Origin of the sequence: Butyricicoccus sp. AM32-19, assembly GCF_003480365.1 — a bacterium.
Taxonomy (GTDB): domain Bacteria; phylum Bacillota; class Clostridia; order Oscillospirales; family Butyricicoccaceae; genus Agathobaculum; species Agathobaculum butyriciproducens.
Genome location: NZ_QUIX01000019.1, coordinates 1 through 55,905 on the forward strand (window position 1 = coordinate 1; position 55,905 = coordinate 55,905).

Sequence of the window (55,905 nt, forward strand, 5' to 3'; positions counted from 1 at the left end):
AACCAGAAGCGTTTGTCAAGAACTTTTTTCAAATTCTTTTTTTGAAAGAATCAAGCCATTCTAAACCAAGCTTTTCGGTTTTGCGCTCGTCTCTGAGAGACAGCTTTAATAGAATACCAAATCCAACAGCGAATGTCAAGAGTTTTTCCGTCTCTGTTCGACATTTATTTCTCATTTCTCCGCACAAGACTGATTACAAAAGCCGCAATCGACAGTCCTGCGCTGACCGCTGACAATGCGCACGCAATAATATCCAGTGTCAGTTTGGCTTTTTTCTGTTTTTTATTCATTTTTGAGCATTTCTCCTTGTATAACTACAGCATGTACCGCTTCGAATGCTTTTACATAAAAGACCCGCCTGAAAGTACGGCGGGTCTTCCTCTATGCAGCTTTGCATCATTTCTTCATCAGTTCTGCCAGCAGCATAACCTTATCCACGTTGCCTTCCACCTTGATCTTACCCTCAGCGATAGCAACCTGCGGAACCAGCTTGCCGGTAAGCATCTTCTCCAGATTCGTCATCGAACCGGAAACGATTGCATCGTGATCAATATACTCATACGGCATAACGGACACATTGCCGTTCAGAATTTCGATGTAGAATACACCCGTAATCTTGCCCGTAAGATTAAACTGCACCGCAACCTTGCCTTCCGTGCCGGCAATATCTGCCTTCTTTAATCTGTTGTAAAACTTTCCAATCAGCTGATCAATATCCATCGGACTCACCCCTGCTCTATTTTCTATCTTTATTATACAACACATGCAAGAAAAAGCAAGGATAATTTTGGTGATTTAGCCGTGAAACCGTAACAAAGCGGCTGTGCAATTTTTAATGCACAGCCGCTTTGTAAATTGAACAGTAATCAACAGTTAATTTCAGGTCTTTCGGTCGAATTTGGTGTGACAATGCGGGCAGGTAATCATAATCTTTCCCTTTCCCTTGGGCACGCGCAGGCGCTGACCGCACTCCGGGCACTTGAAATAGCAGTGTGTCTTACGGTCGGCAAAACGGCCCTGTGCACCGCGAATCCTGTTCGATACCGGACGCCACCATCTCATGAACTTTTCATTCTCCGCATACCGCGCCTGAATATTGCGCGAGAACATGCGGAAATAGCACAGGCACAGCAGCGCAAGAATGAATACGTTCATCCACGCCCAGCCGAGAATGCGCGCAACGATAATGAGCGCAATGCCGAGAATGAGCAGTGCGTTATTGAGCGGGTCGCTGCCGTAGCGGCCTGCCATAAAACGGCGGAAAAAATCCATTTATGCCTCTTCCTTTCCGCAAACGTGCTCGAAAATCAGGTCAAGCACCTCATCACGACCGAATCCCTTCTCTGCCGAGAACGGAATGACCGGCACTTCCTCCGGCAACAGCAATGTCTGACGAATCTCCGCAATATTGCCCTCAAGCTGGCTCTTCTTAATTTTATCCAGCTTGTTGGCGATAATCACCCACGGTTTTCCGGATGCGCGGAACCACTCTGCCATCGTCATATCGTCGCGCGTCGGCTTGTGACGAATGTCCACAATCTGGATGCCCAGCGTCAGCAGATCCATTGCAAAGTAGGTCTCCATCAGAGCACCCCACCGCTGCTGCTCAGCCTTGGAAACGCGCGCGTAGCCGTAACCAGGAAGATCGACCAGATACATTGCCTTGTCGATTGTGAAATAGTTGATGTGAATGGTCTTGCCCGGCTGTGCGCTGACACGCGCAAAGTTCTTGCGGTTCAGCAGCTTGTTGATGACCGAGCTTTTGCCCACGTTGGATTTGCCCGCAAACACGATCTGCGGCAGCGGGTCGTGCGGAAAATCACTTTCCTTCACCGCCGAGCGCAGAAATTCCGCGTTATGCAAATTCGGTTTCTTCATTTCCATATTATTGTACCACCGTTGTCGATGCCGAGTCCGCTGCACGCTTTACCGGTGCGGACTTGCGTTTTTTCTGCTTGGGACGGCGCGAAAAGTCAATCGCGGTCTCCACCACCGTGTCCATGTGCTCCGCAATGACAAAGTTGATGTTTTCCCGAACGACCGGCACGATGTCCTTCAAATCGCTCTCGTTGTCCTTCGGAATGCACACGGTCTTGATACCCGCGCGATACGCCGCCATGGTTTTCTCGCGCAGACCACCGATCGGCAGCACGCGGCCGCGCAGCGTTACCTCGCCGGTCATGGCAACCTCGTGACGAACCGGCGCGCCGGTCAATGCCGAAATCAGCGCCGTGGTGATCGTCACGCCTGCGGACGGGCCGTCCTTCGGAATCGCTGCCTCCGGGAAGTGAATGTGCAGATCGTTGTCCTTATAGAACATCGGGTCGATGTGCAGTGCCTCTGCCTTGGAGCGCACGAACGTCACAGCCGCCTTTGCGCTCTCCTGCATGACCGTGCCGAGATTGCCGGTGATTTCGATCTTACCGGTGCCCGGCACGACCGCCACCTCAACTTCAAGCATTTCACCACCGACACTCGTCCACGCGAGACCGTTTACAATGCCGACCTCGTCCTTCTTGCTGACCAGATCGTCCTTGAAGGTCGCCGTGCCGAGCAGCTCCTCGAGATTCTCCTTGGTAGCCGTCAGGCTTTCGTCGCCATCCGCGATATGCTTTGCCGCCTTGCGACACAGCTTCGCCAGCACCTGCTCAAGACGGCGTACGCCTGCTTCGCGGGTATAGCCGCTGATGATCGCATCAAGCGTTTCATCGTCCACGATCAGCTGATTTTCGCTCAGGCCGTGCTTCTTCATCTGCTTGGACAGCAGGTGACGGCGTGCGATCAGGCGCTTTTCCTCCGCCGTGTAGGACGGCAGCTCGATAACCTCCATACGGTCGAGCAGCGGACGCGGAACGGTCGAAAGATCGTTCGCAGTCGTCAGGAACACCACGTCGGACAGATCAAACGGCAGTTCGATGTAGTGGTCGCGGAAGGCAACATTCTGCTCGGTGTCCAGCACTTCGAGCATTGCCGATGCCGGATCGCCGCGGAAGTCATTGCCCATCTTGTCGATCTCGTCGAGCAGGATGAGCGGGTTGGACGTACCGGCACGGCGCAGCGCATCCATAATACGGCCCGGCATCGCGCCGATGTAGGTCTTGCGGTGACCGCGGATATCCGCCTCGTCACGCACACCGCCGAGGCTCATGCGCGTGTAATTGCGGCCCATGGCCTCTGCAACAGACTTGGCAATCGAGGTCTTGCCGACACCCGGAGGGCCGACCAGACACAGCACCTGCCCCTTGAGGTCGGGCGCAAGGCTCTTAACGGCAAGAAACTCCATAATGCGTTCCTTGACCTTCTCCATGCCATAGTGGTCGCGGTCGAGGATCGCCTGTGCTTCCGCCAGATCATGACGTTCCTCGCTCTTCTTATTCCACGGCAGGTCGAGCACGGTATCCAGATAAGTACGCACGACACCCTGCTCGGCCGTCGAGCCGCTCAGCTTGGCAAAGCGGTCCACCTCACGGATGAGCTTGTCCTCGCACTCCTTCGGCAGCTTGAGGTCGAGCACGCGTGTGCGGTAGCTTTCCGCTTCTGCGGCTACGTCCTGTTCGCCGAGCTCGGTCTGAATGACCTTGATCTGCTCGCGCAGGTAGTATTCCTTCTGGTTTTTGTCGATCTGGGTCTTGAGTTCGTCCTGAATCTCGTTTTCGATCTTGAGGACCTCGGTCTCCTCACCGAGCATGCGAATCACCATCACCAGACGGCGGGTAATGCCAAGCTCTTCGAGGATTTCCTGCTTGGCTGCCACATCGACCGGAATATTCTGGGCGATATAGTCCGCCAGATAGCCCGGATCGCCGCCCTCGGCTACGGTCAGCTCCACATCGGGCGACAGGCGGGACGCATACTGCGCGTACTCACCGAAGCGCTCCTGTGCGGTGCGCACGAGTGCCTGCGCGCGGCGTTCGGTCACGCCGTAAACGTAGTCCTCGAGTTCCTCAACCTCGGCATACATGCAGTCCTCGTCCTTCTCGGCGGCGATAAAGTTGTGCGCGAGTGCGCGGGTCTTGCCCTCGACCAGCACGCGGATATTGTCGCCCGGCAGACGCAGGATCTGGCGAATCTGGCAGATCGTGCCGATCTGGTACAGGTCGCTCGGCGTCGGCGTATCGGTTTTCAGTTCGCGCTGCGCGGTCAGGAAGATGGTCTGGCCGTTCTTCATCGCCGCTTCCAGTGCGCGAATCGACATCATTCTGCCCACATCAAAGTGGACGATCATATTAGGGAACGCCGTCAGTCCGCGCAGCGGCAGCACCGGCAGGCGGCTGAGGACGATTCCGTTAAGCTCTGTCATATGTTCGTTTCTCCTTGCACGGAAAATTGTCTATTAGTTTCAGTATAGTATATCTTCCGGGGTTTGTAAAGGCGTTGAACGTTAAAAATACGGGCGGGAATCTCGTTCCCCGCCCGTATTGGTTTTGATTGGTTATGCGCTCTTGGTCGGCTTTCTGCGCGAAGCCTTTTTCGGCGGCTGCTTTTCCGCCGGAACAGCCGTGCGTTCGCCGTGCTCGACAACCGGCTCGCCGGTACCGTCCACAACGCCTGGCGTGATCTCCACGCGGCAGACGGTCTCATCGGACGGAATACGGAACATGATGTCGGTCATCACGTTCTCCAGCACACCGCGCAGACCGCGGGCACCCGTTTTGCGCTCGAGTGCAACCTCAGCCACACGCTCCAGTGCCTCCGGCTGGAACTTCAGCTCTACACCATCCATTGCGAACAGCGTTTCGTACTGCTTGACCAGTGCGTTCTTCGGCTCCTGCAGGATGCGGACGAGTGCGTCCTTATCCAGCGTATCGAGCGAAACGATGGCCGGCAGACGGCCGATCAGCTCGGGAATCAGGCCGAACTTCATCAGGTCATGCGGCTCGATCTTGGCCAGCAGACGGTCGGTCTGCTCGTCTTCCTTTCCCTTTACCTCAGAACCGAAGCCCATCCCCTGCTTACCGGTGCGCTTCTGGATGATACCCTCGATACCGTCGAATGCACCGCCGCAGATAAACAGAATATTGGTCGTGTCGATCTGAATGAATTCCTGATGCGGATGCTTGCGGCCGCCCTGCGGCGGTACGTTGGCAACCGTGCCCTCGAGCATTTTCAGCAGTGCCTGCTGTACGCCCTCACCCGAAACATCGCGGGTGATGGACGGGTTTTCGCTCTTGCGAGCAATCTTGTCGATCTCATCGACGTAGATAATGCCGTGCTCTGCCAGCTCCACATCAAAGTCCGCCGCCTGAATCAGTCGCAGCAGGATGTTCTCGACATCCTCACCGACGTAGCCGGCCTCGGTCAGCGTGGTCGCGTCCGCGATTGCGAACGGAACCTGCAGTGTCTTGGCCAGCGTCTGCGCCAGCAGCGTCTTGCCCGAGCCGGACGGACCCAGCATCAGGATGTTGGACTTCTGCAGCTCTACCTCGGTCTCCGGATGGTAGATGCGCTTGTAGTGGTTGTAAACCGCAACCGAAAGGGCAATCTTCGCACGATCCTGACCGATAACGTACTCATCGAGCACCTTTTTCAGCTCCTGCGGCGTCGGCAGGTGCTCGGGCTTTACGAGTGCATGGCTCTGCGGCTCGTACTCCGGCATGAGGTCCAGCTCGTCATCCAGAATGCTGGTGCATACGCCGATACACTCATCGCAGATATACACGTTCGGTCCTGCGATCAGCTTGCGCACGCGGCTCTGCGGCTTGCCGCAGAACGAGCATTTCAGTTCTTTTCCATCATCATAATTTGGCATATGCCACCTCTATACTACGAAAAAATTACAATTACGACAATGCAGAATTGCCTTAGTGCTTATCGAATACCTTGTCGATCAGACCGTATGCAACAGCCTCGTCCGCGGTCATGAAGTTATCGCGCTCGCAGTCAGCCGTCACGGTCTCAACCGGCTTGCCGGTATTTTCGGACAGGATCTTGTTCATGCGCTTCTTGATGATCTCAAGGCGCTTCAGGTGGATCGCCATATCAGTGATCTGACCCTGCGTGCCGGCGGACGGCTGATGGATCATGATCTCAGCATTCGGCAGCGCGTAGCGCTTGCCCTTGGCGCCCGAGGACAGCAGAAATGCACCCATGGAAGCCGCCATGCCAATGCAGATGGTCGAAACATCGCACTTGATATAGTTCATGGTGTCATAAATCGCCATACCTGCGGTTACGGAGCCGCCGGGGCTGTTGATATACAGCGAAATATCCTTATCCGGGTCCTGTGCTTCCAGATAAAGCAGCTGAGCCACGACCAGAGAAGCGGTCGTGTCGTTTACTTCATCGCACAGCATGATAATGCGGTCATTCAGCAGGCGGGAGTAAATATCAAACGAACGCTCGCCGCGGCCGGTCTGCTCTACGACCATAGGGACTAAACTCACTTGGGAAAACTCCTTTCAGCAAGGCGGATAAGCTGCGAAAAAGCGCAGATTTTGTCCTCCTTGAATATAGGTGAAAAAGCGCGAGCGTCGCTCGCGCTTTTCTTATGAACCAACGCTAAGCGTTTGGTTTGCTGTTGTTTGCGCGCTTTGGGGAATCAGCAGAAATTACTCTGCGGTCTCCTCGGTGGTCTCCTCAGCAGCCTTCTTCTTTGCTGCCTTCTTAACCTTGGCGTTCTTCTTGATGAACTCGAGCGCGTTCGAGATCTTCAGATCGCCCTCCAGAGCTTCCTTGGAAACGATGGCCTTAACCTTCTCAACTTCCATCTTGTACTGCTCTGCCATCTTAGCATACTCTTCCTCAAGCTCCTTATCGGAAACAGTAATGCCTTCCAGTTCAACAACCTTCTGCAGTGCCAGACGGGTCTTAACCTGACGCTCAGCCTGATCCTTGAACATTGCGCGGAATGCGCCCATCTCAGTGCCGGTCATCTTGAGGTACTGCTCGAGGCCCATACCCTGCATCTGCAGACGGTAGCCGAAGTCCTGTACAATGGTGTCAACCTGGGAGTCGATCATAGCAGCCGGAATGTCAGCCTTCATGCCGTCGATTACAGCGTCCAGAACCTTCTCCTCGAAAGCGTTGTCAGCAGCTTCCTGACGCTCTGCCTTCAGGCGCTCGGTGATCTCCTTCTTCAGATCATCAAGGGTCTCGCAGGTGTCGGAAACGTCCTTAGCGAACTCGTCGTCGATCTCCGGCAGGATAGTCTCCTCAACCTTGTGTACCTTGCACTTGAAGGTAGCTTCCTTGCCTGCCAGCTCCTTAGCGTGGTACTCCTCCGGGAAGGTAACAACTACGTCCTTCTCGTCGCCGGCCTTGCAGCCGATCAGCTGATCCTCAAAGCCCGGGATGAATGCGCCGGAGCCCAGAGTCAGCTCGTGATGCTCAGCCTTGCCGCCCTCGAACGGAACGCCGTCTACAAAACCCTCGAAGTCGATGTCAACGGTATCGTTCTTCTTAGCCTTGCGCTCTACGGTCTCGGTGCGGGCATTGCGCTGAGCCATGCGGTTCAGCTCTGCCTTAACGTCAGCCTGCAGAACCTTAACGGTCTCCTTCTCAACCTCGATGCCCTTGTACTCGCCGAGCTCAACTTCCGGCTCAACCGGTACCTTGGCGATGATGGTCAGGCCGCCCTCTTCTGCCGGGTCGCCCAGATCAACGTCTGCACGGCCGACCGGCTTGATGCCGGACTTCTCAACAGCCATTTCCATAGCGTCCGGATAAATGATATTGAAAGCCTCTTCAAAGAACACGCCTTCGCCGTACAGCTTCTCGATCATCTTGCGCGGTGCCTTGCCCTTGCGGAAGCCCGGAACGGTGATGTTCTTGCCGGTCTTCTTGAATGCCTTGTCCTTAGCTGCTTCAAACTCAGCCTTGGTGATCTCGATAGTCAGAGCAACGACGCTGTGCTCCTGCTTTTCAGTGTTTTTCAGTTCCATGTTGCCAATCTCCTTACTTACTTTCGATTGTATCTAAATCATTCTACCAGATTATTTTGAGAATTTCCATAGTTTTTTCTATTTTTTCAGAAAAATCGGGATAAAATCCACAAAATCTCCGGAGACGAGCTTCCATTCAATTCCTTCCTGCTCACCTGTTACGGCATGACTCAGGCTTTTTCCATGCAAATGTCCGTAAATACAGCGCTTTACACCGTACTTATGCAGCAGTTCGATGATCTCACCGCAGCGGTAGGATGCGTAAAGCGGCGGATAATGCAGGAAACAGAGTATCTCCTCCGGATCTGCGGCAGCGCCGAGCTTCAGCGATGCCTCGAGCCGCAGCAGCTCGCGCTTGAAGATTTTCTCGTTGTGCGGGTCGGCGAAGTCCTCCTCAAAGGGCCAGCCGCGTGTGCCGCACAGCGCGGTCTTTTCATAGAAAAAACAGTTGTTATGTAGAAAATCAATGGTAGTAAATCCGTTTTCATCTAAGAAACGGTGCATTTTGGAGGCGGTTTCCCACCACAGATCGTGGTTGCCCTTCAAAATGATCTTTTTGCCCGGCAGCGAGTCGATCAGCGCAAAATCGCCTTTCGCTTCCGCAAGGTTGATGCCCCACGAAATATCCCCGCCCAAAACAATGGTGTCCTCCGGCGCAACAAGCGCACGCCAGTTTTTGATGATCTTTTCCGTGTGCCCCTGCCACCGGCCGCCGAAAATATCCATCGGCTTGGCTACATCGGCGGCAAGGTGCAGATCGGCAAGCGTATAAAGCGCCATTACAGATCCTTGAGCAGACCGACGGTGGACAGAATGTCGGCCTTGTCTACCACGCGGTCAAAGCGCGGCGTCTTGCCTGCCAGAGCGGCAAGCGGAGCGGGTGCCGGTACACCCGTCAGCTGAGAGAGCACCTCCAGCTGGGTAACGTCGTCGTTCTCGAGCGTACCGCCGAGCGCCTCGATAACCGAGCGGCAGAACTTGAACGGAGACGCGGTGGACGCGATCACGGTTGGCGTTTCGTCGCCGGTGCGAGCGCGATAGTCCTCGTATACGCGAACGGCAACTGCGGTGTGCGTATCGCACAGGTAGTTCTCGTCCTTCCACAGCTTGTTGATGGTATCAGCCGCATGGCTGTCGTCGCAGCAGCCTGCGTCGAACTCAGCCTCGATCTTGGCAAATACATCCTCAGCTACCTTGTAGCTGCCCTCGGTGTTCAGCTTGTTCATCAGCTCAGCAACCAGCTTGTCGTTGAAGTCGGAAGCGAAGAACAGCAGACGCTCGAGGTTGGACGAAATCAGGATGTCCATCGACGGCGACGTGGTGGTGAAGAAATCGCGGTTGCGGTTGTACTCGCCGCCCTTCTTGAAGAAGTCAGTCAGCACGTTGTTGCGGTTGGACGCGCAGATGAACTTGTTGACCGGCAGACCCATCTTCTTGGCGATGTACGCCGCAAGGATGTTGCCGAAGTTGCCCGTCGGTACGCAGACGTTGATCTTGTCGCCCTGTGCAATGGTGCCTGCGGCAACCATATCGCAGTACGCAGAAACGTAGTACGCGATCTGCGGCGCCAGACGGCCCCAGTTGATGGAGTTTGCCGAGGACAGCATCATGCCGTCCTTGTTGAGCGCTGCGCGGGTATTCTCATCGGTGAAGATGCGCTTTACCGCACTCTGTGCATCGTCAAAGTTACCGCGGATAGCTACAACCTCGACGTTCCTGCCTTCCTGTGTTACCATCTGCAGCTTCTGCATGGGCGATACGCCGTCCACCGGATAGTACACCATGATCTTGGTGCCCGGTACATCGTGGAAGCCGTCGAGCGCTGCCTTGCCGGTGTCACCCGACGTAGCGACCAGAATGCAGGCGGTACGGGTTTCGCCGGTCTTGCGCAGGGACGCGGTGAGCAGGTGCGGCAGCATCTGCAGCGCCATATCCTTGAACGCGCAGGTCGGACCGTGCCACAGCTCGAGCAGGTTCTTGCCCTCGCCCAGCTTTACCACCGGTGCAGTATCTGCGCCGCCGAACTTCTCATCGGCGTAGGCCTTGGACGCAAAGTCCGCCAGCTCCTCCGCCGTGAAGTCGGTCAGGAACTTGCCGAGAATGAGCGCCGAGCGGCCCTTGTAATCGCTCTCTGCAAGCGTTTTCCAATCCGCGTCGGTAAGCGCGGGAAACGCGGTCGGGCAGTACAGGCCGCCGTCCGGTGCGATACCGTTGGCGATGGCGTATGCCGCGGAAACCTTGCGCTCCTTATTTCTTGTGCTTACATAATCCATATTTTTACAACCTCCGCAGTGGTTTTGATTGCTCCTTCTATTGTATAGCAAATATGTATGTTTGGGCAATAGGCAATTCCGTGGAAATTCCGCCGTCCTGTCACAACATTTTCTGCATAAAGTTGAATGCGTTGTCGTAAAACAGCCCATCGACCGTTTCCTGCTTGTAGCCAAGCGTCAACATGCGGTCTGCCAGACGATACATATCCGCCAGACCGTCAATGCCGATCGGCAGGGTATCGCAGCCATCAAAGTCACAGCCGAGCGCGACCACCTTCTCGCCGTACATACCGAGGAAACGCTCGATGTGGTCGATGGCGTCATCGATCACAGAATCGCTCTGCCGCACGAGGAACGGCGTGTACAGGTTGACGCCGACCAATCCCCTGCGGTTTGCAATCTCGGCGAACTGCTCGTCGGTCAGGTTGCGCGAGTTGCGGCACAGCACGCGAGAGTCACTGTGGGTCGCAACAAACGGACGGTCGGTTGCCTCGCACACATCCCAAAAGCCGCGGTCGGACAGGTGCGATACATCAACGAGTATCCCCTTCTCGCCGCAGTCACGGACCAGCTGCTTGCCCAGCTCGGTCAGACCCTCGTTCTGACCCACGGCGGATGAGCAGCCGTAGCGGCTGCGGTAATTCCACGTCAGCGTGATAAGACGCACACCGGCGTCGTAAACATAATCGAGCGCATCCGGCCGGTCGGGCAGCAGCTCCGCGCCCTCGATGGACAGCAGCGCCGCCGCCTTTCCGGCTTCCACCGCCGCGCGGATGTCCGCCGCCGAGCGGCAGAACGTCAGCCAGTCGGCGTTGGCGGCAAACTCGCGTCTGGCAGTCGTCAGCATGCGGTCGAACCGCTCATCAGCGGGCGTATCGAGCAGACAGTCGCGTGTTTCCGGCGAATACGGCTGTCTCGCGCCGCAGAACAGCGCAAAAAACTGCACATACGGCTGATACCTGCGCGCTGCTGCATAATTGATATGTAAATCGTTCTCCCGCAGGTGTTTTCCTGTCTCGCAGCACTCGTAAATGGTGTCACAGTGCAGATCAAACAGCTTCATACTCACCCTCCAAAGGCGTTTTCCAGATGGTTGATGCGCGGCGGAACCGGTGCGCTTTCCTCGCCGTAAACCTCGATCACGTCAAACCGCGGCTGCTTTTCGGTCGGATGCTCCTGCAGCCACGCCTGTGCAGCGGCGATGATCTTCGCCTGCTTGGCAGGTGTGACGGCTTCGCACGCCGGACCGTAGCGGGCATTCCTGCGCGTCTTGACCTCCACAAAGATAACATACTGCGCGTTCTCCGCGATAATGTCAATCTCACCGAACCGGGTGCGGAAATTCGTCGCTGCCGTGTGCCAGCCGCGCTTTTCGAGGTACAGCCGAGCCGCTTTTTCTCCCCACGCGCCCTTCATCGCGGTGCATCCGGATGCTTTTCGTAAAATTTCTTGAGGAAGGTCATCCGGTGGATCGGGCACGGGCCGTGTTCAAGCAGTGCCTCATCGTGCGCCTTGGTCTCGTAGCCCTTGTGCTTTTCAAAGCCGTACTGCGGGTACTGCTCGGCGAACTGGCGCATCAGGCGGTCTCGCGTTACCTTGGCGATGATGGACGCTGCCGCGACAGACGGGATTTTTGCATCGCCGGAGACCACGCACTCGTGCGGCTGCTCGAGTCCCTGCGAGCGGTTGCCGTCCACATAGACGAAATCCGCCGGGCGTGTCAGACCGTCCACCGCCTGCTTCATCGCGCGGTAAGTCGCCTGCAGGATGTTGATCTCGTCAATCACCCGCTCGTCCACGAGCGAAACCGACCACGCAAGCGCGTTTTCCGTGATTTCATCGAACAGCTTCTCTCGCTTCTTTTCGCTGAGCTTTTTCGAGTCGTTTAGCCCCTCGATGACGATTCCGGCGGGCAGGATGACCGCAGCTGCGCACACCGGTCCGGCGACCGGACCTCGTCCGGCCTCATCCACGCCGCACACCGAGCCGTAGCCGTTCGCCCATGCTTTTTCTTCGTATTCCCAAGTCATGTTTGTCTCTCCTAAAACCAAGGGCGAACACTGCGGTTCGCCCTCGAAATTGTTGGTTTATTCCGGCTTCTCGAGCGTAATGCGGCCGAGAACACCGCCGCGGAACTCATCGAGCAGGATGCGCGCCATGCGCTCGGTGTCGATCTCACCGCCGCGCAGCAGAAAACCGCGGCGTCTGCCCGCCTGCTGCAGCAGCTCATAACCGAGGAAATCGCACTCCTCCTCCGGAATGGCGATGCTGTAGCGGTCGATGATGGTCTGCGGCGCCTGTTCGGCGAGTAGCTCCATCAGCTTGCAGCCGAGCGTCTCAACATCCAGAATATCATCCTTGATCGCGCCCGTGCACGCCAGCAGAATGCCGACGCGCTCATCGTCGAACTTGGGCCACAGGATGCCCGGGGTGTCGAGCAGGTCAATACCGCTCTCCACGCGGAACCACTGGCTGCCGCGTGTTACGCCCGGACGATCTGCCGCCTTGGCGGATTTTCTGCCGAGAATGCGGTTGATGAACGTGGATTTGCCCACATTCGGGATGCCGACGACCATCACGCGGACGGACTTGCCGACCAGACCCTTCTCGTTCCACTGGGCGATCTTGTCCGCCAGCAGCGTGCGAACCGCACCGGAGAACGCCTGCGTGCCATTGCCGCTGCGGCTGTCGGTCTGGATGACCGCCATGCCCTGCTCACGGAAATGCTTCGCCCAGACAGCCGTCATGTTCGGATCGGCCAGGTCGATGCGGTTGAGGATCATCATACGCGGCTTGCCTGCTGCAATCTCATCCATATCCGGGTTGCGGGACACCTGCGGAATGCGTGCGTCCACGACCTCACAGACCGCGTCCACCTGCTTGATATACTCCGCCATCTGCCGGCGGGTCTTTGTCATATGTCCGGGATACCATTGAATATTCATATTACTTCACCGTTCCAAAATCGCTGATTGGGAAAACCACGCTCTGCACATGACCGAGGATGTAGCGCTCATCCACCATGCCGAGACGGCTGTCGCGGCTGTCGGTAGAGGCATTGCGGTTGTCGCCCATGACGAACACGCAGCCCTCCGGCACGGTCTGCGGATAGGTCAGATCGCCCATATGCTCGAGTACATCGATCTTTTCGTTGATATACGGCTCATCGAGAACCTCGCCGTTGACGCTCACGTCGCCGGTTACGGGATCAATGTCCACCGTATCACCGCCGGTCGCAATGATGCGCTTGACGATCGGCTGATTGTTGTAAAAACCCTCCTTGCGCAGCACGACAACGTCTCCGCGCTCGGGCGTATAGTTCAGGTTGCTTACCAGCATGATGCTGTGATCCTCGAGGGTCGGGTACATGCTCATGCCGTCCACGCCGATCAGGCGCACGAAAAACGTGAATACGACCACGAAGAACACCAGAACCGCCATCAAGGATTCGCCCCAGCCGAACAGCTCGCTCGAGAAGCGTCCCTCACTCTTTTTATTTTCGGTTTGCTGCATTATGATTTCCTCCATCAAAAAGATAGCATACAATATTATTATAGCGATAATACAGCGTATGCGCAAGTGAAAACAAAAAACGGAGAGCAAAAGCTCCCCGTTTTTGTTCGGTTGTAATGTTAGAATTAAACCTTCTCTGCGATCTTGGCAGCCTTGCCTACGCGACCGCGCAGGTAGTACAGCTTAGCACGGCGAACCTTACCGCTGCGAACAACCTCGAACTTAGCAACGTTCGGAGAATGTACCGGGAAGGTCTTCTCTACGCCTACGCCGTAAGAAATGCGGCGAACGGTTACGGTCTGGTTTACGCCAGCGTGCTTCTTAGCAATGATGATGCCTTCGAATACCTGAATACGCTCGCGGTTGCCCTCCTTGATCTTTGCGTGTACCTTAACGGTATCGCCGATCTTCAGAGTGGGCAGATCGCTCTTGAGCTGCTGCTCGGACAGGACTTTAACGAGATCCATTTTTTAGTCTTCCTTTCGTCTTAGACATTCTTGCCGCATCGTAAACCCATAAATGAGCAGAGGAATGCCCGTGTTCATTGTTACTCGACTATAATATCATATCATGTAGCGGATTGCAAGTGTTTTTTCAATCCTGCACAGATTTTTGTCTCATTCGCTCGACAGACTCGGCGCGAACGGTCTCGGTCTGCGCCTGCGCCTTCTCGTTGTCATAAAGGCCGATGACAACGTAATCTCCCACCTGCAGGTCCTCAAAGCCGATTTCCTGCGTTTTGCCGGTATCGGAATTGTAAGCAGAAAGCGCTGCTTTCGAGCAGTCTGCCGTGCCATGCTCACCGAATACGGTCGTCTCTCCCGCATCCCGCACAGTGATTGTTTGATTTCGGCTGTCTGTGGACACAATTTCTGCGTCGGCAAGCAATCTAATCGGCTTTTGCTGACCGCAAGCGCATAAAAGCAGACAAATCCCCAATCCCGCAACATAAGAATTTTTTCGCATTTTATCGCCATCTTGCATAATTTTTATCGAAAATTGCTTGCAATTCTTATTCACTTTTATTATACTGAAAATGCTACCCGATGTAAAGGAGTGTTTTTTCATGTGGGCATACGAAAGCGTATTTTATCAGATCTATCCCATCGGCTTCTGCGGTGCGCCGCGCGTAAACGACGGCGTGACTGTTCCGCGCATCCGCAAGGTCAGCGACTGGGCGGAGCATATTGCATCTCTCGGCTGCAATGCCGTGTACTTCTCCCCGATTTTTGAGTCCGACAGCCACGGCTACGACACCCGCGATTTTCGCCGCGTGGACTGCCGTCTCGGCACCAACGAGGATTTCGCCGCCGTCTGCAAAACGCTGCACGAGCACGGCATCAAAGTTGTGCTGGATGGCGTATTCAATCACGTCGGACGAGGTTTCTGGGCGTTCAAGGATGTGCAGGCGAAAAAGTGGGATTCCCCCTACAAGGACTGGTTCCACATCTCCTTTGACGGCAATTCAAACTACAATGACGGCTTCTGGTACGAGGGCTGGGAAGGTCATTTTGAGCTGGTAAAGCTCAATCTGCGCCATCCGGATGTGCAGCACCACATTTTCGAGTGTATCCGGCAGTGGAAGGACGAATTCGGCATTGACGGTCTGCGGCTGGATGTGGCGTACTGTCTCGACAAAGATTTCATCCGTGCGCTGCGCGGCTTCTGCGACTCGCTCTCGCCCGACTTTTTCCTCGTCGGCGAGCTGCTCCACGGCGATTACAACCAGTTTGTCGGAGACGGCATGCTGCACTCCTGCACGAATTACGAGTGCTACAAGGGTCTGTATTCCTCGATGAACAGCTACAACCTGTTCGAGATCACGCATTCGCTGCTGCGCCAGTTCGGTCCGGAAAACTGGACGCTGTATAAAGGCAAGCACCTGCTTTCGTTTGTGGATAACCACGACGTCACGCGCGTTGCGTCCATCCTGCAGAATCCGGCGCATCTGCCGCTGATCTACGCGCTGCTGTTCGGCATGCCCGGCATTCCGTGCATCTACTACGGCAGCGAATGGGGCGCCGAGGGCAAAAAGCAGGACGGCGATGACGCTCTGCGCCCCTCGTTCGAGCAGCCGATCGCGAACGACCTGACCGCCCGTATCACCGCAATGGCGAAGGCGCACCGTGAAAGCCGTGCGCTCTGCTACGGCGGCTTCAAGCAGCTTGTGCTCACCAACAAGCAGTGCATCTGGGAGCGCGAGACAGACGACGAACGAGTGCTCGTTGCCGTAAATATCGACGAGCAGCCGTACCACGCACACTTTGACGCGCGCTGCGGCCGTGCTGTGGACCTCATTACCGGAGAAATGCACGACTTCGGCGGCGGAAGTGAATTGCCGCCGTACTCGGCTTACTTCTGGAAGTGTGAGTGCTGAGCGTGCCCGTAAGCTAGAGAAAACCCTCCGTATGGTTTCATACGGAGGGTTTTAATGTCTTTATGCCGGATCATATCCCGGCAGTTCGCTCTGATCGGCAGGTTCTGCCACAAGCTCTTGATTCAAGTCATTCCAGCAGGCGCCGATATCCGCACGTGTGAAATAGCGAAATCCGCCTGTCCGCGAAGCCAGATAGCCGTTTTTCACGCCGCTGCAGACATAGAGCAGTTCATAGTCGGTCCCGTCCGAAAGCTGAAACCGAAAACTGGTCACATCTCCTCCGTCACCGCTATCATCTATCGTCTTATCTTTGAGCGACAGACCTTCCAGCCGCTCGTACAGCGCTTTGATATCATCTTTTTCTGTAACGATTTTCTTCTCTGCCGCTATAGGAACGCCCTCGAAATGATACATTACAGCACTTTCCACATCATCGGCTGTAAACGGCAAGTCCAGCTTGACCGTTTTTCCACTGCAGCCGATCAATCCCGTCATGAAAATCAGTAAAACGATAAAGCCTGCTGCCTTTTTCATTTCATCACGCTCCTTTACAAGAAGTTACTTTCGCTTTACATAGTCGATAACGAGGGCATAAGTCGTGCCGTCCGCCAGATCGGCGCTGAATACGACAGCCGTACCATCCTTGCGGTAACGCTCGAGCGCGGACTTTTTCAGCGTCAGTGTCTGACCGCTGATCGTGTAATCGCTGCCTGCGTTGAGTGCTTCGATCACGCCGTTGTTCTGCACGGTCACCGTACGCACGCTTGTGCGCGTCAGCGGCAGCGTGAACTTCGGTTCGCTCGGTGAAAACGTGTTGTACTCCTCGACCGCCCAGCTTTCGCCGGTCGGTGCGGAATCGCTCACGGTCAGGGTGAACACCTCGGTCTTGCCGTTTTTCAGTTCAACGCTGATGGTGTAGCTGCCCGCTCGAAGCTGCGCCAGTACACCGCGCGGCAGGATGAGCGAACGCGTCGAAGAATCGAACGTGTAGTCGATGCTCGACAGACCGAGCACCACATCCCGGATATCCTCCGAGGTATTGGCGCCGCTCAGACGCGTGCGTACATCTGCGTAGTTCTCCGACTTGTAATAGCGGTCAAAAGACGCATTCTGCACATTTTCGCTCACCGAAGAATCGGTAACAGCAATGGCGATTGCCGCCGTTTTGCCGTCCGAGAGCGTCAGCGTCAGCTTGTAGTTACCGCGCGGCAGCCTGCCCAGCCAATCCGCGCTGATGGCGGCGCCGGTCGAGGTCTGCGTATAGTCCGTGCCTGCGGTGAGGACTGCACCGTTACTCTCGATTTTCTCAATTTTCAGACCGTTCGGCACGGTGACCGCAACATTTTTGCCCAGTGCAGAGAGGTTATTCAGGTCGACCGTTATGCTTTCCGGCGAAACAGCCGCCGTCACGCTGCCCGTGAGCGTCTGTCCGCCTGCGATGGCGGTCACGCCGTTTGCGATCGTGTAGCCGGAGACCCGCACGCTGCTGGCAAAGCTCACGCCGCTGCTCTTGATCTCCGCCTGATAAATCGTGCCGTAGCCGGTGACAGACGCAGGCTTGCTGGCGGTCATGCGGTAGACCGACGCATTCGCAGTGATGGAAACCGTGGATTCGGTATTCAGCTCCAGATGATTGATATCCGCATCCAGCGTCAGCGAAACCTTCTTATCTCCGTTTATTTTTACATCCGCAAAGCCCTCATAGCCTGGGGTGGTCAGCTTTTTCTCGTAGAGCACTGCTGTGCTGCGGACCTCCGTGTTCGGAAAACGAGCGGCGCCTGCCGCAGTAACCTGCAGCAGGCGACCCATAGGCGAGGACACAACGATGTGGTCGCTCATTGTATTCGTCATTGTTACCGTGCCGCCGGCTACGATGATCGTACCCTTGACGTACACGTCATTCAGCTGTACCGCATCCGAGGCCAGACCTTCGGTCAGGTACAGATCGCCGTCGATCGTCGCATCGGACAGCGTGCAGCTTTCCGAGATGGTGACGTTCGCGGTATCGCTCTTGAGGTCGGAGCCGGTATACGCTTTTCCTGCCGTCGAGAGCGAGGTTCCAAGATAATAGTACAGGATCTTCGCCAGCTCTGCGCGGGTGATGACCTTGGTCGGCTTGAAGGTGTTATCCTTGTAGCCGGTGATGATGCCCTTGTCCACAGCCGCCTTGACGTAGCCTGCCGACCACGTTGCAACCTTCGCCTTATCCTTAAACGACAGGTTTGCCGGTTTTACATTACCCGGATCGGCCTTGTACAGCCGTCCGAGGATAACCGCCGCCTGCTCACGGGTGACATAACCCTCCGGATTCATCCTGCCGTTGCCGGTGCCGTTGATGTAGCCGTACTTCTCGGCAATGCGCACCGTGTCGTAGTACCACGAGTTGGACTGCACATCGCTGTACGAAATGCTTGCCTTCTCTGTGAAGTGAAACGCGCGGTTGACATAGCGCATGAACTCCGCACGAGTGACCTTGCGCTCCGGCTCGTACTTGCCGGTGGTCGCACTCGGATTGATGATGCCCTCCTCATCCAGATATTCGATAAAGTTTTTGCTCCAGTGTCCGTCCAGATCGGAGGCAAATGCTGCCGGTATCATCGTTGCCAGCATCGCCGCACACAGGAATGCAGATAATAAACGTTTTTTCATAAGATACACCTCGTATGTGGGTTACAGGCAATACCAAATGATTGAACAAGAGCGATTTACGAGCAAATTTTGCGTACTGATTAGGCGTGGTTTTGCAGCAATACGAGGTATTGCAAAAAATCACAACGACATCAGGACACAAAATTTCCGTAAAGCGCCGCAGCTTTAATCGTTTGGTATTGCCTAAAGTATAACATAGACAAACCCGCTTGACAACAGGCTTTGCCGGACACATTCTGCCAATGTTTACGCATTGCGGACATATTCGAGAAAAATTCGTCCTTTACGGCTTGTACCGCCGAACGCCTCCACGCGCGCACGGCCGACGCCGCGCACAGTCAGACGGTCGCCTTCTGTAATCTGGTGCTCCGGCTTCATGCAGGGCGCGTTGTTGACGAACACCAGGCCCTTCTCGATCCGCGCCTGTGCGTCCTTGCGCGGCAGGCCAAAAATCAGAGCGGCTACACTGTCCAGACGCGGCGACGCCACCGAACCGGTCCCCCGTTTTTCCTCGACTGCCGCGTGCTTCAGGTCACTGAGATCCTCGCGCGTCAGCGAAAGCTGCTTGCGGCCCGCTTTGGCGAAGTGCATGAGGATGAACTCCGCCATGTCCTCGAGCACGATGATGTCTGCGCCTTCCTCGTGCACGAGAATGTCACCGACCACCGAACGGTCGATCTGCAGTCCCATCAGCGAACCGAGGTAGTCGCGGTGCGTGAGCGTGTCCTCCCTGCGCTTGCGGGCGCGCAGCAGCGCCAGCGGCGCGGACATCTTCGCGCTCTCGGCATCCATGTAATCCGGATAAAACAGATAGATCCCGCGTTCCGCGTCCTCATAGCCGCCCCAGAACAGTGCATGACCGGTCCCTCCGGCAAGGCGCACCGCATCCGTGCACAGCGCCCGCTGCTTGAGGTCGAGGAACTTGGTATGGGTCAGATAACCGCGCTGCTCACACGTCTGCTCCTTGTCAAGCAGTCCTGCCAGCAGCAGCTTATCGTCGCCGCTGTGTGCAAGCGCGGTCAGTATCTCTTGCTTGGTCTTCAAGGTATTTTCCTCCATTGCGGCATGGATTTTCCGTTATGCCGCCCATTGTTTTGCATGATAGTATTGTACTATCTTCTTTTTTCGTTTACAATAGAGATTAGCATTTTAATGATGGAGATGATCAAATTGACCGTGAAGGACGCCGTTTTGCAGGCACTCGAACAGGCACGAGGCACCCGCCTTTCCGGCGGACGGCTCGCCGAGCAGCTTGGCGTATCTCGTGCGGCGGTGCACAAGGCGATCGCCGCACTGCGCGAGAGCGGCCTTGCCATTGACGCCGTGACCGGAGAAGGCTATCGCTTGGCCTCGGATGACGACAGCCTGACCGCCGCAGGCATTGACGCACTGCTCGATACCGCGGTCATCGGACGCGAAATCCTGGTCGAGCCGTCGCTCACCTCGTCCAACACAACGATGAAGGAGCAGTATCTCAGCAGAAAGCACGGCTTCACGCTGTTTGCCGAGGAGCAGACCGGCGGGCGTGGACGGCTCGGACGCACGTTCGTCTCCCCTGCCGACACCGGCGTGTACATGACCATTCTGCTGCATCCGACACTGCCGCTGTCGCACCTGTCGTTCGTTACCATTTCGGCGGCGATCGCGGTCGTGCGCGCCATTGAGCAGACAGCTGGCTTCACGCCGCAAATCAAATGGGTGAACGATGTACTGATGAACGGACGCAAGCTGTGCGGCATCCTCACGGAAGCGACGATCGAGGGTGAAACCGGCACGGTAAGCTCGCTTGTGGTCGGCATCGGCATCAATCTGCAGCCCAATCCGGCGTGGCCCGAGGAAGTACAGGCGGTCGCGGGTGCCATCAGTGACTTCGGCAAGCCGCCCCGCAGAGCCGAACTGGCCGCCGCTGTCCTCAACCACTTCGAGGATGTGTACATGCTGCTCGAGCAGGGCAAGGAACCCGAGCTGCTCGAGCAGTACCGCGAACGGCTGTGCTGCATTAACCGTCCGGTAACGGTCAGCAGTCCGGCAGGCCGCTACGAAGCCGAGTGCGTCGGACTGGACGAGGATGCACATCTGCTGGTCAAAACCGCGGACGGACAGGTGAATGCCCTGTCCTCGGGCGAGATCAGCATTCGACTGTAAACCGCATTTTTATACATTATATATAAGGAGATATTTCTATGTTTCAAACCGCTGCAGGCGTGACCGTTCCGTTCCCCGAAAAGCTGTCCGAGCAGTACGAGCTGGACGGCAACACCATCACCGCAAACCTCAGCTTTGAGAAGCTGAGCGACTTTGTTCATTCGTTCTACGCCGAGCTGGACGAGCCGCTGTTCCTCGCCATCCATCCGGATGCAGAAAGCGATGAGGTCTGGTATCTGGACGGCATGACAAAAAAGCAGCTGACCATGATTTTAGACGGCTACGGCGAGCTGCTGTATCAGGACGGGCTTTCGGCATTCGCCATTGGTTCTCTGACCACCGAGGAGGAGCTTTTCGTACAGAAGTACAAGGTTCTGTCCATTTACAGCGAGACCGCAAAGCGTTTCGTTCCCCTGCTGAAAAAGTACGGCATGGAGCCGACCGGACATCTTGTCACAGCATGGGATACGTTCTCCGAAGAAAAGCCCGGCGCCGCAGAGCGCCTCGAGATCGCCGGTCAGACCGTGCCGGATATGATCAAAGAGCTGTGCAAGATCGGCATGTATAAAGGTTAATTACAGGGCTTATATGAAAAAAGACACCGAAAAAAATCGGTGTCTTTTCTTATCTGGCTTACATTTAGATTTCCATGATGATCGGCAGGACCATCGGACTGCGCTTGGTCTTCTTGAACAGGTAATCACTGACATCGCCCTTGATGGCGGATTTCAGGCTGTTCCAGTCACGCAGATTCTCTACCGAGCAGCGGTCGAGCGCCATCTGCGAAATGGTACGCAGCTCCTCCATGAGAGCCTCGGCTTCCTTGACGTAAACGAAACCGCGCGATACGATATCCGGACCCGCAATGACAACGCCGGTCGTTGCGTCCACGGTTACTACGATAACCAGCAGACCGTCCTCGGACAGATGCTTGCGGTCACGCAGAACGGCAGTGCCGACATCACCGATGCCCAGACCGTCTACCAGCAGACGGCCGGCCGGCACGGAATTGCCCAGACGAGCCGAATTTTCGCTGATCTCGATCGGACGGCCGATCTCACTGACGAGAATGTTCTTCGGGTTGACACCCATCTCGCGTGCCAGACCGGCATGCTGCACGAGCATGCGGTACTCGCCGTGTACGGGAATGAAGTACTTCGGCTTGCACAGACCGAGCATCAGCTTAAGATCCTCCTGGCAGGCATGGCCGGAAACATGGATGGCTGCCGAACGGTCGTAAATAACCTCAGCGCCCTGCTTGTACAGCTCGTTGACCATGTTGTTGATCGACTTCTCGTTGCCCGGGATAGCAGACGCTGCGATCAGGATACGGTCGCCGGAATTGACCTCCACCTGCTTGTGGCTGCCGTACGCCATACGGTACAGCGCGGACATGGTCTCACCCTGAGAGCCGGTGGATACGATGATCAGCTGGCTGCGCGCGTAGCGCTTGATCTCGGAAATGTCGATCATGACCTTGCCGGAATCCTTCAGATAACCCAGCTCCATCGAAACCTTGGAGATCTTCTCCATGCTTCGGCCGCAGACAGCTACCTTGCGTCCTGCCTTGGCGGCAATGTCGAGAATCTGCTGCAGACGCGATACATTGGACGCGAACGTTGCAATGATGATGCGCTGGTCGCTCTCCATGATAAATTTCTCAAGCGATTTGCCGACGATCTTCTCACTCGGCGTGTAGCCCGGACGCTCGACGTTGGTCGAGTCGCTCATCAGCGCAAGCAGTCCCTTCTTGCCCAGCTCACCGATGCGGACAAGGTCGATCATCTCACCGGAAACCGGCGTCAGGTCGATCTTGAAGTCGCCCGTGTGCAGAATGGTGCCCAGCGGCGTGGTGATCGCCAGCGCAACCGAATCCGCAATGGAGTGGTTGGTGTGGATAAACTCGATCTTGAAACAGCCGAGTTTAATCGTATCACCGGCGCGCACGCGGTTCATCTTGACCTTCTGGGGCATCTTGTGCTCGGACAGCTTGGTCTCGATGATGCCGCAGGTCAGTCGGGTCGCGTAGATCGGTGCGTTGCACTCGCGCAGAACATACGGAATAGCGCCGATATGGTCCTCATGTCCGTGGGTGATCACATAGCCGCGCAGCTTGTTCAGGTTGCGCTTGAGGTACGTTGTATCCGGAATGACCAGGTCAACACCCAGCATGTCGTCATCCGGAAAGGCAACGCCGCAGTCGATAACTACGATGTCATTGCCGTACTCGATCACCGTCATGTTCTTACCGATCTCGTTCAGACCGCCGAGCGGTATGATCTTCAGTTTTTCCTTCATAATAGTATTATCACTTTCCTTTATCTGATTGTTGTTTATTATATGTACGCGGATGTCGTTTCCGCTTTTCTGAAAAGGCAGACCATGCGATCCCGTCTGTCTTTATCCACATGTGAAGGATGCGGCCCGTTTTCGCTGCAAATGGCACAGCGCATTCCCGCACGGACTGCAAACACTTATTTTTAATATACCACAGCTCAGCAGAATTGTAAAGAGCCAGTCACCAAAGCGCTCTGTACGGCTTCGTCGAAACAGCCAATTTACCTATATACTATTTATGCACAGTGTCCCGCTGTTTTACCCATTCTGCGTGTCCTGCATAATGGCCGGTCAAACCGGGCAGACTTCCCTTTCGGTCCCTGCGGTTTGTAACAAAGCCGCCGATGTGCGTTTTACACGGCTAACCGTAAAAAACCGTTTTTTCGCCCAATTATGCCATACAGATTAACGAAATCCAACGACGAACTCTGTTAAATGTGCACAAAATTCTATGAAACCGTTTGACAAATCGGAGAGGATGCAGTATGATTGGTTACAGTTCGGAAACAGAACGTAAACAAAACAGTAACAACCCAGAAAACAACATCGGTTTTTCCGGTGGCGCGGGAAGTGTTCCCGCTGCGTTTTCACCTGACTTTTAGGAGCGTAACACAAATGTCTATTTCTCTGCGTAAGCATGCTGCCATGTTCCTCGCGGCAACCTTCACGGTAGGCTCGATGGCAACCTTCGGCGCTGCTGCACTGGAGCAGCCGACTGCGGTACTCTCTTCCACTCTGAACCATTCTGTCGGCACGGTGCTCACCTCTGCCGAAATCTCCAATGCACAGCAGGCTATGGTGAAGGCAAAGGCTTCCGCACTCAAGGCACAGCAGGATGCTGCCAAGAAGGCGCAGGAGGAAGCTGCTAAGAAGGCTAAGGCTGAGGCTGCCAAAAAGGCCGCTGAAGAAGCAGCTAAGAAGGAAGCCGAGATCAAGGCCGCTGCAACCCAGGCCGCTTACAACCAGCTGGTCGCAAGTGCAGCCACCGCCCGTCCGGTAGCTTACTCCACAACGTATCTGGCAAGCGATGCCATCAAGGCAAATGCCACTGCGCTTGGCAATTATAAACTGACCTTCTACGATCCGTGCGTTGAATGCAACGGCAACAATCTGGCACTGACCGCTACCGGCACCACCCTGACCGAAGGCCGCACGATCGCAGTTGACCCGTCCGTCATTCCGCTCGGCAGCCGCGTATTCATCGAGGGCTACGGCGTGTTCATCGCTGAGGACACCGGCGGAGCGATCAAGGGCAACAAAATCGACATTGCAGTAAGCACCCACGAGCGTGCAAACGAGCTTGGCGTGCAGTACGCAAATGTATATCTGCTGAAGTAAATTTTTGAAGAGCTGTGCGAAAGCACGGCTCTTTTTTTTTGCCAGTTTGAACAGTTTGGAGACCGAGGACAGGTACGTCCTCGGTTTTCGTTTTGTATTTCGCGTCAGAATCGCGTGTACGATGGTTTGGGCGAGTCTGTTCAAAACTATACGCCGAATTTGCAGGAGCGATTGTGCGGCGTTTGAGCGGGTTTTCATTATCATTCCAGAAATTAGGGTTTTCGCTTGCGAAGCGAGAGAATCCTGCCTCCCCGGCAGGGGCACAAGAAGAAGAGAACCAAGGTTCCCTCCTTCCTATTCAGCACAGCGAAAATCAGAGAACGGTGAATTGCCCGAAGGACAAGAGAGAGTCCTCCAGAGGATACCTGTGCCGCGCAACTCGTTGGTCTGGTGGCACAAGGGAGACCACCGGCCTCCCCTGCGATTACACATCTGCAAATGGTAAAAAAACAGCCACAGACACCCTGCGGCTGTTTTGATTCAATTACGCGCTCTCGCGCTCCTCCTGCACCTTGGCGATGCCATGCTGGATCGGCTTCCACTCGACCTTGCCGACCAGAGCGGCGATCGAAATCGGAACATAGGTGAGCATGAAGAACGGGAAGGTAAAGGTATACAGCACCTTTTTCCACGCCGGACCTGCGATGCGCTTCCACTCGGCGATCATCGTCACCGCGCCGAAGGCAAACAGGCTGAACGTAATGCCGCGCACGGTCAGCAACAGAATACGGCCGAGCATGCGCATAACGCGGTATGTAATGTATGCCGGCTGTGCGAAGCTGGTCACGCACAGGAGTACGGCCAGCAGCAGCGAGCCGATGGTAACAAGGTTGCACGGTGCAACCGTCATCAGCATATCATAGCAGGACATGCCCGCCTTGCCGCCGCGCGTACAGCCGCGCAGCAGTGCGCCGGTATACTTTGCGTCCACCTGATAGAAGCCCTTGCTCCAGCGCAGACGCTGATCCCACGACTGACGGAAATGCTCCGGCTGCTCATCGTAGATGATGGCATTGCCGCAGTAGCCGATCTTACGGCCGCGGACCGCACTGGCGATGGAGAACTCGATATCCTCGGTCAGCAGATGATAATTCCAGCCGCCTTCCTCGCGGAGCACATCAGCCGAAATCAGAAAACCGGTGCCGGAAACCGCACAGTTGACGCCCAGACGGGTTCTCGGGCGGTTCAGGAAGCGCGACTCACGCAGGAACCACAGTGCATAGCCTGCGGAGATCCAGTTCGCGCAGAAGTTCTGCGAATTGCGGTAGCTGGTCAATGCAGAATACTCGCCGGTATCGTACATCTTGTTCATCTCACGGACGAACTGCGGATCTACGATGTTGTCCGCATCGAATACGAAAAACGCATCGTACGCATCCTCACCCTGCTCCTCAAAAATATGCTTGAACAGATAATCCAGCGCGTAGCCCTTGCCGACCTGCACCTTATTAAATCGCTCGTACACGATCGCACCGGCACTGCGCGCTACCTCAGCGGTATTGTCCGTGCAGTTATCTGCAACAACAATAACATCGAGCAGCTCCGACGGATAATCCTGCTCCTTCAAGGTGCGGATCAGTCTGCCGATAACGGCGGACTCATTGCGTGCCGAAATGATCGCCGCGTAACGGTGCAGCTCTGCATTTTCTACACCGCCGCGCTGCTTGCCCCACAAGCCAACCAGAAGGTAAAAGATCTGGTACGCATACGCCGCAGTAAAGAAAATGAACAGCACCCACTGCATGCTCTCCAAAAACCGAAGCATAAAAATTCCTCGTTTCTTCTCCTGATTTATTTCTCTATACTTTAGATATTGTGGCGGTTGTTTCAACCCTTGTACTATAATAGCACTATTAACGCATTATGCAACACATTTTTAACCGGATTTCACAAAATTTTTAATTTTTCACTGTTCGCACAAAATTTTTGTGCTTTCATGCGTTTTTTTCATGCCACTTTGCCCTGTCTTTCCGTAAAAAAACAGTGAACTGAGAGACGCATTCGTTCCGCACCGCTGACGCTCTTTCACTTTTCCCTGCTGTTTGCCTGGATAAATCCGGGTTTTCTCTATAACATCATCAATTTCGTATACATTTCATAAAGGAAAGGAGGGCATTTTCTCTCGCCGCTCTCCCCTGCATATACAGCAAAACGGCTGCCGCATTGCGACAGCCGCCGGTATTTGATTATTAAGGCAACACCGCACAATTAAAGCTGCGGCGCTTTGCGGAAATTTTGTGTCCTGACTTTGTTGCGATTTCACAGTAATACATTAAGTATTACTGCAAAACCGCGCCTCGTTAGTACACAAAATTTGCTCGCAAATCGCTCTTGTTCAATTATGCGGTATTGCCTTAACCGTTTACCTGCTTTGCCAGCTCGTCAGCCAGCGCTTCGAGTGCGCCGAGCTGGTTCTCTGCCAGGGCAGACTTGATGGAGATCGGGTTCTCGAGGATGGTCATGTTCTTCATGCCCTCGAGCATGCCGATCATCTGCTTGCCCGCAGTAGCGGCCCAGGTGCCGTTGTCAATGACGGCAACCGTGCGGTTCTGCAGGTTAAGCGCCTTGATGTCGGACAGATATGCCTCCATCTTCGGCTGAATGCCGCTGTTGTAGGTCGGCGCGGCGAGCACCAGATGGCTGCACCGGAAGCTCTCGGCTACCAGCTCGGAAACGTCGGTTTCGGAAACATCGTACATCGCGATATTCTTCACACCCTTGTCAGCCAGCATACCTGCGAGCACGTTTGCGGCGTTCTCAGTGTTGCCGTACATGGTCGCGTAGGCGATCATGACCGTCTTGTCCTCCGGCTCGTAGGTGCTCCACTTCTGGTACTTCTCCAGCAGCAGGCCGAGATCCTTGCGCCAGATCGGACCATGCAGCGGGCAGATCATCTCAATATCGAGCGATGCCGCCTTCTTGAGCAGCGCCTGCACCTGTACGCCGTACTTGCCGACAATGTTAGTGTAGTAGCGGCGGGCATCGTTCATCCAGACCGTGTCGAACGTAATCTCGTCATTAAAAATGTTGCCTGCCAGTGCACCGAACGTGCCGAACGCATCAGCAGAGAACAGGATCTTGTTCTTCTCGTCGTAGGTGACCATGACCTCCGGCCAGTGCACCATCGGCGCCATGACAAAATGCAGGGTATGCTCGCCCGTGGACAGCTTGTCGCCTTCCTTGACGACCAGCGCACGCGCGGCAACGTCCGTTCCGTAGAACTGGGCATACATGCCGACCGCCTTGGCACTGCATACCATCTTCGCCTCCGGATAGCGGCGCAGCATGTCGTCGATCATCGCACAGTGATCCGGCTCCATATGCTGAACGACCATGTAGTCCAGCGGACGGCCGTTCAGCGCGTGAACGACGTTTTCGATATACTGACGGCTGATGGACTCGTCCGCCGTGTCAAACAGCACGGTTTTCTCATCCAGCAGCACATAGCTGTTATAGGATACCCCCTTGGGGATCGGGAACAAATTTTCAAAGCGGCTCAGGCGGCGGTCGCTGCCGCCAACATAAATGAGATCATCCTTGACCTTTCTGGTACTGTGCATCGCACGACACCTCCGTATAAATATCTATATTGAATTGTAGCATATTTTTGTGCATTCGTCCAGTGGTAGGGTTAGTCTCGGCATACAAAAAAACGACCGATGAAACAGCCGGTTTTTGACGGGATACAGGTTTCGATCGATTGCAGCAGCGGGCAGGTACCGAGCACCATGAACAACAGGCTGATCAGCCGGCCGACAATCTCGCCGGGAGTTTGCCGTTCATCGGTCCGTGCAGTATATCGATCGAGCGTTTTGTCTTTGCCATGTGCATTCTCCGTTTCGTTTTTTTGTCTACTTCTATTGCAGCACGGTTTTATTGATGAGAAAAGCACATGTTTCTCATGTTTTGCATTGCAATTCTGCATATATATTGTTTTGTCTAAAAAAAGAAAAAGTGCAGAAAACTTGCGTTTTCTGCACTTCGAAAGCACAAATATTGATTAGCGCTTGGAGAACTGCGGTGCGCGACGAGCTGCCTTCAGGCCGTACTCACCTGATCCTGATCCGAAAAGTCCAGTATTCATGCGGGTTTTCGGGCTTCCCTCTCTCAGTAAACCCATAGGTAAACCCACGAAATCGGGGAATTTTTGGTGCAATTTAACGCAGCCCGAATGCTGCATTCACAACGCTGCTCAATTCCTCAGGTTTATTATACTTGACTTTCGCATAGATGTCCATAGTCGTTTTGCTGTTCTCATGGCCTGCCAGATACTGCACCGTCTTAGGATCAACACCTTTGTAAATCAGATTGGTGATGTAGGTGTGTCGCAGCATGTGCGGAGTCACCTAGAAGTCCATCGCATACACCAGTTTGGGATTGTTCGGCTGATGCTCACCAAGCCTTGGCTTTATTCTATGCTTCCTCGTTCGACAAAATATTCTACAATGATATCGAATTTGCTCGAATGGGAAAGGGTAACCCCTGCCTTGCCGAGCATCTCCTGCATCTGGACAAGTGGCAACTCCAACATCCAGAAATTGTAGTCCTAAAATACGCAGTCAAACATATTGGGCAACAGTAAAAGTGGTTTTGATTTTCGCGGTAGCTGCGTTCATTGAAAACTTGCAATTTGCGAACAACTCGCATATTGACTTTCTTGCTTTCTTGGATTATAATATTTGCGAATGAACTGCAAATTGGAGGTGCGGTGACTTGCATAGCTACAGCACGCGGCAGCGAAAGGTTCTGCTTGCCTATTTGAGCCAGCACCCGGACGAGCTGTTGTCCGCACGGCAAATTGCGGACGCTTTGGCAGATAAAAAAATCAGCCTGAGCGCCGTATATCGAAACCTTGCACAGTTAGAGACAGAGGAAAAAGTGCGTCGGAGCAGTAAGAGCGGCACGCGCGAGGTCTACTATCAATACCTTGATGCCGAAAGCTGCAAAGGTGCGCTGCACATGAGCTGTATCAAATGCGGCAAGACCTTTCACATGGCAGCTGGTAACGCAGCTTTGCTCGCAAAGCTTTTGGCGCAGAGCGAACAGTTTATGTTGGACACGACTGACACGATCCTCTATGGAACTTGTTCGGACTGCAAGGGAAAATAACGATTGGAAAGGAGGACAGACCATGACAAAGAAATTTCGTTTTATGACGGGCTTGCTGGCCGTAGTGCTGGCCTTTGTTATGCTGTCCTCTCTTGCCTATATCGCAGCGGAATCCGACCATGACTGTACTGGCGTGGACTGCGCCATCTGCCATCAGATCAACGTCTGCGAAAACCTGCTCAAAAGCATTGGGCTTGCCGGCTCCGCCGCAGCTACTGTAACGGCGATTCTATATATTCTGTGCCGGATCATTCCCTCCTGTACAGAGGTTGCCCGCACCTTTACGCTGGTTTCTCTCAAGGTCAAACTTTCAAATTAAAAATAAGAACTTTTTACAAGGGTGTAGTCTATCTGTTTTCGGATAGACTTTTGCGGCGTTGCTGTTACCCTTGTATTTTTGCGCCCATTTTTAAGTTCTTATCATGATTTGGAGGTAACAAACCCTATGAAAAAAATAACTGCGCTGCTGCTTGCGCTTTTGATGCTCGTCGGCGCTCTTGCCGGCTGCGGAAAGCAGAACGATACCAACAAAACCGACAAACTGAGCATTGTCACCACCATTTTCCCCGAATATGACTGGGTGCGTGAGATTTTAGGTGACAAAGCCGATAACACCGAAGTCACGATGCTGCTTGATAACGGCGTTGACCTGCACAGCTATCAGCCCACTGCCGATGACATTGTCAAAATCTCCAACTGCGACCTGTTCATCTATGTGGGCGGCGAGTCCGACGGCTGGGTGGACGATGCTCTGAAAAATGCCACCAACAAGAACATGAAGGTCATCAACCTGCTGGATGTCCTTGGCGACAGCGTCAAGACCGAAGAAGTGGTCGAGGGTATGCAGGAAACAGAGCACGATCACGACCATGACCACAGCAAGGAAGTCTCCACCTTTGAAGATGACGAGGTTCAGGACAGAAGCCTGTCTGATTGGGCGGGCGACTGGCAGTCTGCCTATCCCTTTGTGCTGGACGGAACGCTGGATGATGCGTTTGCAGCGATGGCAGAGAAAGGCGAAATGACCGCCGAAGAATACAAGAACTACTATCAGAACGGCTACAAAACGGACATTACCAACATTGATATTGAGGGTGACCACATCGAGTTCACCTACGAAGATAGCAAGAAGGTCGGCTCTAACTACAAGTATGTCGGCTATTACATTCAGAACTGGTCTACCGGCACGAAGGCGGCCATGTATCGCTTTGAGGCGGAGGACAAGGATTCCGGCGCGCCGGTCTACATTGAGTTCAATGACCACATGATCGAACCGGCCGCCGCCGAACACTTCCACATCCGGATGAGCAACGAGAGCTTCGACGCGATCGTCGATCCCGAAAACTCCTGGCCTACCTTCTTCCCGGCTGATATGACCGGCGAAGAGATCTGCGAACACATGGAAGGGCATGACCACGACGAGGACGAAGACCACGAGCATGAGGAAGAAAAGGACGAGCACGTTTGGCTTTCTCTGAAAAACGCGGAGGTTCTTGTAAATGCCATTTCCAAGTCCTTGCAGGAGCTGGACCCCGACAATAAGGACATCTACGCTACCAACGCCGCTGCCTATATCGAAAAGCTCTCTGCGCTGGACGGCGAATATCAGGCTGCCGTGGACGCTGCGACCTATAAGACCGTTCTGTTCGGCGACCGTTTCCCGTTCCGCTATCTGGTGGACGATTACGGTCTGAGCTACTATGCCGCTTTTGTGGGCTGCTCCGCCGAAACGGAAGCCAGCTTTGAGACCGTTTCGTTCCTTGCTAAGAAGGTGGATGAATCGAAACTGCCCTGCGTTCTGACCATTGAGGGCGCACAGCATAAAATTTCCGAAACCATTATCCAGAACACCGCTGAGAAAAATCAAAAGGTGCTGACCATGGATTCCATGCAGTCCACCACTTCTAAAGATGTGGCAAACGGTACGACCTACCTCTCCGTGATGGAGAAGAACCTGTCCGTGCTGAAAGAAGCATTGGGTTAAGGAGGTAGGTCTATGGCTCAGCTCACTTGTCAAAATCTCCGCGTCGGCTATGATGGGAAGTCCGTTCTGCAAGATCTCAGCTTTGAGGTCTTTGCAGGCGACTACCTCTGCATCGTAGGGGAAAACGGCTCTGGTAAGAGTACACTTATGAAAACGATCCTTGGCTTGCAGCCGCCCATCAGCGGCAGAATTTTGACAGGCGACGGGCTGAGGAAAAATGAGATCGGCTACCTGCCGCAGCAGACCGTCGTACAAAAGGATTTCCCTGCATCCGTGAGAGAGATCGTTCTCTCCGGGTGTCAGGGGCGCTGCGGCAGCCGCCCCTTTTATAACAAAGAAGAAAAACAGCTTGCCGAAGAAAACATTCGGAAAATGCAGATTGATAAGCTCTCAAAGCGATGTTATCGAGAGTTGTCCGGCGGGCAGCAACAGCGGGTATTGCTTGCCCGTGCGCTGTGCGCCACACAAAAAATGCTGCTCTTGGACGAGCCTGTTTCCGGGCTTGATCCCAAAGTGACAGCGGAAATGTATCGTCTGATCGACGAACTGCACCATCGGGACGGTATCACCATTATTATGATTTCTCACGATATTGCCGCCGCAGTCAAATACGCCAGCCATATTCTGCATATTGGCAACACCGTTTTCTTCGGAACAAAGGCAGAGTATCTCCAAAGCCCGCAAGGGCGGCTATTTGCCGCAGAGAAAGGCGGTGATGAACAATGACTGCAATCTTGGAAAAACTGACCCTCTATTGGGCGTACCCCTTTGTCCGCTATGCGCTGGTGGTCGGCGTGCTGATTGCGCTCTGTTCCTCTCTGCTGGGCGTAACGCTGGTGCTGAAACGGTTTTCCTTCATCGGTGACGGACTTTCTCATGTGGCGTTCGGAGCCATGGCGGTTGCCGCTGTGCTACAAATCACCAACGAAATGCCGCTGGTCATGGTCATTACAATCATCAGCGCCGTGCTGCTTCTGCGTACCGGGCAGAACACGAAGATCAAGGGCGACGCCGCCATCGCCATGATCTCGGTGGGGGCACTTGCTATCGGCTATCTGCTGATGAATTTGTTCTCCACATCCTCTAACTTGTCCGGCGATGTGTGCAGTACGCTATTCGGCTCGACCTCTATTCTGATGCTGACGAAAAGCGAGGTCTGGCTGTGCGCGGTGCTGTCGGTGGCGGTCGTGGCGGTATTTGTTCTTTGCTACAACAAAATTTTCGCTGTGACCTTTGATGAAAACTTTGCAAAGGCTGTGGGGACAAAGGCCGATTTGTATAACTTACTGATTGCCATAACGGTCGCCGTTGTGATCGTGTTGGCAATGAACCTTGTCGGCTCACTGCTCATATCCGCCCTTGTTATTTTCCCGGCGCTGTCTGCCATGCGGGTCTACAAAAACTTCCGTGCGGTGACGATCTGTGCGGCCGTCCTTTCCGTCTGCTGCGCCGCACTGGGCATTCTGATCTCCATCCTAGCTGGAACGCCGGTCGGCTCGACCATTGTGGCTGTGGATATTTTTGCATTTCTGATTTTCTCAGGAATATCCCGATTGGGAGGTATCCGCACATGAAACAGGCTTTGTTTATTCTCGCCGTCGCGCTTTATCTGGTTTCCCTCTGCGCCTGCGGCGATCAGAAGATCCAGTCCAAATCGAAGCAGGGCAGCGCGACCCAGCAGGTCGTTCAGGAGCAGATGGCGAATGCCATAGGCGAAACAACCGCTCCGCCGACTGCAATTCCGGAGCAGCAGCCTGCTTCGGATAAAACTGCACCGAAAAAATCCGTTCCGGAACCGGAGCAGACGCAGCCCGCCGAAGCGCTTCCGGACTATGAACCGGCACAGGCCTCCGGCGAACCGGATGTCGATCTGACTACGCTCAGCAGCACGATGGTCTACTCCGAGATCTATAACATGATGTACGAGCCGGATCGGTATGTCGGAAAGCGCATCCAAATGAATGGGCAGTTTGCGGCCTATGGGAATCCGAACACCGGCGCGGTGTACACGGTCTGCATCATCATGGACGCGACTGCCTGCTGCTCGCAGGGGCTGGAATTCGTCCTCGCGGGCGAGCATAGCTATCCTGCCGACTATCCCGAACTGGGAACAGAAATCACGGTCGTTGGCACATTCCAGACCTACGAAGAAAACGGATATATGGACTGCCATCTGGTCGATGCAGAGATAACCAAGTAAGAAATCGTATCTTGCAAAAAATAGCAGCTTTCCACCGAAGCCGCATTTCTGCGCAACGGTTGACGAAAGCTGTCTGTTTTGCTATATTATGCCCGTCAGCACAGAATATATCCGATGCGTGGCTTCCTGCATCGAGCGAGCCGGGTGGTATTGAATAGCGCTTTACAATCACCCGGCGGTTATCGCCCTAAAATGCAACTTTTCTGCGAATACAAGCTGATTTTCAGTTTCCACAGTGTCGAACATACTCTGCATCGAAATACCCACCTATCGACTTTGCGGTTTTGTGGGATTTTTTGCACGACCGCAAATATACACACGCCCCAGCGAATGGTGTTCACCCCGCAGCAATTCACTGTTTCACAAAGGAACTGCACAAAAGCGATAACTATTTCACCTTTTTCACTGCCCTTGCTTTACAGAGACGAAAATTGGTGATTTTCGACCCTTAGATGTACAAAAACAGGCGGCACCCAGCTGAGTGCCGCTCAGCCTGTAGAAAAAGTCTGTCTTAGCAATCACGCCAAGGCAGGCTTTTTCGTTTGAAAAGGGAAAAATAGCAGCCAAGAAAAATAATCGGCCGCCAAAATCCTTCTCCACCTCTTCCTATGAGAAGGATTTTTGCGTTTCCATTTCCAAGCGGCCAGTTTTTTCAAATTCATGGCAGCAAATTTAAGCTTCACCCAGTTGGTAACCTGAGCCAAGCCTCTGTACTGCGTATAGCGCATACCGTGCTTTTCTTTTGCATCGGCAAACACACGCTCAATTTTTTGTTGTCTTAGCTTGTAGATATCCCTGTACGAAGGTGTGTGTCGTACATCCTCAGCCATCTCCACAAAGTGCTGCCAGATATGCCTTGTAACGTTTTTTTCGCACTTGGCATTTTGTGTACACATCGCTTTTGTTGGGCAGTCTGCACACAGATAAGAACGGCTTTTGTATTCGCGGTAGCCATCGCGGTTTGTGGTAGAATGAAGTCAGAACTCTGCCACTTTCAAAGATTCTTTTGCAGATCCAAGGGGTTTTGTAGGCGCTGTCGGCTGCAACGATTTTGTGTTCGGGGTAGTGCTGGCAAATATCATCATACAGAGAATCAAATGCTACGCTGTCGTGAATATTTCCTGGCGTAACATGTACACCTAAAATAAAGTTGTGCTTGTCACAAGCGGTATACGCTTCATAGGCAAAGACTTTCTTGTGTTCGCCCGAATACGCCGCATTCCGGGTCTGTAGTCGAAACAGTCTTTTCTACCATTTCCGATTCACCGGAGTTATCTCCACTGCCAGAATCATTCCCGTTGTTGTTTTCGTCGAAGGGCTTCTTTCCGTGCGCTTCTCTGTCCAAATATCCCTCGTCCGCAGCTGCCTTTAATACCCAGCGAAAAATACACTCTACCGATGCGGTATTAAAACGGTGTTTGAAGTTATAGCTCACCGTTGAAAAATGCGGAACCTGCTCGTTCAGCGGATATCCAATAAACCACCGATGCGCCATATTCATCCCAATCTCTTCCAGTGTTCGGTGCAGAGAACGAATGCCGTAGATATGTTGAATCAGCACAATTTTGAACAGAACAACAGGATCAATGCTGGGACGTCCATTGTCTTTGCAGTACAAATCCTCAACAAATTCATACACCTTATTAAAGTTGATCGCTGCATCGATCTGACGCAGCAGATGGTCCTGAGGAACCATCTGTTCCAAACTTACAAACTCAACTTGATTTCTGTTTTCAATATTTTTCGTTAGCACGTTTATCACTCGTACTTATTATTCCATTTTTCGAACCATTTTACCAGAAAAAGGCCACCCAAATACTTCACGGTCAAACTCCATAATGAGGCCTCCCAATGTGTTACAGAGTAGAGATTTCTATGTATGTTGCGGATGATAAACTTAGGGCAATACCGCATAATTGAACAAGAGTGATTTGCGAGTAAATTTTGCGTACTGACGAGGCTCAGTTTTGCGGTAATACTTGATGTATTACCGTGAAACTGCAACAAAGTCAGGGCACAAAATTTCCGCAAAGCACCGCCGCTTTAATTGTGCGGTGTTGCCTTAGTTTTAATATATACTTAGGGCTTATTTGCTTTTCTTATTCAGCAGTTCACCATATGATCTAAATTCGTCAATGCGATGATCTCCTACAAGGGGACTGCATCATCTGCTTTGCGCTGGCGTTCAACCGGAGCAGTCTCTCACTCTGGGGGATTCCTTGGCGAATCAACTCCGCATTGATGCTTTCAAGATTAGCAAGAACGATCAATTGTTGCAGGCTTGCTTCATCCCGAATATTTCCTTTGGAATCCGGGTGTGTCTGGCGCCATTCCTTTGCCGTGATGCCGAACAGTGCAACATTCAGCACATCTGCTTCATTGGCGTAGGTAAAGCACTGACGCTGTGGGATCACATCCGGCGGAATCAGTACATCTTTGATTGCATCCGTATGCTTCCTCCGTATTCTGAAATTTGGTTGGCTGCAAATCTCGGAAACGGAGGGCGGGCCGCGGCAGCGGGGTTGCGCACAGGGCGCAAAAAATCCCACAGCGACACCGCTGCGGGCATAAGAGTATTTGAGGGTAACGATGATGGACGGGGCGGGGTATCCTCAAAAGGACGCAAAAAGTCAGGGCATCCGATGCCCGGCCATAGGTGAATGAAGGAGGGCTGCCATTCGACAGCGACGACAGTGCCGCGGATGTGAGGATACCTCATAAGAACCGCCTGTTCCGGCTTGGAGCCATGTTTTTCATTATCGTGCAGGTTCGGCCTCTGCGCTCAAAGCAGAAGATCACGACAGAAAAGCGGAGAGATTGCTGTATCGCAGTCTCTCCGCTTTCAACATGGATGGCTGTTCAGAAGCTCTGAACAGAGGGATGTATCAGATGGTGTGTTCTCAGTGGTCGAATGCCTGCCGGTTATTTCTTAGGCGGGTATAGAATGCTGCTTCAACCCCCATGTTCGTTGCCTACCGATTGGCCTCTTGTTCCTACATTTTGCTGACAACAGCCCTGATATCTACCACTATAAAAGCTATCCCTCGCTTGTTCATCTGCCTCCGATCATCCTTCCGGAAATTGCTCATTTGTGTACTTCCGCCGATAGCTGGACCATAGTTGAAGTCCCACTGGGACAAACGGGCTGGTGACATCACATAGCTGCCATGTTCAGCCGGATGCATCTGCTCCTGTGTTCATTTTTGAAATGATGTCAGAGAGGAAGCTGTCTGCGTTCCCAGACCTCAGGTCCTTTTTCTGAAGCAGCAGCACGCGTTCATCGTCGCAGACCACAAGCCACAAATGCAATGATTCAAAGACGCTCTTTATCCGTGTATAAGAGAGATGTTCTTCCTTCTCCTCTGCGCAGATCGTTACACCGGCATCCTCGAAGCGGATAGTGGTTTTGAACTTTTCCCAATCAACGGCCCGCCGCAGCTTCAGCGCTTTCCACGCCTCCTTTTTGCAGGATGCCGGTATGCGCGGCGGCGTTCTTCCGCGAGCAAGGGCAAACTCCAGCAAACCTGCAATGATCACGGCTCCGCCCACAATGATTCCCGCGGTGGTTTTTGGCGGCATCAAACCAAGAATCAGTGTCAAAAGGCCCAGAGCCAGCAGGAACACGCCATAAATGCGGTAGCGCACCGTCCGCTTTTCGCGCGCCGGGCCTTTCGCGGCGTGAGTTCTGATGCGGTCTATCGCATTCCACATAGCAGGGCAGCGCCGCCGGCTTTCAGCTTCCAAACACTGGTGCAGCAGCTCTACGGTTTCTCTGTCCACAGCAGGGTCATCGCAGTTGCTTATTTGAAAAAGATACATGGTGCTTCTCCGTTTCGAAATCGGCTCATTGAGAGTGCCGGAAAATCCATTCACAGCATATCGGACTGCCCGGCGGCAGTCCGATATGCTGTGATGTGCTGATGGTACTTTGCATAAGAATTGCCGACCGCTTGCATCCTATTTTTCAAACAGATGCAGCAGATATCCGTAGCCCTCGGCCTCCATTTTTTCATAGGGGACGAAGCGCAGAGCCGCACTGTTGATGCAGTAGCGCACGCCATTGGGGGACTCCGGATCGCCGGTGAACACGTGGCCGAGGTGGGAGTCTCCGGCACGGCTTCTGACCTCTGTGCGGCGCATGCCGTGGCTCAGGTCCTCCAGTTCCACCACGGCAGGGCCCTCAATGGGCTTTGTGAAAGCCGGCCAGCCGCAGCCGCTTTCGTACTTATCCGTGGAGGAAAAGAGCGGCTCGCCGGTGACGACATCCACATAGATACCCTTTTCAAACTTGTCCCAGAACTCGCCCGTGAAGGCACGCTCCGTGCCGCTCTCCTGCGTAACACGGTACTGCTCCGCCGTCAGCTTGTCCCGGATGGACTCCGCCGCAGGCTTCTGATAGTCGCCCGGGTCGATGCGCAGCCGGGAAAAAAGCTCCATCTCCTCGCGCGGGATGTGGCAGTAGCCGTCCGGATTCTTTTCGAGGTAGTTCTGATGGTATTCCTCGGCGGGATAGTAGTTCTTGAGCGGGCCGATCTCCACGAAGAATTTCTCGCTGCGGCCGCGCTCGATCTCCGCGATGCGCTTCACCGTTTCTCTCGCGCTTTCATTGGTGAAGTAAACGCCGGTCTGGTACTGGCTGCCCCGGTCGTTTCCCTGCCGGTTTTGTACCGTGGGGTCGATGACATAGAAGTACGCCATCAGCAGCGCGTCGAGGCTCACCTGCTCGGGGTCGTATTCCACCCGCACGGTCTCCCGAAAGCCGGTCTCTCCCTTGCAGACGGTCTTGTAATCGGCGTCCGCCTCGCAGGTGCCGTTGGCATAGCCGCTCTCGGCATCGATGACGCCGGGGATGGACTGCATCAGCTGTTCCATGCCCCAGAAGCAGCCGCCCGCCAGATAGATGACATTGTCTGTGGTATCCATATAGGTGATCTCCTCGTCAGACCGGTCAAAAGCCGGGCCGTCCATGTTTGCTTCCTGTCCGCTCTTTTCCTTCGGCACAGTCTGCCGCCCGGCGGCGCAGCCGCTCAGCAGCAGTACCGCGGCGAAAAGCAGGGCTAATACACTTCGATACATCGCGTTTCCTCCTTTCAGGGGAATCCGGGCTCACTCCGCCCCTTGCCCGCCGAGGGCAATGCAATGGCGCGCAGCAGGCACTTTTTTAAATCTCAGGTCAGCCCATATCGGCGGCAAGAGCCTGGTCGATGAGTTTTTGCAGCGTCTCCGCCTGCTTCTTTTCCGTGATGGCGCCTACGATGGGTTCACCCACGATGTTGCCGCTGCGGTCGACCACATAGGTTGTGGGATAGGCAAAGATGTTGGTGGTAAACTTTCCCGCCTCACCGTCGGAGTCAAAATACACATTCTGATAGGTGGCGCCTTTCTTGGCAAGCACCTCCTTCGCCTCGGCAATGGCCTTCTCGTCGCCGTCCAGCGTGAAGGTGTTGACGCCGATGAGCGCGCCGCCCTTCTTCGCCAGTTCCTTGTTCAGCGCGTCCAGCTCGCCAAGCTCACCCACGCAGGGATTGCAGGTGGTGAACCAGAAATTCACCACGGTGACGGCGTTGGCGGAGAACAGCTCGTCGCTCTTCACCGTGTTGCCATCCAGGTCCTTGCCATCAAAGACGGGGAATTTCTGCATACTGCCGTCGTCGGGAGGGTTGCTCGTGTCGCTGCCCGCGGGCATGCTCATATCGCCGTCCATGGATTTCTGCATGATATCGGGATACTTCTCTTCCAACTCGGTCAGCTTGTTTTCAATATTGCTGATCTCCGTGGCTGACTCCTTCAGCCATGCAAACTCCTCGTCGCTGAACTCTTCCTTGGCGTCCTCGATGGTCTTGAGCAGGAAGTCGCCATAGTTTTTGCCGTCCTCCTGCATGGTCATGCCCTTATCGGCCGCCATGAACACCTTCTCCCAGAGCTCGGTTTTTTCCGACAGGAGCGCGTTCTCCTGTGCCATGAGTTCCTTGTGCATGGCGAGCGCTTCCTCGGCATTTTTCGCTTCGCCAGTCATGGCGGAGCCGTTACCGCTCATGTCGCCCATCTTGTCATTGTTCTTCGTACCGCAGGCCGCCAAGGCCAGCAACATCAGCACGGCAAAAGCCCGTGTAAAAATTCTCTTTCTGTTCATTTTGATTCCTCCATCGTTATTTTCTTTGTTGTTTCTTTCCCATTGCCGAAGCCGTAGTGGAAGCTCACGGCGTTCGTCGGGCAGGCGCGGATGCACATCCCGCAGCGGATGCACTCGGTATGGTTGGGCGTTTTCGTCACATCCACATCCATCTTGCAGGCTCTGGCGCATTTCCCGCAGGAGACGCACTTATTCTTATCCACTTTCATCTGGAAGAGGGACACCCGGTTGAACAGCGCGTAGAACGCGCCCAGCGGGCAGAGCCACTTGCAGAACGGTCGGTAGAACAGTACACTCAGCGCAATCACCGACAGCAGGATGCTGAATTTCCATGTAAACAGCTTGCCCAGCGCCGCCCGGATGCCGGAATTGGCAAGGGACAGCGGGATGGCTCCCTCCAGCACGCCTTGGGGGCAGAGGTATTTGCAGAAGAACGGGTCTCCCATGCCAACATCGTTCACAAGGAACGCCGGCAGGAGAATGACCATCACCAGCAGGACAGCGTATTTCAGGTATGTCAGCGGCTTCAGCCTCTTTGTGGAGAGCTTCTTTGTCGGAATTTTATGCAGCAGCTCCTGAAACCAGCCGAAGGGGCATAGAAAGCCGCAGATAAAGCGCCCCAGCAGCACGCCCAGCAGAATGAGAAAGCCTGTGATATAGTAGGAGAAGCTGAACTTGGACGAGCCCACCACCGCCTGAAACGCCCCAATGGGGCAGGCCCCGGACGCCGCCGGACAGGAGTAGCAGTTCAGCCCCGGCACGCAGACGGTCTTCCCTGCCCCCTGATACAGTCTGCCCTTGAGGAAATTCGGCAGATGCAGGTTGGTCAGCAGCGTCGCCCCCGCCTGAATCCAGCCCCGGAAGCGGGACATGGTCTGTGAAACGCCTGAAAACTTTTTACCCAATGCCCACACACTCCAGACATAATTGGATTGCTTTGCTCAGCACCGTCGCCGCCTCGCCCCGCCAGACACCGAAGCACAGCATGGTAATTCCGGTTATCAGCAGCACGATCTGCGCCGCGGCCTTTTTCCCGCAGCTCATTTTTCATCACCCTTTCCGATTTTCTACCCCCATTATAGCGCGGGAGAGTTAAAGTCTCTGTTAAGAACGAAAACTTAACGCAACTCTTATCTGTTTTTTCTATAAGGAAAGCAACACAAAAACGAAGAAATATAAAGGAGGGCTCTCATGCACCTTTTAGTAATTGAAGATGAACGCGCCCGGGGCGAACGACTATCTGGCAAAGCTCTTCCACTTGGCGGAGCTGGAGGCCCGCATCCGCAGCCTGACATTGCGGCAGTTCACCCAGCAGGATGTGCTGCTAAGCTGCGGAGGCCTGACCTTTGACACCCGCTCCCGTACCGCCGCCGTCAACGGGCAGACGCTGACGCTGACTCGCAAGGAAACGGGAATCCTGGGATACCTGATGGTGCATCAAGGAAGTCCAGTAAGTCAGGAGGCGCTGATGGATCACGTTTGGGACAATAGCGTGGACAGCTTCAGCAATTCCATTCGCGTCCACATCTCCGCCCTGCGCAAAAAGCTCCGCGCCATGCTGGGCTATGACCCCATCCGCAACCGCATCGGCGAGGGCTATCTGATGGGAGGCGAGGAGGAATGAAGCGTCTTTCTTTGCAGTGGCGCATCACGCTGATGACCGTCCTGCCCATCGGCATCACCTGCGTGGCCATGAATTTACTGCTGTGCTCCTCCGGTGTGTACTATATGGACACCATTGCGGACAGCTTACAAGGCGGCAGCACGGTGATCCTGAATGATGGCGGAGCGGCGAGCTTTGACCCGCAGCTCATAGCGCCCAACGAGGAGTTGACCATCGTCGTCGATGGGGTGCAGGGGCGCTTCCGCACCACCAACTGGTACATCACGGCGGCGGTAACGCTGCTCAGCGGCAGTTCATCGGCAACGCCGCCCACAAGCTGCGCACGCCACTGGCACTAATGCAGGCACAGTTGGAGCTGTTTTCCGCGGAGCATCCCGATGTGCGACCGGAGACGGCGGAGTTTCTCACCCTCCTGCGCGAGCAGACAGAGCGGCTGACGCAGATGACCAGGACGCTGCTGGAGATGAGCAATCTGCGGCAGGTGGCGCGGAATGAGCGGATCCAGCTCGCTCCATGGTCGAGGAGATCTTCACAGATCTCGCGCCGCTGGCGGAGAAGCGAAGCATCACGCTGGAAGCGGAGGGCGACAGCTCCCTGACCGGCAACGACGCGCTGATCTACCATCTACTCTTCAACCTGACGGAGAACGCCGTCAAATACAACCGCCCCGGCGGCTCGGTGCAGGTCGAGCTTGAGCATGGGCAGGAAAAGTGCATCATTCGCGTTTCCGACACCGGCTGCGGCATTCCGGAGGAGTATCAGCAGAGCATTTTTCATCCCTTCTTCCGGGTAGACAAATCCCGCAGCCGCGAGTACGGCGGCGCGGGACTGGGGCTTTCTCTGGTGTGGGAGATCGCCGATCTCCACGGCGGCTCCGTTTGGGTGGAGGAAAGCTCGGACAAGGGCACGACCATCGCGGTCGAACTGCCGGCAGGGACAGAAAGCGATCCCTCCGGCGCGGATATCACATAACAGTCCTCGGCTGATTCATGGCGATCGTTTTTCAACCTCCACAACATTATCGCGGCAACTTTCGATCAGTTTCCTGTCGTGGGTGATCACAAGAATGGTTCTGCCGTTCCGCGCTTCGCTTTTCAGCCTTTCCGCGATCAGGCGCATATTCTGCCCATCAAGGCCGCTGGTGGGCTCATCAAGGATCAATATCCTGCGGCCGGAAAAATGGCGCAGGCGATGGCAAGGCGCTGCTTCTGTCCGCCGGACAGGGCGGACGGATGCGCATCCCTGTACTCGTAAAGCCCAAATTCTTTCAGCAAATGTCTGGTACGGTCTTTGTTTTCTTCCGTCAATCTGGTATTCAGCAGCAGCTCCTCCGCCACGCTTGCCGTAAAAAACTGCGTTGACATGTCGTTGCCGCAGTAATAGATTTCCCTGCACCGGACTGCCGATCTTGCTTTTTCCCGTCTATCAGGATATGTTTTGTCATTTTTTTGCGAGTAACTCTTGACAGCTCAAACTGTGTCTGATATAGTTACAGTATAAACTGTTATCAAAACAGACACAGTTATTTCGGAGGTGAATCTATGCGTCAGATATTGCTTTTTGCGGCACTTACCGCCTCGCTGGCACTGCTGGCTGGCTGCGCGCTATCCAAAACAAAAAAGGACACGGAGGATATGACCGACAAGGCGGCGTATCATAAAATCAGTGCCGAGGAAGCCTATGAGATGATGGCCTCACAGGAGGTCGTGGTGGTAGACGTCCGCACCCGTGAGGAATACGACGGCGGGCATATTGAAAACGCCGTCCTTGTGCCCAACGAGAGCATCGGGAGCGAAATGCCCGAGGCGCTGCCCGATAAGGAGGCGACGCTGTTGGTCTACTGCCGCAGCGGCCGCCGCAGCAAGGATGCCACCCAAAAGCTGCTGGCGCTTGGGTATCAGAACGTCTACGACTTCGGCGGCGTCATCGACTGGCCCTACGAGCTTGTGAAGGAGGGATAATTGTGAACAGCTCCTTTAATCTGGCAGTCCACGCGCTGGTCTGCCTGAGCCACAGCGGACGCTCTCTCAGCAGCGAAGCGCTGGCGGAGAACATCTGCACCAACCCCACTCGCGTCCGCCGGGTGCTGGCGGGGCTGAAAAAGGCAGGAATGGTGGAGACCCGGGAGGGCTTGGACGGCGGCTACCGCCTGACGGCCGATCCTGCGAGCCTGACTCTGCGGCAAGTGGCGGAGGCGGTAAATACCCGCTTTGTGGACTGTGCGTGGCACAGCGGCGACATCGACCGGGACTGCGCCATCTGCTCCGGCATGGCGGGCGTCATGGACACGCTGTATCGGAACATGAACGAGGAATGCGCCGCCTATCTCTCGCACATTACGATCACAGATATTGAAACACAGCTTTTTACACAGAAATAGGAGGATTTTACGATGCTTACCATTACGACCAACAGCTTTGAAAACGATGTTCTCCGCGCGGACAAGCCCGTGCTGGTGGATTTCTGGGCGCAGTGGTGCCCCTACTGCCGCCGCATTGCCCCGGCCTTTGACAAGGTGGGCGAGCAGTATGCCGACACGCTTATCTCCGGCAAGATCAACTACGACGAGGAGCCGCAGCTCATCGAGCGCTTCGGCATCGACACCATCCCCACGCTGCTGCTCTTTAAGGACGGCAAGGTGCTCGGCTCCATTGTCGCCCCCGCCTCCAAGGCGGCCATTGAAGCGTTTATCAAGGAAACGCTGGCGCAGTGAGGACACGATTATGAAGCAGATCTATGATATGATCGTCATCGGCGGCGGCCCCGCCGGTTACACCGCCGCCCTGTATGCCGCCCGTGCCGGACTTTCCACGCTGGTGCTGGAAAAGCTCTCCGCCGGCGGGCAGATGGCGCTGACGGAGCAGATCGACAACTATCCCGGCTTTGAGGACGGCATCGACGGCTTTACGCTGGGCGAAAAAATGCAGCAAAGCGCGGAGCGCTTCGGCGCGGTGACGGAGCTGGCGGAGGTGTACAAAGTAAGTCTTTCCGGGAAGATCAAGACGCTGGAAACCAGCGAGGGCGTCTTTCAGGGCCGCACGGTGGTCATCGCCACCGGCGCGTCGCCCCGTCCCCTGGGCGTTCCCGGCGAGGATACGCTCATCGGCAAGGGCGTCCACTACTGTGCCGCCTGCGACGGCGCGCCCTATCGGGGCAAGACCGTGGCGGTGGTGGGCGGCGGCAACTCCGCCGCGGCGGACGCTCTCGCCCTGTCCCGTATTGCAAAGAAGGTCTATCTCATCCACCGCCGCGACAGCCTGCGGGCGACGAAGGTCTATCATGAGCCGCTGATGAACGCGCCCAACGTGGAATTCCGCTGGAACAGCACCGTTTCCGCACTGCTGCACGAAAGCCGCCTGACGGGGCTTCGGCTAAAAGACGTCAACACCGGCGCGGAGCAGGAGCTTGCCTGTGACGGCGTGTTCATCAGCGTGGGACGTGCCCCGGCCACGGAGCTGTTCCGAAATGAGCTGGCGCTGGACAAGTCCGGCTATATCGTGGCAGACGAATCCACCCGCACGAATCTTCCCGGCGTGTTTGCCGTGGGCGACGTGCGCACCAAGGCGCTGCGGCAGGTGGTCACCGCCGTATCGGACGGCGCAGTGGCCGTCCACTATGCGGAGGAATATCTGGCGGAGAATCGGTAAAGGGCTGCAAACGATCCTCTCAACGGCAGTTCCTGTCCGTAAGCGATACGATTGCGAGCCTTGCCTCAAAAGAGCGCAGGGCATGTTAGATTAAGGAGATCATATATATGTGGCTGTTTTTCGGAATTTCTGCGATCATTTTTACAGGATTCAATCTGATTTACTCTTTTAAAAACAAGAATGAAAAATGGTTTAGATTCGCAGCCCTATCGTTCACTGCCTTGACCGTATGTTCGTTTTATTCAGACGGAGCGATGCGTGTGCTAAATGAAGATTGGGGAGGCTTGATGGATATTATGCCAACCATGAGCAAGGCTCTGTGGGTGTGTGTAGGGATATCCATTCTATTAAACTCTGTTTCGCTCTTTAGAGAGAAATAACCACATTTCTATCTCAAGGACCCCCCCCCCCCCGGCTGCACACGGCAGGTCTGTGCCTTTGCCGTAGCCTATGTGGAATTTGAAAAACTGAATGCCAATGCTTTATGACAAAGAAGCAGACTTAAAATGACAGCTTCGCACTGTTCCAACAGAGCAAAGGAGTGCCCCAAGGGGCACTCCTTTTTCATAGCTTTACGCCTTATTCAGCAAGATTTGTAATAAGAATATACTGAAATAGTTAAGCAGATTCCAGAAAAGAGAGAAATAAGCGTTCCGGCATGATTCCTCTAAAGACTTCATGCATAGTTTAGCAGCAACGCGCAGTCCTTAGCCGAGCGCGGAGCTTCTGCTATCCGGGTTTGGACGCCAGCCGTCCATGAGCTTGTCGTTCTCCATGATAAAGGGACTCGCCGTATCCTGTCCCCATGAGGTGTCATATTTCCCCATAAGGTAATCGCTCAGTGCCGTTCGGTCGGCAAAGCGTAGCAGCCGGTACGGCTCCTGAAAGGCAACCTTTTCTACAAAGTACAGCGTCCCGTCCTCTGCCGTCAAAAGAACGCCAACATGCCCGACAAACAGCAGAGATTCCTCCTCGGTCGGCTTATCGTGGAAGAATACCGTGATGAGACGGATTCTTTCATTCTCCCGAAAGGCAACACCGCGGGAAGCCCATTCCTCTTGTACGGTTTGCACATGACGCTTGATCTCCGTAGTATTCTTCGCCTTCATAGAGGAATACAGTGCGCGGAAATCCGCAAGGCTGCTTCCGCCCAGCGCATCGGGATCTGTTTCCAGCGTCTCCTCGTCCACAAACAGCACATCTTCACCGGAATTGATTTGAGAGTCTGCGCTCACAGAGATGAAATCCCCAAACAGGCTCATGGCGGTGATCCGGCAGTTATAGCCCGGAAACGTCCCGTTCTTCGCCGTCCATTCGTCCTGCATGGTATAAGGGTCGTATTTCGTATACAGCAGCTCCGCTTCCTCAAAGCCATCCGTAAGCCATTCCTGCTTCACGATGTCATTAAAGTGATCCACACGGCGGAAAAAGCCCTGAATACGCTCATCTGACACGCCTGCGTCGGAGAGCAGCTCCTTCAAAAGTTCCCTTGATCCGCTGTCGTTCAGGTTCGTGTATTCAATTTTTTCCAATGCCGGACGCTGCTCGGCTGCGCCGCAGCCTGCAAGTACGGCGGCAATAATCACAACACATATAATAAAAGTGATTTTCCATCGTGATCTCATAGTTCTAATCTGTCCTTTCTTTGGCGATTGCTCGATTTGCTAAGGTTATTATAGCACCGGATCATAAAACCTATGTTAAGATATACAAAGTGTTGTGGCTTTTGCAGCAAGCAACTTTCCTCACATCTCCAGGTGTTCTGCCATGAGAAGCATTATCTGGTGCAGGCGGTGTGTAGGAGTATCGAAGCAAAGAACAAAAAAGTAAACAGACAATCATGAGTGGCGAGGATAAATGGCCATGCCTTCAATGATTGCTTTCAATAAAGTGCGGCTGCGGAGATGTTCCTCTCCGCAGCCGCATTACGGTTTGTCAGCGCTTCAGCAGCACCTTCAGATCCTCTTCCGGGGTGGTGATGGGAGCAATACCGAAATTCTCTACAAGGTAGTTCAGCACATTGGGCGAGACAAACGCCGGCAGCGTGGGGCCAAGGCGAATATTCTTAATGCCCAGATACAGCAGCGTCAGCAGGATACACACTGCCTTCTGCTCATACCACGAAAGCACCAGAGACAGAGGCAGGTCGTTGACCCCGCAGCCAAAGGCATCCGCCAAGGCCAGCGCGATTTTGACAGCACCGTAAGCGTCGTTGCACTGGCCTACATCCATGAGTCGAGGCAGGCCGCCAATGGTTCCGAGATCAAGGTCATTGAAGCGGAATTTGCCGCAGGCCAGCGTCAGCACCACAGTGTCGGCGGGCGTCTGCTTGACAAACTCAGTATAGTAGTTCCGTCCGGGGCGGGCTCCGTCACAGCCGCCTACCAGGAAAAAGTGCCGGATAGCGCCGCTCTTTACCGCATCGATCACCTGATCCGCCACACCAAGCACCGCGCCGTGTCCGAAGCCGGTCATGACCGTGCTGCCGCCGTTGATGCCGGTGAACGGCTTGTCCTCGTTGTAGCCGCCAAGTTCCAATGCCTTTTCGATGACAGGGGTGAAGTCCTTATCCTCGCCGATGTGCGTCATTTCCGGGTAGGATACCACCGCTGTGGTGAACACGCGGTCGGCGTAGCTTGCTTTCGGCGGCATCAGGCAGTTGGTGGTAAACAGCACCGGTGCAGGGATGTCGGCAAATTCTCTTTGCTGATTCTGCCACGCCGTGCCGAAATTGCCCTTGAGATGGGCATATTTTTTCAGTTCAGGATAGCCGTGGGCAGGCAGCATTTCGCCATGGGTGTAGATGTTGACGCCTTTGCCCTCGGTCTGCTCCAGCAGCAGCTTCAGGTCGTGGAGGTCGTGGCCTGTGATGACGATGAACGGCCCCTTCTCCACCGTCAGCGGGACAGTGGCAGGCGCAGGCGTACCGTAGCTTTCGGTGTTGGCCTTATCCAGCAACGCCATACACTTGAGGTTTTTCTCGCCCACCTCCATGACGATGGGCAGCAGCGCATCCATGCCCCAGTCCTCACCCACAGCAAAGAGTGCCTTGGCGAAAAAGCGGTTCACTTCCTCGTCGGTATAGCCCAGTACCATGGCGTGATGGGCATACGCCGACATACCACGCACACCGAAAAGGATGAGAGATTTGAGGCTGCGAATATCCTCCTGCGCGTTCCAGAGCAAATTCATATCATAATCATCATCCCGCCCACAGCGAGAGCCGCAGCCAGAGCAGTTTGGTGCCAGTCGTTCCCTTTCCGCGTGCACCTGTTCGATCAACTCGCGAATGGTCTTTTCGTTGAAGTTCACATTAGTGACGGTGGTGAACAGTCCCTCGATCATCAGCCGCCATGTATCGGCATTGACCGGTGTATCGGCGTCCGTGGCTCTTGCCAGCCCAATGAGCGCGCCCGTCAGCTCGTCCTGAAGTTCCGCTACATCGGCGGTCTTGCCGCAGACACCGGCCTTACCGGTACAGCCGGTACAACCCGCTGTCTGCTCGCACTGAAAGCAAAACATTTTATGATCCATTATCGTTTTCCTCCTATTTCGGTTCAAATTATGTCCTTTTATCAGAAGCTCACGCCTCCTCGAAGAACTCCTTGTCCACATTGCACAGGTGGCACTCAAAATCCTCCGACACCTCACTCCAAGGCGTTCCGGGGGCGATGCCGCCCTCTGGATAACCTGCGCTCTCGTCATATTATCAACCGCAAAGACTGCATATATACTTCATTGTGCTTCTTCCTTCCTTTTTCTAATGATTTTGTTATTCTTCCACCAGCCGGCCGTCCACTGTTACGGTGACCACCTGCCACGGAATGAATTTTCCGCTCTGCTGGAGCGCTGTTTTTGCTGCGTTCTCCAGCCCGTCGCAGTAATCGTCCCGCATGAGCCGCGCCTTGCCGTCCACCATGGCGATGGCGCCCTCGTGGCAGGCGGCGGCGCAGGCGCCGCAGCCGTTGCATTTATCTTGATCAATTTCAATGATTCTCCGTTTCATCGCAAGACCTCCTTGCTTTTGTGGTTTGAGTATAATAGAATTAAATCAACAAGTCGGTTGAATTTTCAACGAAAGAGGATTTTTTATGAAAGAATTTTTCCCGGTACTCCATACGGCGGCGCTTTTCTCCGGTATTTCCGACGAGGAGCTTGCCGCCATGCTCTCTTGCCTTGGGGCAAGAATCGACACCTTTCCCAAAGGCTCCCGCCTGCTCCGCGCCGGGGACGCGGTGGAGGAGGTGGGTCTTGTGCTGGCAGGCAGCGCCCTCATCGTGCAGGAGGATATCTGGGGAAACCGCAACCTCCTCTCCAAGACCGGGCCGGGGCAGACCTTCGCGGAGGTGTTCGCCTGCGCGCCGGGGGCAGTGCTGAATGTGAGCGTGGAGGCGGAGAGCACGGTGACGGTGATGTTTCTGCATATAAGACGCGTTTTGAGCATGTGCCCCTCCGCCTGCTCCCACCACAGCCGGATCATCCGCAACCTGCTGGGCGAACTGGCAGAGAAGAACCTGCGGCTCAACGAAAAGCTCACCCACATGGGCCAGCGCACAACGCGGGCAAAGCTGATGTCCTATTTTTCCGCCGAGGCGCAGCGCCGGGGTGGCTATGAATTCGACATTCCATTCTCCCGCCAGCAGCTTGCGGATTATCTCGGCGTGGAGCGCAGCGGACTGTCGCTGGAGCTTGGCAAAATGCGGGATGAGGGCCTGCTTGACTTTCATAAAAGCCACTTTCTTCTCAAGGCGCCAGAGACGGACGGCCTTCCTCCTTCTACGCGATAAGGAGCCCCCTTTGGGCGTATTGGAAAGTGCGGATACACCGGGCAGAATGTTGGGCTTTTACAGAAGGAGAGCGCAACTACGAACCTGCAGAGATTGACAAGGTAGCGTCAGCTCGTACAATCTGATTTGATCATACCCACAGCCGCTTTGGCTGTGGGTATTTTCTGTTTGAACTCTAAAATCTTTGCAGAACGCAAGGAGCCTAATGCCAAATTCAGCATGTCACCAACTATGAGGAAAACATCTTTTAGAGGAAGGTCAAACGGTTCGACAGGGAAGATGAACAGTGTCCTTTTGCGATGCCGCTTCCGAAAGATTGCGGCTTCGCCCCTTAACGAAGACTTTAAGTTAAATCTGTTATACTGCTGCAGTCCCCTCAAAAATACAGACAGGAGAAAAAATTGACCGTATGATGAAAAAAAGATATCTCGCTATTCCCATTCTTGCAATCGCACTACATTTTTTGCTATCCAATCTATTATATTTCCTTGTGGAAAGGCTCGTTTTGGATATTTTTCATATCCCCCCGCAGCAATTTATGAAACACTCATATTGGGGCGAGATTTTGATCTACGCTGTTCTTATCCTCGTATTCTTTACGCTCTATAAACTGCTTTGGAGGAAAGATATAAGCGAACCGCGCACAGCGACAAATTTTAAAGATGTGCTCGGCAGTCTGGTCGTGGGATTTGGCATTTGCGGGATCTCCGGTCTTTGGATCATGCTGGCAGAACAGCTTCCCTCGCTGCAGAAAAGCGTTGAGGCAATAAACGCCGGTGCTGAAAATATTGCCGGCGGAAATGCATTTGGAACATTTATGATTGCGGTGATTGCTGCACCTGTTGTAGAAGAAATTCTATTCCGCGGCATTGTACTTCGCTCCATGCGGAAATTCACCCCCGTTTGGGCCGCGATTCTAATGTCATCCATACTCTTCGACGTTTATCACCTGAATATCGTGCAGGCCGTTTATGCCACCCTTATGGGCATTGCCGCAGGAATCCTTTACGAGAAGAAAAAGAACCTGTTGTTTCCCATCCTCGTGCATTTCGCAAACAACCTCATTACTATGCTGCAGGGCTTTGCGCCATCCGAAGTGAATGAACTGATCAGCATTTTTATTCTGATTATGATTGCTCCGGCAGGGTATGTCATCTGCCGTTCACTCCGACAGGACAAAAGAGCAGATAGCATGTAAGGGGTTTGCCATCTTTGGTTTTGGGGCGTGTATAGGCAGAAGTCAGAACTCTGCCACTTTCAAAGATTCTTTTGCAGATCCAAGGGGTTTTGTAGGCGCTGTCGGCTGCAACGATTTTGTGTTCGGGGTAGTGCTGGCAAATATCATCATACAGAGAATCAAATGCTACGCTGTCGTGAATATTTCCTGGCGTAACATGTACACCTAAAATAAAGTTGTGCTTGTCACAAGCGGTGTGCGCTTCATAAGCAAAGACTTTCTTGTGTTCGCCCTTGTGGAATACGCCGCATTCCGGGTCTGTAGTAGAAACAGTCTTTTCTACCATTTCCGATTTACCGGAGTTATCTCCACTGCCGGAATCATTCCCGTTGTTGTTTTCGTCGAAGGGTTTCTTTCCGTGCGTTTCTCTGTCCTTGTTTATCTCATCAAACAATTCGTGTGCATAGCGGCTTTGCTTCTTTGGGTGCAGCTTTGCGGGCCTGCTTTTTCAGATTCGCACTTGCCTTTATGTGCGTACTGTCTACAAATATGGCTTCTGTGTCCAAATATCCCTCGTCCGCAGCTGCCTTTAATACCCAGCGAAAAATACACTCTACCGATGCGGTATTAAAACGGTGTTTGAAGTTATAGCTCACCGTTGAAAAATGCGGAACCTGCTCGTTCAGCGGATATCCAATAAACCACCGATACGCCATATTCATCCCATTCTTTTCCAGCGCTCACCGCAGAGAACGAATGCCGTAGATATATTGAATCAGCACAATTTTGAACAGAACAACAGGATCAATGCTGGGACGTCCATTGTCTTTGCAGTACAAATCCTCAACAAATTCATACACCTTATTAAAGTTGATCGCTGCATCGATCTGACGCAGCAGATGGTCCTGAGGAACCATCTGTTCCAAACTTACAAACTCAACTTGATTTCTGTTTTCAATATCTTTCGTAAGTACGTTTATCACCCGTACTTATTATTTCATTTTTCGAACCATTTTACCAGAAAAAGGCCACCCGTAGGTGACCTTTTTCGACAGGCTGAGGCGGCACCCGGCTGAGTGCCACCTGTTTTTTGTTGTCCAATCCTGCCTGGCAGATGCCGATTTTGTGGTTCTCTCAAATTACTGTCTTATCGGCACACGACTGACAGCCATTTTCTTTTGCTATGTTCAAAGATGTCCGATAACGAGATTCCAGAAGCTCCTGTTCCCGATGTTTGCCATCCCTCCAACGCGGTCCCACTGCATGGATCACATATTTGCAGGGCAAGTGGTATCCCTTTGTGATTTTTGCGCTGCCTGTCTCGCAGCCATGCAGCGTACTGCACTCTGCAAGCAGCTCCGGTCCGGCGGCACGATGAATGCAGCCGTCCACACCACCACCGCCCAAAAGAGATGTGTTGGCAGCATTGACGATTGCATCAACACTCATCTTTGTAATGTCGTTTCTGATAATCTGTAAGGGCATTGCTTATTCCTCTCCCTTCTGCACATCGTTAAACATGCTTTTTTGCAATTCTCGAATCAACATTTCAACCTGTGCCCCTGTAAGAAACGGTGTTTTTATTGTCGATGCCCAATAAAAATTCCGCTTCAAAATTGTTTTTATTTCATTCGGAGAAAGTGCAGGCAACGCCTTGACATCCCCATTAAATTTTTCCGGCACAATCATTCTGACACTATGATATTTTTCATCTGCCACTTCTGTCGGCGTGTCTGTGACAATCTGTCCAACCGCAATAATTCCTCTTCCTTTGGAATAAAAAAGAGCATAATCCCCCTGGGGGAAGCTGTCGATATACCGTTTTGCATCTCCATATGCCGCTATTTTGTTTCCAAGAATCATCTCGGATTCATTTGTGTCTGAATACGAGATATTCGTATCAAACATGATTCCCTTACACGCAGAGAACTCCAATCGATTATTTTCTATTTCTGCCAGAAACTTCACCCAGTATAAAACATTTTCCGGAATGATATGGGACTTATCCGGATTGATCGCAAATTCATAAATAACCGTTGGATCTGCTACTTTCACATTTGAATATTTCTGTGCATTCTGAACGTTTCCTTCCGTTGTAAGCAAATACACTTCACCATTCAGGCTGGAATAGTCATCTGTATTAGGATCAACATCACCCTTCTTTACCTGAATGTAAATATGCTTTCGGTTCAGGTCATTTGGATCAACCAAAACGCACTCATACTTTGGTGTGGCAATTCTATTTGTCGATGGGATGCAAACATAGCCTTTGGTATCATACAACCACAGCGCAAGTAAATCTTCAACATCTTCCGGCTGGAGCAAGCTATAAAAATGTTTCTCACATAATGAGAGAGCCGGATCGGGATAATTGAATAAATCCAGTGCTGAATCGTGGACACGGTTATACAGCATTTGACTGTATGCTTCCACTCCATTTTCTTAATTCTCTGGATGGTTGATCCCATAATAAATGATGTTGCCACAGCACCAGGAACGGATTCTTCATCTGCCGTATCTGTAGCCAGATACCAGTCAATGTTTGTCAACTGATTCGCAGCATCAATCTGTACCGCATCTTCACGAAACGCCCAGGTGCTATTTGCCTTAACCCTTGCAATATAGTATTTTCCTTCATTTCTTGAGCGCATCCATAGGAGGTCTCCTTCTTTTACATCCTCTACCATACGGCACACACTGTCAAATGATTTGTACTGAGTTCTTGCCAGATTACAGTAATCCAAAAATGTATGTATCCCAGAACGTTCTGCCTGGGTTAATTCACGCAGACTCCATCCCATTGCTGCGACATGATTTCTCAAGCAATAGTCGGCAACATTTGTGCCTCCTGTATTCACCTGTAATCTCCATACTGCAGTCAAAGAAAGTTCGTCTACACAATTCTGTAAAAACACCTGCTTACAACAACTTGGCTTTTTCGTAAATCTCCGCACGATAGCGGAAGGTGGAAAGCGGCATCCCGCACAGCTTTGCGGCAGCTGTTCCGGTGATTTTTCCATTTTTCCATTGCTGATATAGATGATGGAAGTTTTCAGGTAAAGGCGCTGGGGGTCTGCCGAAGCGGACACCTCTTGCTTTGGCTGCGGCAATTCCTTCTGCTTGGCGCTGTCGGATATTGGTGCGCTCGTTTTCTGCCACAAAGGACAATACTTGCAGCACAATATCGCTGAGGAATGTCCCCATCAGGTCTTTGCCCCGACGGGTATCCAGCAAAGGCATATCCAGCACCACGATGTCAATTCCTTTTTCTTTAGTCAAAATCCGCCATTGCTCCAGAATTTCAGAATAGTTACGCCCCAGACGGTCGATGCTCTTGATATAGAGCAGATCGTCTTTTTTTAGTTTCCGTACCATTTTCCGGTACTGAGGACGTTCAAAATCCTTGCCAGATTGCTTATCAATAAATAAATTTTTCTCTGGAATAGAAAGTTCTTTCAGAGCAAGAATCTGCCTGTCCTCATTCTGTTCTCTGGTGCTGACACGGATATATCCATACAAATTTCCCATTGCTTTTTCCTCCTTTCTCCTGACCGGGAAAACAGCTCCCGAATCGGATATTTTTCATCTTCTATGGTACTGGATACGTTTACCCCCTGAACAAACAGCCTGTGAAAATGCCGGGTGCAGACCCGGCATTTTGCTGTCACTTGTCCTGTAATCAGGCACTTTCCTTTTCTGTACGCAAAACCTGAAATCCATGTTGTTTGGCGTACTTTCTGGCAGCCGCCAGCCTTTCCTCACTGTATGGTGGAATCAACCGGACAGACAGCCGGGACTTTTCAATCACATAGGTCTCGCTTCCCTCCGGGGTACTGCGCTCTAACCGACACAGTTGGGGATATTTCCGACTGAACTCTGCCAATCTGCGTTTCAGATCAGCGTTGAACGTATAGATGCTGGCGGTGCTTTCCGCTTCGTTCCAGTTGATAATGGTTTCTTTCTCATACTTAGACAGCTTCATCATAAGAATCCTCCTCATATTCCATTTCACGGTTATGCTGTTTTCTCTTTTTCGTTCTCGTGGGAATTGCCGCCGCTGTCCAGCCAATTAAAAAAGGCTTTCTTGCTGATTTTAATCAACCTGCCACTGCGCACCGCCGGAAATCCCGGCGTGTGTACCAGCTCATAGGCGCTGGCTCTGGAAATTCCCATGATATGCTGAATATCCGTAACATCCAAAATCAGGGGCAGTGAATCGTAATCATTCCACTTTATTTTTTCTTTCATATCGGTGTTCCTCCTTTATTTAAATTTTTTGATATTTCATTTTCCGCATATTTGCCGTTCTACCTGTCCCGTTTCCTTCATGCTGCCCTGCTCGACATACATGAGTCACCGATTTCTCGATGCGCTCGCCCTCGTTTTAGGAGAGGTCATGGCGGTTTATCTCGGTTCAGACGGTCATTCAGTTGTCAAGGTACACGATGGAACAAAATTACCATCTGACGTCATCATATCGCCACAAACTTGACAAAACAATAGCTTTACAGTACCATGAGTGTAACGTATATAACTGAATTATAAAATTACCATAAGTCAAGATGAGGGAATTGTATGGACTTTGAATTTGTGCGGCACGAACCGCTTTATGACCGTATTCTGCTGGTGCTGACGCTGGACAGACAGAAAATGAAAGAGCGTATTTTGATTGGAGAAGAACTGCAAATCCGGTTTCGTTTACAGGGATATGCTGATGCCGAGGTGCTATGTG

59 protein-coding genes and 8 pseudogenes (1 of these 67 only partly in view) are annotated in these 55,905 nt (G+C 53.5%); 20 read left to right on the top strand and 47 right to left on the bottom strand.

What is annotated here, in order from left to right; all coding sequences use genetic code 11:
- Positions 1-164 precede the first annotated feature (164 nt).
- From DW806_RS15920 to DW806_RS15265, 17 genes are all read right to left on the bottom strand, one after another.
- On the bottom strand, positions 165-290 hold the full coding sequence (locus tag DW806_RS15920) for a hypothetical protein (RefSeq protein ID WP_256129151.1): 126 nt from the start codon (positions 288-290) through the stop codon (positions 165-167).
- A gap of 106 nt (positions 291-396) precedes the next feature.
- Complete coding sequence (locus DW806_RS12955; protein WP_110436606.1) at positions 397-720, bottom strand: SCP2 sterol-binding domain-containing protein; 324 nt, start codon at positions 718-720, stop codon at positions 397-399.
- Positions 721-879: 159 nt separating this feature from the next.
- A complete protein-coding gene (locus DW806_RS12960) occupies positions 880-1,272 on the bottom strand; it encodes a hypothetical protein (protein WP_117490730.1) in 393 nt (130 codons plus the stop codon).
- Positions 1,273-1,884 carry a ribosome biogenesis GTP-binding protein YihA/YsxC gene (gene yihA / locus DW806_RS12965; RefSeq protein WP_227109736.1) on the bottom strand — a complete coding sequence of 204 codons (612 nt, stop codon included), beginning with the start codon at positions 1,882-1,884 and terminating at the stop codon, positions 1,273-1,275.
- A 1-nt stretch (position 1,885) separates the two neighbouring features.
- The gene (gene lon, locus DW806_RS12970) at positions 1,886-4,300 is read right to left on the bottom strand and encodes an endopeptidase La (protein WP_118730210.1); all 2,415 of its coding nucleotides are present in this window, start codon (positions 4,298-4,300) and stop codon (positions 1,886-1,888) included.
- Between the two features lie 132 nt (positions 4,301-4,432).
- Entirely contained in the window at positions 4,433-5,749 is a 1,317-nt protein-coding gene (gene clpX / locus DW806_RS12975) for an ATP-dependent Clp protease ATP-binding subunit ClpX (RefSeq protein ID WP_118730211.1), read from the bottom strand.
- Between the two features lie 52 nt (positions 5,750-5,801).
- Positions 5,802-6,383, bottom strand: a complete 582-nt coding sequence (clpP, locus tag DW806_RS12980) for an ATP-dependent Clp endopeptidase proteolytic subunit ClpP (RefSeq protein WP_117490728.1) — start codon at positions 6,381-6,383, stop codon at positions 5,802-5,804.
- A 165-nt stretch (positions 6,384-6,548) separates the two neighbouring features.
- Positions 6,549-7,880 carry a trigger factor gene (tig, locus tag DW806_RS12985; protein WP_116704876.1) on the bottom strand — a complete coding sequence of 444 codons (1,332 nt, stop codon included), beginning with the start codon at positions 7,878-7,880 and terminating at the stop codon, positions 6,549-6,551.
- Between the two features lie 78 nt (positions 7,881-7,958).
- On the bottom strand, positions 7,959-8,660 hold the full coding sequence (locus tag DW806_RS12990; RefSeq protein ID WP_116704875.1) for a metallophosphoesterase: 702 nt from the start codon (positions 8,658-8,660) through the stop codon (positions 7,959-7,961).
- On the bottom strand, positions 8,660-10,153 hold the full coding sequence (thrC, locus tag DW806_RS12995; protein WP_118730212.1) for a threonine synthase: 1,494 nt from the start codon (positions 10,151-10,153) through the stop codon (positions 8,660-8,662). The genes DW806_RS12990 and thrC overlap by 1 nt, the downstream gene beginning before the upstream one ends.
- Positions 10,154-10,253: 100 nt before the next feature.
- On the bottom strand, positions 10,254-11,216 hold the full coding sequence (locus tag DW806_RS13000; protein ID WP_118730213.1) for a dipeptidase: 963 nt from the start codon (positions 11,214-11,216) through the stop codon (positions 10,254-10,256).
- 2 nt (positions 11,217-11,218) lie between these two features.
- On the bottom strand, positions 11,219-11,569 hold the full coding sequence (locus tag DW806_RS13005) for a YraN family protein (RefSeq protein ID WP_118730214.1): 351 nt from the start codon (positions 11,567-11,569) through the stop codon (positions 11,219-11,221).
- Positions 11,566-12,183: a ribonuclease HII gene (locus tag DW806_RS13010; RefSeq protein WP_117752253.1), complete on the bottom strand. Its 618-nt coding sequence runs from the start codon at positions 12,181-12,183 to the stop codon at positions 11,566-11,568. The genes DW806_RS13005 and DW806_RS13010 overlap by 4 nt, the downstream gene beginning before the upstream one ends.
- Before the next feature lie 57 nt (positions 12,184-12,240).
- Positions 12,241-13,098: a ribosome biogenesis GTPase YlqF gene (ylqF, locus tag DW806_RS13015; RefSeq protein ID WP_110436595.1), complete on the bottom strand. Its 858-nt coding sequence runs from the start codon at positions 13,096-13,098 to the stop codon at positions 12,241-12,243.
- A gap of 1 nt (position 13,099) precedes the next feature.
- A complete protein-coding gene (gene lepB, locus DW806_RS13020) occupies positions 13,100-13,666 on the bottom strand; it encodes a signal peptidase I (protein ID WP_117490717.1) in 567 nt (188 codons plus the stop codon).
- 125 nt (positions 13,667-13,791) lie between these two features.
- On the bottom strand, positions 13,792-14,133 hold the full coding sequence (gene rplS, locus DW806_RS13025; RefSeq protein WP_110436593.1) for a 50S ribosomal protein L19: 342 nt from the start codon (positions 14,131-14,133) through the stop codon (positions 13,792-13,794).
- Positions 14,134-14,260: 127 nt separating this feature from the next.
- Positions 14,261-14,632, bottom strand: coding sequence for a hypothetical protein (locus tag DW806_RS15265; protein ID WP_158578376.1), 372 nt, complete (start codon positions 14,630-14,632; stop codon positions 14,261-14,263).
- 100 nt (positions 14,633-14,732) lie between these two features.
- Here DW806_RS15265 and DW806_RS13035 point away from each other — a divergent pair, with 100 nt between their 5' ends.
- Complete coding sequence (locus DW806_RS13035; RefSeq protein ID WP_118730216.1) at positions 14,733-16,043, top strand: alpha-amylase family glycosyl hydrolase; 1,311 nt, start codon at positions 14,733-14,735, stop codon at positions 16,041-16,043.
- 60 nt (positions 16,044-16,103) lie between these two features.
- Here the strand turns inward: DW806_RS13035 and DW806_RS13040 are convergent, their stop codons facing one another.
- From DW806_RS13040 to DW806_RS13050, 3 genes are all read right to left on the bottom strand, one after another.
- A complete protein-coding gene (locus tag DW806_RS13040) occupies positions 16,104-16,577 on the bottom strand; it encodes a hypothetical protein (protein ID WP_118730217.1) in 474 nt (157 codons plus the stop codon).
- A 24-nt stretch (positions 16,578-16,601) separates the two neighbouring features.
- On the bottom strand, positions 16,602-18,692 hold the full coding sequence (locus DW806_RS13045; RefSeq protein WP_118730218.1) for an S-layer homology domain-containing protein: 2,091 nt from the start codon (positions 18,690-18,692) through the stop codon (positions 16,602-16,604).
- Between the two features lie 246 nt (positions 18,693-18,938).
- Positions 18,939-19,736: a YlmH family RNA-binding protein gene (locus tag DW806_RS13050; protein WP_158578377.1), complete on the bottom strand. Its 798-nt coding sequence runs from the start codon at positions 19,734-19,736 to the stop codon at positions 18,939-18,941.
- A 108-nt stretch (positions 19,737-19,844) separates the two neighbouring features.
- Between DW806_RS13050 and DW806_RS13055 the strand changes: the two genes are divergently transcribed.
- Positions 19,845-20,837, top strand: coding sequence for a biotin--[acetyl-CoA-carboxylase] ligase (locus DW806_RS13055; protein ID WP_158578378.1), 993 nt, complete (start codon positions 19,845-19,847; stop codon positions 20,835-20,837).
- A 38-nt stretch (positions 20,838-20,875) separates the two neighbouring features.
- Positions 20,876-21,412, top strand: coding sequence for a hypothetical protein (locus tag DW806_RS13060; RefSeq protein WP_116704867.1), 537 nt, complete (start codon positions 20,876-20,878; stop codon positions 21,410-21,412).
- Between the two features lie 64 nt (positions 21,413-21,476).
- On the opposite strand, the gene DW806_RS13065 is transcribed toward DW806_RS13060, so the two are convergent.
- Entirely contained in the window at positions 21,477-23,135 is a 1,659-nt protein-coding gene (locus tag DW806_RS13065) for a ribonuclease J (protein WP_110436586.1), read from the bottom strand.
- Positions 23,136-23,789: 654 nt separating this feature from the next.
- On the opposite strand from DW806_RS13065, the gene DW806_RS15925 reads away from it, so the two are divergent.
- Positions 23,790-24,512 carry a 3D domain-containing protein gene (locus tag DW806_RS15925; RefSeq protein WP_118361450.1) on the top strand — a complete coding sequence of 241 codons (723 nt, stop codon included), beginning with the start codon at positions 23,790-23,792 and terminating at the stop codon, positions 24,510-24,512.
- Between the two features lie 484 nt (positions 24,513-24,996).
- On the opposite strand, the gene DW806_RS13075 is transcribed toward DW806_RS15925, so the two are convergent.
- From DW806_RS13075 to DW806_RS15795, 4 genes and pseudogenes are all read right to left on the bottom strand, one after another.
- A complete protein-coding gene (locus tag DW806_RS13075; protein WP_330425280.1) occupies positions 24,997-26,277 on the bottom strand; it encodes a glycosyltransferase family 2 protein in 1,281 nt (426 codons plus the stop codon).
- Between the two features lie 589 nt (positions 26,278-26,866).
- The gene (locus DW806_RS13080) at positions 26,867-28,072 is read right to left on the bottom strand and encodes an FprA family A-type flavoprotein (protein ID WP_118730221.1); all 1,206 of its coding nucleotides are present in this window, start codon (positions 28,070-28,072) and stop codon (positions 26,867-26,869) included.
- A 597-nt stretch (positions 28,073-28,669) separates the two neighbouring features.
- A pseudogene (locus DW806_RS13085) lies at positions 28,670-28,933 on the bottom strand (tyrosine-type recombinase/integrase); the annotation flags it as partial.
- Positions 28,921-29,040, bottom strand: a pseudogene (locus tag DW806_RS15795) (RNase III inhibitor); the annotation flags it as partial. The pseudogenes DW806_RS15795 and DW806_RS13085, both read right to left, overlap by 13 nt.
- 185 nt (positions 29,041-29,225) lie before the next feature.
- On the opposite strand from DW806_RS15795, the gene DW806_RS13095 reads away from it, so the two are divergent.
- The 6 genes from DW806_RS13095 to DW806_RS13120 all read left to right on the top strand — a co-directional run bounded on the left by DW806_RS13095 (position 29,226) and on the right by DW806_RS13120 (position 33,805).
- Entirely contained in the window at positions 29,226-29,621 is a 396-nt protein-coding gene (locus DW806_RS13095) for a Fur family transcriptional regulator (protein WP_118730222.1), read from the top strand.
- A gap of 22 nt (positions 29,622-29,643) precedes the next feature.
- On the top strand, positions 29,644-29,940 hold the full coding sequence (locus DW806_RS13100) for a hypothetical protein (protein WP_118730223.1): 297 nt from the start codon (positions 29,644-29,646) through the stop codon (positions 29,938-29,940).
- Between the two features lie 126 nt (positions 29,941-30,066).
- Positions 30,067-31,605, top strand: a complete 1,539-nt coding sequence (locus DW806_RS13105) for a metal ABC transporter solute-binding protein, Zn/Mn family (RefSeq protein WP_118730224.1) — start codon at positions 30,067-30,069, stop codon at positions 31,603-31,605.
- Between the two features lie 12 nt (positions 31,606-31,617).
- Entirely contained in the window at positions 31,618-32,331 is a 714-nt protein-coding gene (locus DW806_RS13110) for a metal ABC transporter ATP-binding protein (RefSeq protein WP_118361407.1), read from the top strand.
- A complete protein-coding gene (locus DW806_RS13115) occupies positions 32,328-33,179 on the top strand; it encodes a metal ABC transporter permease (protein WP_188885844.1) in 852 nt (283 codons plus the stop codon). Before DW806_RS13110 ends, DW806_RS13115 begins: the two co-directional genes overlap by 4 nt.
- On the top strand, positions 33,176-33,805 hold the full coding sequence (locus DW806_RS13120; RefSeq protein WP_118361405.1) for a hypothetical protein: 630 nt from the start codon (positions 33,176-33,178) through the stop codon (positions 33,803-33,805). Before DW806_RS13115 ends, DW806_RS13120 begins: the two co-directional genes overlap by 4 nt.
- A gap of 518 nt (positions 33,806-34,323) precedes the next feature.
- On the opposite strand, the gene DW806_RS15930 is transcribed toward DW806_RS13120, so the two are convergent.
- From DW806_RS15930 to DW806_RS15510, 9 genes are all read right to left on the bottom strand, one after another.
- Positions 34,324-34,728 carry a transposase gene (locus DW806_RS15930; protein ID WP_118361403.1) on the bottom strand — a complete coding sequence of 135 codons (405 nt, stop codon included), beginning with the start codon at positions 34,726-34,728 and terminating at the stop codon, positions 34,324-34,326.
- The gene (locus tag DW806_RS15935; RefSeq protein WP_199677316.1) at positions 34,628-35,047 is read right to left on the bottom strand and encodes a transposase; all 420 of its coding nucleotides are present in this window, start codon (positions 35,045-35,047) and stop codon (positions 34,628-34,630) included. The genes DW806_RS15930 and DW806_RS15935 overlap by 101 nt, the downstream gene beginning before the upstream one ends.
- Positions 34,983-35,558, bottom strand: a complete 576-nt coding sequence (locus DW806_RS15505; protein ID WP_199677314.1) for a transposase — start codon at positions 35,556-35,558, stop codon at positions 34,983-34,985. The genes DW806_RS15935 and DW806_RS15505 overlap by 65 nt, the downstream gene beginning before the upstream one ends.
- Positions 35,559-35,937: 379 nt before the next feature.
- A complete protein-coding gene (locus DW806_RS15270; RefSeq protein ID WP_147359202.1) occupies positions 35,938-36,354 on the bottom strand; it encodes a hypothetical protein in 417 nt (138 codons plus the stop codon).
- Positions 36,355-36,976: 622 nt separating this feature from the next.
- Positions 36,977-37,624 (bottom strand): YcxB family protein, encoded by a 648-nt coding sequence (locus DW806_RS13140; protein WP_118730227.1) that lies wholly within the window; start codon positions 37,622-37,624, stop codon positions 36,977-36,979.
- A gap of 138 nt (positions 37,625-37,762) precedes the next feature.
- Complete coding sequence (msrB, locus tag DW806_RS13145; protein ID WP_407926641.1) at positions 37,763-38,728, bottom strand: peptide-methionine (R)-S-oxide reductase MsrB; 966 nt, start codon at positions 38,726-38,728, stop codon at positions 37,763-37,765.
- A 250-nt stretch (positions 38,729-38,978) separates the two neighbouring features.
- Positions 38,979-39,938: a TlpA disulfide reductase family protein gene (locus DW806_RS13150; protein ID WP_118730229.1), complete on the bottom strand. Its 960-nt coding sequence runs from the start codon at positions 39,936-39,938 to the stop codon at positions 38,979-38,981.
- A complete protein-coding gene (locus DW806_RS13155) occupies positions 39,935-40,810 on the bottom strand; it encodes a 4Fe-4S binding protein (RefSeq protein ID WP_188885944.1) in 876 nt (291 codons plus the stop codon). Before DW806_RS13155 ends, DW806_RS13150 begins: the two co-directional genes overlap by 4 nt.
- Positions 40,811-40,835: 25 nt before the next feature.
- The gene (locus DW806_RS15510) at positions 40,836-40,982 is read right to left on the bottom strand and encodes a CD1871A family CXXC motif-containing protein (RefSeq protein ID WP_188885841.1); all 147 of its coding nucleotides are present in this window, start codon (positions 40,980-40,982) and stop codon (positions 40,836-40,838) included.
- 181 nt (positions 40,983-41,163) lie between these two features.
- Between DW806_RS15510 and DW806_RS13160 the strand changes: the two are divergent.
- Both DW806_RS13160 and DW806_RS13165 read left to right on the top strand, forming a co-directional pair.
- A pseudogene (locus DW806_RS13160) lies at positions 41,164-41,562 on the top strand (winged helix-turn-helix domain-containing protein); the annotation flags it as partial.
- Positions 41,559-42,534 (top strand): annotated as a pseudogene (locus tag DW806_RS13165) (sensor histidine kinase). The pseudogenes DW806_RS13160 and DW806_RS13165, both read left to right, overlap by 4 nt.
- Before the next feature lie 15 nt (positions 42,535-42,549).
- Here the strand turns inward: DW806_RS13165 and DW806_RS15805 are convergent.
- Both DW806_RS15805 and DW806_RS15810 read right to left on the bottom strand, forming a co-directional pair.
- On the bottom strand, positions 42,550-42,681 hold the full coding sequence (locus tag DW806_RS15805; protein WP_243022757.1) for a hypothetical protein: 132 nt from the start codon (positions 42,679-42,681) through the stop codon (positions 42,550-42,552).
- A gap of 38 nt (positions 42,682-42,719) precedes the next feature.
- Positions 42,720-42,926 carry an ATP-binding cassette domain-containing protein gene (locus DW806_RS15810; protein ID WP_243022753.1) on the bottom strand — a complete coding sequence of 69 codons (207 nt, stop codon included), beginning with the start codon at positions 42,924-42,926 and terminating at the stop codon, positions 42,720-42,722.
- A gap of 177 nt (positions 42,927-43,103) precedes the next feature.
- Here DW806_RS15810 and DW806_RS13175 point away from each other — a divergent pair, with 177 nt between their 5' ends.
- From DW806_RS13175 to DW806_RS13195, 5 genes are all read left to right on the top strand, one after another.
- Positions 43,104-43,523 (top strand): rhodanese-like domain-containing protein, encoded by a 420-nt coding sequence (locus DW806_RS13175; protein WP_118730231.1) that lies wholly within the window; start codon positions 43,104-43,106, stop codon positions 43,521-43,523.
- Between the two features lie 2 nt (positions 43,524-43,525).
- Positions 43,526-43,942, top strand: coding sequence for an RrF2 family transcriptional regulator (locus tag DW806_RS13180; protein ID WP_118480765.1), 417 nt, complete (start codon positions 43,526-43,528; stop codon positions 43,940-43,942).
- A gap of 12 nt (positions 43,943-43,954) precedes the next feature.
- The gene (gene trxA / locus DW806_RS13185; RefSeq protein WP_118730232.1) at positions 43,955-44,275 is read left to right on the top strand and encodes a thioredoxin; all 321 of its coding nucleotides are present in this window, start codon (positions 43,955-43,957) and stop codon (positions 44,273-44,275) included.
- 10 nt (positions 44,276-44,285) lie between these two features.
- Entirely contained in the window at positions 44,286-45,209 is a 924-nt protein-coding gene (trxB, locus tag DW806_RS13190; protein WP_118730233.1) for a thioredoxin-disulfide reductase, read from the top strand.
- A gap of 107 nt (positions 45,210-45,316) precedes the next feature.
- Positions 45,317-45,589, top strand: a complete 273-nt coding sequence (locus DW806_RS13195; RefSeq protein WP_118480771.1) for a hypothetical protein — start codon at positions 45,317-45,319, stop codon at positions 45,587-45,589.
- 327 nt (positions 45,590-45,916) lie between these two features.
- Here DW806_RS13195 and DW806_RS13205 read toward each other — a convergent pair whose 3' ends face one another.
- The 4 genes and pseudogenes from DW806_RS13205 to DW806_RS13220 all read right to left on the bottom strand — a co-directional run.
- Positions 45,917-46,834, bottom strand: a complete 918-nt coding sequence (locus DW806_RS13205) for a DUF4300 family protein (RefSeq protein WP_243022755.1) — start codon at positions 46,832-46,834, stop codon at positions 45,917-45,919.
- Between the two features lie 310 nt (positions 46,835-47,144).
- Complete coding sequence (gene hcp, locus DW806_RS13210) at positions 47,145-48,743, bottom strand: hydroxylamine reductase (RefSeq protein ID WP_199677315.1); 1,599 nt, start codon at positions 48,741-48,743, stop codon at positions 47,145-47,147.
- A 49-nt stretch (positions 48,744-48,792) separates the two neighbouring features.
- Positions 48,793-48,903: pseudogene (locus DW806_RS13215) on the bottom strand (rubredoxin); the annotation flags it as partial.
- Positions 48,904-49,077: 174 nt separating this feature from the next.
- Positions 49,078-49,215 (bottom strand): annotated as a pseudogene (locus DW806_RS13220) (ATP-binding protein); the annotation flags it as partial.
- 85 nt (positions 49,216-49,300) lie between these two features.
- Here DW806_RS13220 and DW806_RS13225 point away from each other — a divergent pair.
- Positions 49,301-49,996, top strand: a complete 696-nt coding sequence (locus DW806_RS13225; RefSeq protein ID WP_118730234.1) for a Crp/Fnr family transcriptional regulator — start codon at positions 49,301-49,303, stop codon at positions 49,994-49,996.
- Positions 49,997-50,405: 409 nt separating this feature from the next.
- Positions 50,406-51,194 (top strand): CPBP family intramembrane glutamic endopeptidase, encoded by a 789-nt coding sequence (locus DW806_RS13230; protein WP_118730235.1) that lies wholly within the window; start codon positions 50,406-50,408, stop codon positions 51,192-51,194.
- On the opposite strand, the gene DW806_RS13235 is transcribed toward DW806_RS13230, so the two are convergent.
- The 7 genes and pseudogenes from DW806_RS13235 to DW806_RS13275 form a co-directional block, all read right to left on the bottom strand.
- On the bottom strand, positions 51,148-51,627 hold the full coding sequence (locus DW806_RS13235) for a transposase (protein WP_118730236.1): 480 nt from the start codon (positions 51,625-51,627) through the stop codon (positions 51,148-51,150). The genes DW806_RS13230 and DW806_RS13235 overlap by 47 nt on opposite strands.
- Positions 51,620-52,090, bottom strand: a pseudogene (locus DW806_RS15815) (transposase). Before DW806_RS15815 ends, DW806_RS13235 begins: the two are co-directional and overlap by 8 nt.
- A gap of 235 nt (positions 52,091-52,325) precedes the next feature.
- Positions 52,326-52,658, bottom strand: a pseudogene (locus DW806_RS13250) (macro domain-containing protein); the annotation flags it as partial.
- A 3-nt stretch (positions 52,659-52,661) separates the two neighbouring features.
- Positions 52,662-53,588 (bottom strand): hypothetical protein, encoded by a 927-nt coding sequence (locus DW806_RS13255; protein ID WP_147358109.1) that lies wholly within the window; start codon positions 53,586-53,588, stop codon positions 52,662-52,664.
- Positions 53,589-54,092: 504 nt separating this feature from the next.
- A complete protein-coding gene (locus tag DW806_RS13265) occupies positions 54,093-54,701 on the bottom strand; it encodes a recombinase family protein (RefSeq protein WP_118730241.1) in 609 nt (202 codons plus the stop codon).
- A gap of 151 nt (positions 54,702-54,852) precedes the next feature.
- Positions 54,853-55,158 carry a molecular chaperone gene (locus tag DW806_RS13270; protein ID WP_118730242.1) on the bottom strand — a complete coding sequence of 102 codons (306 nt, stop codon included), beginning with the start codon at positions 55,156-55,158 and terminating at the stop codon, positions 54,853-54,855.
- A 29-nt stretch (positions 55,159-55,187) separates the two neighbouring features.
- A complete protein-coding gene (locus DW806_RS13275; protein WP_118730243.1) occupies positions 55,188-55,421 on the bottom strand; it encodes a helix-turn-helix domain-containing protein in 234 nt (77 codons plus the stop codon).
- Between the two features lie 327 nt (positions 55,422-55,748).
- On the opposite strand from DW806_RS13275, the gene DW806_RS13280 reads away from it, so the two are divergent.
- Positions 55,749-55,905, top strand: the start of a protein-coding gene (locus DW806_RS13280; RefSeq protein WP_118730244.1) for a hypothetical protein. 893 nt of this gene lie beyond the right edge of the window; 157 of the gene's 1,050 nt are visible here — the first part of the coding sequence; it begins with the start codon at positions 55,749-55,751; the stop codon falls past the right edge of the window.

Excerpts from the sequence above, each read along its gene's own strand:
- DW806_RS15920 (WP_256129151.1), bottom strand. The coding sequence starts at position 290 with ATGAATAAAAAACAGAAAAAAGCCAAACTGACACTGGATATTATTGCG.
- DW806_RS12955 (WP_110436606.1), bottom strand. The coding sequence starts at position 720 with ATGGATATTGATCAGCTGATTGGAAAGTTTTACAACAGATTAAAGAAG.
- DW806_RS12960 (WP_117490730.1), bottom strand. The coding sequence starts at position 1,272 with ATGGATTTTTTCCGCCGTTTTATGGCAGGCCGCTACGGCAGCGACCCG.
- yihA (WP_227109736.1), bottom strand. The coding sequence starts at position 1,884 with ATGGAAATGAAGAAACCGAATTTGCATAACGCGGAATTTCTGCGCTCG.
- lon (WP_118730210.1), bottom strand. The coding sequence starts at position 4,300 with ATGACAGAGCTTAACGGAATCGTCCTCAGCCGCCTGCCGGTGCTGCCG.
- clpX (WP_118730211.1), bottom strand. The coding sequence starts at position 5,749 with ATGCCAAATTATGATGATGGAAAAGAACTGAAATGCTCGTTCTGCGGC.
- tig (WP_116704876.1), bottom strand. The coding sequence starts at position 7,880 with ATGGAACTGAAAAACACTGAAAAGCAGGAGCACAGCGTCGTTGCTCTG.
- DW806_RS12990 (WP_116704875.1), bottom strand. The coding sequence starts at position 8,660 with ATGGCGCTTTATACGCTTGCCGATCTGCACCTTGCCGCCGATGTAGCC.
- thrC (WP_118730212.1), bottom strand. The coding sequence starts at position 10,153 with ATGGATTATGTAAGCACAAGAAATAAGGAGCGCAAGGTTTCCGCGGCA.
- DW806_RS13000 (WP_118730213.1), bottom strand. The coding sequence starts at position 11,216 with ATGAAGCTGTTTGATCTGCACTGTGACACCATTTACGAGTGCTGCGAG.
- DW806_RS13005 (WP_118730214.1), bottom strand. The coding sequence starts at position 11,569 with ATGAAGGGCGCGTGGGGAGAAAAAGCGGCTCGGCTGTACCTCGAAAAG.
- DW806_RS13010 (WP_117752253.1), bottom strand. The coding sequence starts at position 12,183 with ATGACTTGGGAATACGAAGAAAAAGCATGGGCGAACGGCTACGGCTCG.
- ylqF (WP_110436595.1), bottom strand. The coding sequence starts at position 13,098 with ATGAATATTCAATGGTATCCCGGACATATGACAAAGACCCGCCGGCAG.
- lepB (WP_117490717.1), bottom strand. The coding sequence starts at position 13,666 with ATGCAGCAAACCGAAAATAAAAAGAGTGAGGGACGCTTCTCGAGCGAG.
- rplS (WP_110436593.1), bottom strand. The coding sequence starts at position 14,133 with ATGGATCTCGTTAAAGTCCTGTCCGAGCAGCAGCTCAAGAGCGATCTG.
- DW806_RS15265 (WP_158578376.1), bottom strand. The coding sequence starts at position 14,632 with ATGCGAAAAAATTCTTATGTTGCGGGATTGGGGATTTGTCTGCTTTTA.
- DW806_RS13035 (WP_118730216.1), top strand. The coding sequence starts at position 14,733 with ATGTGGGCATACGAAAGCGTATTTTATCAGATCTATCCCATCGGCTTC.
- DW806_RS13040 (WP_118730217.1), bottom strand. The coding sequence starts at position 16,577 with ATGAAAAAGGCAGCAGGCTTTATCGTTTTACTGATTTTCATGACGGGA.
- DW806_RS13045 (WP_118730218.1), bottom strand. The coding sequence starts at position 18,692 with ATGAAAAAACGTTTATTATCTGCATTCCTGTGTGCGGCGATGCTGGCA.
- DW806_RS13055 (WP_158578378.1), top strand. The coding sequence starts at position 19,845 with ATGATGGAGATGATCAAATTGACCGTGAAGGACGCCGTTTTGCAGGCA.
- DW806_RS13060 (WP_116704867.1), top strand. The coding sequence starts at position 20,876 with ATGTTTCAAACCGCTGCAGGCGTGACCGTTCCGTTCCCCGAAAAGCTG.
- DW806_RS13065 (WP_110436586.1), bottom strand. The coding sequence starts at position 23,135 with ATGAAGGAAAAACTGAAGATCATACCGCTCGGCGGTCTGAACGAGATC.
- DW806_RS15925 (WP_118361450.1), top strand. The coding sequence starts at position 23,790 with ATGTCTATTTCTCTGCGTAAGCATGCTGCCATGTTCCTCGCGGCAACC.
- DW806_RS13075 (WP_330425280.1), bottom strand. The coding sequence starts at position 26,277 with ATGCTTCGGTTTTTGGAGAGCATGCAGTGGGTGCTGTTCATTTTCTTT.
- DW806_RS13080 (WP_118730221.1), bottom strand. The coding sequence starts at position 28,072 with ATGCACAGTACCAGAAAGGTCAAGGATGATCTCATTTATGTTGGCGGC.
- DW806_RS13100 (WP_118730223.1), top strand. The coding sequence starts at position 29,644 with ATGACAAAGAAATTTCGTTTTATGACGGGCTTGCTGGCCGTAGTGCTG.
- DW806_RS13105 (WP_118730224.1), top strand. The coding sequence starts at position 30,067 with ATGAAAAAAATAACTGCGCTGCTGCTTGCGCTTTTGATGCTCGTCGGC.
- DW806_RS13110 (WP_118361407.1), top strand. The coding sequence starts at position 31,618 with ATGGCTCAGCTCACTTGTCAAAATCTCCGCGTCGGCTATGATGGGAAG.
- DW806_RS13115 (WP_188885844.1), top strand. The coding sequence starts at position 32,328 with ATGACTGCAATCTTGGAAAAACTGACCCTCTATTGGGCGTACCCCTTT.
- DW806_RS13120 (WP_118361405.1), top strand. The coding sequence starts at position 33,176 with ATGAAACAGGCTTTGTTTATTCTCGCCGTCGCGCTTTATCTGGTTTCC.
- DW806_RS13140 (WP_118730227.1), bottom strand. The coding sequence starts at position 37,624 with ATGTATCTTTTTCAAATAAGCAACTGCGATGACCCTGCTGTGGACAGA.
- msrB (WP_407926641.1), bottom strand. The coding sequence starts at position 38,728 with ATGGATACCACAGACAATGTCATCTATCTGGCGGGCGGCTGCTTCTGG.
- DW806_RS13150 (WP_118730229.1), bottom strand. The coding sequence starts at position 39,938 with ATGAACAGAAAGAGAATTTTTACACGGGCTTTTGCCGTGCTGATGTTG.
- DW806_RS13155 (WP_188885944.1), bottom strand. The coding sequence starts at position 40,810 with ATGTCCCGCTTCCGGGGCTGGATTCAGGCGGGGGCGACGCTGCTGACC.
- DW806_RS15510 (WP_188885841.1), bottom strand. The coding sequence starts at position 40,982 with ATGAGCTGCGGGAAAAAGGCCGCGGCGCAGATCGTGCTGCTGATAACC.
- DW806_RS15805 (WP_243022757.1), bottom strand. The coding sequence starts at position 42,681 with ATGCGCCTGATCGCGGAAAGGCTGAAAAGCGAAGCGCGGAACGGCAGA.
- DW806_RS15810 (WP_243022753.1), bottom strand. The coding sequence starts at position 42,926 with ATGTCAACGCAGTTTTTTACGGCAAGCGTGGCGGAGGAGCTGCTGCTG.
- DW806_RS13175 (WP_118730231.1), top strand. The coding sequence starts at position 43,104 with ATGCGTCAGATATTGCTTTTTGCGGCACTTACCGCCTCGCTGGCACTG.
- trxA (WP_118730232.1), top strand. The coding sequence starts at position 43,955 with ATGCTTACCATTACGACCAACAGCTTTGAAAACGATGTTCTCCGCGCG.
- trxB (WP_118730233.1), top strand. The coding sequence starts at position 44,286 with ATGAAGCAGATCTATGATATGATCGTCATCGGCGGCGGCCCCGCCGGT.
- DW806_RS13195 (WP_118480771.1), top strand. The coding sequence starts at position 45,317 with ATGTGGCTGTTTTTCGGAATTTCTGCGATCATTTTTACAGGATTCAAT.
- DW806_RS13205 (WP_243022755.1), bottom strand. The coding sequence starts at position 46,834 with ATGAGATCACGATGGAAAATCACTTTTATTATATGTGTTGTGATTATT.
- hcp (WP_199677315.1), bottom strand. The coding sequence starts at position 48,743 with ATGGATCATAAAATGTTTTGCTTTCAGTGCGAGCAGACAGCGGGTTGT.
- DW806_RS13225 (WP_118730234.1), top strand. The coding sequence starts at position 49,301 with ATGAAAGAATTTTTCCCGGTACTCCATACGGCGGCGCTTTTCTCCGGT.
- DW806_RS13230 (WP_118730235.1), top strand. The coding sequence starts at position 50,406 with ATGATGAAAAAAAGATATCTCGCTATTCCCATTCTTGCAATCGCACTA.
- DW806_RS13255 (WP_147358109.1), bottom strand. The coding sequence starts at position 53,588 with ATGCTGTATAACCGTGTCCACGATTCAGCACTGGATTTATTCAATTAT.
- DW806_RS13265 (WP_118730241.1), bottom strand. The coding sequence starts at position 54,701 with ATGGGAAATTTGTATGGATATATCCGTGTCAGCACCAGAGAACAGAAT.
- DW806_RS13270 (WP_118730242.1), bottom strand. The coding sequence starts at position 55,158 with ATGATGAAGCTGTCTAAGTATGAGAAAGAAACCATTATCAACTGGAAC.
- DW806_RS13275 (WP_118730243.1), bottom strand. The coding sequence starts at position 55,421 with ATGAAAGAAAAAATAAAGTGGAATGATTACGATTCACTGCCCCTGATT.